Source organism: Flavobacterium calami (assembly GCF_038290035.1).
In the GTDB taxonomy this organism is placed as follows: Bacteria; Bacteroidota; Bacteroidia; order Flavobacteriales; family Flavobacteriaceae; genus Flavobacterium; species Flavobacterium calami.
In genome coordinates, this window is sequence record NZ_JBBYHS010000003.1 from 115,343 (window position 1) to 173,013 (window position 57,671).

44 protein-coding genes (2 of these 44 running past the window's edge) are annotated in these 57,671 nt (G+C 35.5%); 17 read left to right on the plus strand and 27 right to left on the minus strand.

Annotation, left to right across the window (positions count from 1 at the left end; genetic code table 11):
* Positions 1 to 394 carry the final stretch of a M56 family metallopeptidase gene (locus tag AAEO57_RS03505; protein WP_341689524.1) on the plus strand. It extends 827 nt beyond the left edge of the window, so 394 of the gene's 1,221 nt are visible here — the last part of the coding sequence; its start codon lies beyond the left edge, outside the window; it ends in the stop codon at positions 392 to 394.
* A gap of 15 nt (positions 395 to 409) precedes the next feature.
* Complete coding sequence (locus tag AAEO57_RS03510; RefSeq protein WP_341689526.1) at positions 410 to 886, plus strand: energy transducer TonB; 477 nt, start codon at positions 410 to 412, stop codon at positions 884 to 886.
* Positions 887 to 953: 67 nt separating this feature from the next.
* Here AAEO57_RS03510 and AAEO57_RS03515 read toward each other — a convergent pair whose 3' ends face one another.
* Positions 954 to 2,318, minus strand: coding sequence for a saccharopine dehydrogenase family protein (locus AAEO57_RS03515; RefSeq protein ID WP_341689528.1), 1,365 nt, complete (start codon positions 2,316 to 2,318; stop codon positions 954 to 956).
* 172 nt (positions 2,319 to 2,490) lie between these two features.
* Between AAEO57_RS03515 and AAEO57_RS03520 the strand changes: the two genes are divergently transcribed.
* Both AAEO57_RS03520 and pckA read left to right on the plus strand, forming a co-directional pair.
* Positions 2,491 to 2,877: a DUF423 domain-containing protein gene (locus AAEO57_RS03520; protein WP_341689530.1), complete on the plus strand. Its 387-nt coding sequence runs from the start codon at positions 2,491 to 2,493 to the stop codon at positions 2,875 to 2,877.
* Positions 2,878 to 3,066: 189 nt separating this feature from the next.
* Complete coding sequence (gene pckA / locus AAEO57_RS03525; RefSeq protein ID WP_341689532.1) at positions 3,067 to 4,671, plus strand: phosphoenolpyruvate carboxykinase (ATP); 1,605 nt, start codon at positions 3,067 to 3,069, stop codon at positions 4,669 to 4,671.
* A 132-nt stretch (positions 4,672 to 4,803) separates the two neighbouring features.
* Here the strand turns inward: pckA and AAEO57_RS03530 are convergent, their stop codons facing one another.
* Together AAEO57_RS03530 and AAEO57_RS03535 are read right to left on the minus strand one after the other, a co-directional pair.
* Positions 4,804 to 5,862: a phytase gene (locus AAEO57_RS03530; RefSeq protein ID WP_341689534.1), complete on the minus strand. Its 1,059-nt coding sequence runs from the start codon at positions 5,860 to 5,862 to the stop codon at positions 4,804 to 4,806.
* Positions 5,863 to 5,936: 74 nt separating this feature from the next.
* The gene (locus AAEO57_RS03535) at positions 5,937 to 8,747 is read right to left on the minus strand and encodes a TonB-dependent receptor (protein ID WP_341689536.1); all 2,811 of its coding nucleotides are present in this window, start codon (positions 8,745 to 8,747) and stop codon (positions 5,937 to 5,939) included.
* 408 nt (positions 8,748 to 9,155) lie between these two features.
* Here AAEO57_RS03535 and AAEO57_RS03540 point away from each other — a divergent pair, with 408 nt between their 5' ends.
* The gene (locus AAEO57_RS03540; RefSeq protein ID WP_341689538.1) at positions 9,156 to 10,256 is read left to right on the plus strand and encodes a DUF4407 domain-containing protein; all 1,101 of its coding nucleotides are present in this window, start codon (positions 9,156 to 9,158) and stop codon (positions 10,254 to 10,256) included.
* A gap of 76 nt (positions 10,257 to 10,332) precedes the next feature.
* Here the strand turns inward: AAEO57_RS03540 and AAEO57_RS03545 are convergent, their stop codons facing one another.
* Positions 10,333 to 12,030, minus strand: coding sequence for an alkaline phosphatase D family protein (locus AAEO57_RS03545; RefSeq protein ID WP_341689540.1), 1,698 nt, complete (start codon positions 12,028 to 12,030; stop codon positions 10,333 to 10,335).
* Positions 12,031 to 12,188: 158 nt separating this feature from the next.
* On the minus strand, positions 12,189 to 13,241 hold the full coding sequence (locus tag AAEO57_RS03550) for an AraC family transcriptional regulator (RefSeq protein ID WP_341689542.1): 1,053 nt from the start codon (positions 13,239 to 13,241) through the stop codon (positions 12,189 to 12,191).
* Between the two features lie 137 nt (positions 13,242 to 13,378).
* On the opposite strand from AAEO57_RS03550, the gene AAEO57_RS03555 reads away from it, so the two are divergent.
* Together AAEO57_RS03555 and AAEO57_RS03560 are read left to right on the plus strand one after the other, a co-directional pair.
* Entirely contained in the window at positions 13,379 to 15,739 is a 2,361-nt protein-coding gene (locus AAEO57_RS03555) for a TonB-dependent receptor plug domain-containing protein (protein WP_341689544.1), read from the plus strand.
* Between the two features lie 19 nt (positions 15,740 to 15,758).
* Positions 15,759 to 17,156: a hypothetical protein gene (locus tag AAEO57_RS03560; RefSeq protein ID WP_341689546.1), complete on the plus strand. Its 1,398-nt coding sequence runs from the start codon at positions 15,759 to 15,761 to the stop codon at positions 17,154 to 17,156.
* 156 nt (positions 17,157 to 17,312) lie between these two features.
* Here the strand turns inward: AAEO57_RS03560 and AAEO57_RS03565 are convergent, their stop codons facing one another.
* The 6 genes from AAEO57_RS03565 to AAEO57_RS03590 all read right to left on the minus strand — a co-directional run bounded on the left by AAEO57_RS03565 (position 17,313) and on the right by AAEO57_RS03590 (position 22,019).
* Positions 17,313 to 18,221, minus strand: a complete 909-nt coding sequence (locus AAEO57_RS03565) for a pseudouridine synthase (protein WP_341689548.1) — start codon at positions 18,219 to 18,221, stop codon at positions 17,313 to 17,315.
* 229 nt (positions 18,222 to 18,450) lie between these two features.
* A complete protein-coding gene (locus AAEO57_RS03570; protein WP_341689549.1) occupies positions 18,451 to 19,407 on the minus strand; it encodes a geranylgeranylglycerol-phosphate geranylgeranyltransferase in 957 nt (318 codons plus the stop codon).
* A 35-nt stretch (positions 19,408 to 19,442) separates the two neighbouring features.
* Positions 19,443 to 20,381, minus strand: coding sequence for a mevalonate kinase family protein (locus AAEO57_RS03575; RefSeq protein WP_341689551.1), 939 nt, complete (start codon positions 20,379 to 20,381; stop codon positions 19,443 to 19,445).
* A 1-nt stretch (position 20,382) separates the two neighbouring features.
* On the minus strand, positions 20,383 to 20,691 hold the full coding sequence (locus AAEO57_RS03580) for a type II toxin-antitoxin system RelE/ParE family toxin (protein ID WP_341689553.1): 309 nt from the start codon (positions 20,689 to 20,691) through the stop codon (positions 20,383 to 20,385).
* Positions 20,688 to 20,906, minus strand: coding sequence for a hypothetical protein (locus AAEO57_RS03585; protein WP_341689555.1), 219 nt, complete (start codon positions 20,904 to 20,906; stop codon positions 20,688 to 20,690). Before AAEO57_RS03585 ends, AAEO57_RS03580 begins: the two co-directional genes overlap by 4 nt.
* 30 nt (positions 20,907 to 20,936) lie before the next feature.
* Positions 20,937 to 22,019: a diphosphomevalonate decarboxylase gene (locus AAEO57_RS03590; RefSeq protein WP_341689557.1), complete on the minus strand. Its 1,083-nt coding sequence runs from the start codon at positions 22,017 to 22,019 to the stop codon at positions 20,937 to 20,939.
* Positions 22,020 to 22,172: 153 nt separating this feature from the next.
* Between AAEO57_RS03590 and AAEO57_RS03595 the strand changes: the two genes are divergently transcribed.
* Positions 22,173 to 22,649, plus strand: coding sequence for a TspO/MBR family protein (locus tag AAEO57_RS03595; RefSeq protein WP_341689559.1), 477 nt, complete (start codon positions 22,173 to 22,175; stop codon positions 22,647 to 22,649).
* A 55-nt stretch (positions 22,650 to 22,704) separates the two neighbouring features.
* On the opposite strand, the gene AAEO57_RS03600 is transcribed toward AAEO57_RS03595, so the two are convergent.
* The 10 genes from AAEO57_RS03600 to AAEO57_RS03645 all read right to left on the minus strand — a co-directional run bounded on the left by AAEO57_RS03600 (position 22,705) and on the right by AAEO57_RS03645 (position 36,820).
* The gene (locus AAEO57_RS03600) at positions 22,705 to 23,448 is read right to left on the minus strand and encodes a hypothetical protein (protein ID WP_341689561.1); all 744 of its coding nucleotides are present in this window, start codon (positions 23,446 to 23,448) and stop codon (positions 22,705 to 22,707) included.
* A gap of 99 nt (positions 23,449 to 23,547) precedes the next feature.
* A complete protein-coding gene (locus tag AAEO57_RS03605) occupies positions 23,548 to 24,195 on the minus strand; it encodes an HAD family hydrolase (protein ID WP_341689563.1) in 648 nt (215 codons plus the stop codon).
* Positions 24,196 to 24,201: 6 nt separating this feature from the next.
* Positions 24,202 to 25,440 (minus strand): BaiN/RdsA family NAD(P)/FAD-dependent oxidoreductase, encoded by a 1,239-nt coding sequence (locus AAEO57_RS03610; RefSeq protein ID WP_341689565.1) that lies wholly within the window; start codon positions 25,438 to 25,440, stop codon positions 24,202 to 24,204.
* An 84-nt stretch (positions 25,441 to 25,524) separates the two neighbouring features.
* Positions 25,525 to 26,208, minus strand: a complete 684-nt coding sequence (locus tag AAEO57_RS03615; protein WP_341689567.1) for a glycerophosphodiester phosphodiesterase — start codon at positions 26,206 to 26,208, stop codon at positions 25,525 to 25,527.
* Positions 26,209 to 26,409: 201 nt separating this feature from the next.
* Positions 26,410 to 28,284, minus strand: a complete 1,875-nt coding sequence (locus tag AAEO57_RS03620) for a glycoside hydrolase family 13 protein (RefSeq protein ID WP_341689569.1) — start codon at positions 28,282 to 28,284, stop codon at positions 26,410 to 26,412.
* Between the two features lie 94 nt (positions 28,285 to 28,378).
* Positions 28,379 to 30,493, minus strand: coding sequence for a glycoside hydrolase family 97 protein (locus AAEO57_RS03625; protein WP_341689571.1), 2,115 nt, complete (start codon positions 30,491 to 30,493; stop codon positions 28,379 to 28,381).
* A gap of 301 nt (positions 30,494 to 30,794) precedes the next feature.
* The gene (locus AAEO57_RS03630) at positions 30,795 to 33,101 is read right to left on the minus strand and encodes a glycoside hydrolase family 65 protein (RefSeq protein WP_341689573.1); all 2,307 of its coding nucleotides are present in this window, start codon (positions 33,099 to 33,101) and stop codon (positions 30,795 to 30,797) included.
* Between the two features lie 168 nt (positions 33,102 to 33,269).
* Entirely contained in the window at positions 33,270 to 33,923 is a 654-nt protein-coding gene (gene pgmB, locus AAEO57_RS03635) for a beta-phosphoglucomutase (protein WP_341689575.1), read from the minus strand.
* A 20-nt stretch (positions 33,924 to 33,943) separates the two neighbouring features.
* Positions 33,944 to 35,299 (minus strand): MFS transporter, encoded by a 1,356-nt coding sequence (locus tag AAEO57_RS03640; protein WP_341689577.1) that lies wholly within the window; start codon positions 35,297 to 35,299, stop codon positions 33,944 to 33,946.
* Between the two features lie 489 nt (positions 35,300 to 35,788).
* The gene (locus AAEO57_RS03645) at positions 35,789 to 36,820 is read right to left on the minus strand and encodes a LacI family DNA-binding transcriptional regulator (protein ID WP_341689579.1); all 1,032 of its coding nucleotides are present in this window, start codon (positions 36,818 to 36,820) and stop codon (positions 35,789 to 35,791) included.
* Positions 36,821 to 37,057: 237 nt separating this feature from the next.
* On the opposite strand from AAEO57_RS03645, the gene AAEO57_RS03650 reads away from it, so the two are divergent.
* From AAEO57_RS03650 to AAEO57_RS03665, 4 genes are all read left to right on the plus strand, one after another.
* Positions 37,058 to 40,039, plus strand: coding sequence for a SusC/RagA family TonB-linked outer membrane protein (locus tag AAEO57_RS03650; protein WP_341689582.1), 2,982 nt, complete (start codon positions 37,058 to 37,060; stop codon positions 40,037 to 40,039).
* A 37-nt stretch (positions 40,040 to 40,076) separates the two neighbouring features.
* Positions 40,077 to 41,687, plus strand: coding sequence for a RagB/SusD family nutrient uptake outer membrane protein (locus tag AAEO57_RS03655; protein ID WP_341689584.1), 1,611 nt, complete (start codon positions 40,077 to 40,079; stop codon positions 41,685 to 41,687).
* Between the two features lie 18 nt (positions 41,688 to 41,705).
* Positions 41,706 to 42,470 (plus strand): SusE domain-containing protein, encoded by a 765-nt coding sequence (locus AAEO57_RS03660; protein ID WP_341689586.1) that lies wholly within the window; start codon positions 41,706 to 41,708, stop codon positions 42,468 to 42,470.
* A gap of 73 nt (positions 42,471 to 42,543) precedes the next feature.
* Positions 42,544 to 45,417 (plus strand): alpha-amylase family glycosyl hydrolase, encoded by a 2,874-nt coding sequence (locus AAEO57_RS03665; protein WP_341689588.1) that lies wholly within the window; start codon positions 42,544 to 42,546, stop codon positions 45,415 to 45,417.
* Positions 45,418 to 45,497: 80 nt separating this feature from the next.
* Here AAEO57_RS03665 and AAEO57_RS03670 read toward each other — a convergent pair whose 3' ends face one another.
* Complete coding sequence (locus AAEO57_RS03670; protein WP_341689590.1) at positions 45,498 to 45,719, minus strand: DUF6814 family protein; 222 nt, start codon at positions 45,717 to 45,719, stop codon at positions 45,498 to 45,500.
* Positions 45,720 to 45,730: 11 nt separating this feature from the next.
* On the minus strand, positions 45,731 to 47,227 hold the full coding sequence (locus AAEO57_RS03675; RefSeq protein ID WP_341689592.1) for an MFS transporter: 1,497 nt from the start codon (positions 47,225 to 47,227) through the stop codon (positions 45,731 to 45,733).
* Positions 47,228 to 47,413: 186 nt separating this feature from the next.
* Between AAEO57_RS03675 and AAEO57_RS03680 the strand changes: the two genes are divergently transcribed.
* Positions 47,414 to 47,734, plus strand: coding sequence for a hypothetical protein (locus AAEO57_RS03680; RefSeq protein WP_341689595.1), 321 nt, complete (start codon positions 47,414 to 47,416; stop codon positions 47,732 to 47,734).
* 109 nt (positions 47,735 to 47,843) lie between these two features.
* Here the strand turns inward: AAEO57_RS03680 and AAEO57_RS03685 are convergent, their stop codons facing one another.
* The 3 genes from AAEO57_RS03685 to AAEO57_RS03695 form a co-directional block, all read right to left on the minus strand.
* Positions 47,844 to 48,833 (minus strand): aspartate-semialdehyde dehydrogenase, encoded by a 990-nt coding sequence (locus AAEO57_RS03685; RefSeq protein WP_341689597.1) that lies wholly within the window; start codon positions 48,831 to 48,833, stop codon positions 47,844 to 47,846.
* Positions 48,834 to 49,005: 172 nt separating this feature from the next.
* Positions 49,006 to 49,389, minus strand: a complete 384-nt coding sequence (gene mscL / locus AAEO57_RS03690; RefSeq protein WP_269234382.1) for a large conductance mechanosensitive channel protein MscL — start codon at positions 49,387 to 49,389, stop codon at positions 49,006 to 49,008.
* Positions 49,390 to 49,457: 68 nt separating this feature from the next.
* Entirely contained in the window at positions 49,458 to 51,926 is a 2,469-nt protein-coding gene (locus tag AAEO57_RS03695; RefSeq protein ID WP_341689601.1) for a bifunctional UDP-N-acetylmuramoyl-tripeptide:D-alanyl-D-alanine ligase/alanine racemase, read from the minus strand.
* 132 nt (positions 51,927 to 52,058) lie between these two features.
* Here AAEO57_RS03695 and AAEO57_RS03700 point away from each other — a divergent pair, with 132 nt between their 5' ends.
* Positions 52,059 to 52,664, plus strand: a complete 606-nt coding sequence (locus AAEO57_RS03700; protein WP_341689603.1) for a hypothetical protein — start codon at positions 52,059 to 52,061, stop codon at positions 52,662 to 52,664.
* Here AAEO57_RS03700 and AAEO57_RS03705 read toward each other — a convergent pair.
* Positions 52,659 to 53,408 carry a porin family protein gene (locus AAEO57_RS03705; RefSeq protein WP_341689605.1) on the minus strand — a complete coding sequence of 250 codons (750 nt, stop codon included), beginning with the start codon at positions 53,406 to 53,408 and terminating at the stop codon, positions 52,659 to 52,661. The genes AAEO57_RS03700 and AAEO57_RS03705 overlap by 6 nt on opposite strands.
* A 160-nt stretch (positions 53,409 to 53,568) precedes the next feature.
* Here AAEO57_RS03705 and AAEO57_RS03710 point away from each other — a divergent pair, with 160 nt between their 5' ends.
* From AAEO57_RS03710 to AAEO57_RS03720, 3 genes are all read left to right on the plus strand, one after another.
* Positions 53,569 to 53,922 carry a hypothetical protein gene (locus AAEO57_RS03710; RefSeq protein WP_341689608.1) on the plus strand — a complete coding sequence of 118 codons (354 nt, stop codon included), beginning with the start codon at positions 53,569 to 53,571 and terminating at the stop codon, positions 53,920 to 53,922.
* Positions 53,923 to 54,070: 148 nt separating this feature from the next.
* A complete protein-coding gene (locus AAEO57_RS03715; protein ID WP_341689610.1) occupies positions 54,071 to 56,278 on the plus strand; it encodes a TonB-dependent receptor in 2,208 nt (735 codons plus the stop codon).
* Between the two features lie 240 nt (positions 56,279 to 56,518).
* Positions 56,519 to 57,671 carry the 5' portion of a prolyl oligopeptidase family serine peptidase gene (locus tag AAEO57_RS03720; RefSeq protein WP_341689612.1) on the plus strand. The gene runs 956 nt beyond the window's last position, so only the first 1,153 of its 2,109 coding nucleotides appear in the window; its start codon is at positions 56,519 to 56,521; its stop codon lies beyond the right edge, outside the window.

Sequence of the window (57,671 nt, forward strand, 5' to 3'; positions counted from 1 at the left end):
TTTACTATTATTTGTATTTAGTCATAAAAGTGTTGCTCAGGAAAATAATGAAAAATTAAAAGATGATAGCCAGGCAATTGCTGTTGACCCAATTGAAACACAGCCTGAATTTCCCGGCGGAATGGAAGCGTTTTATAAGTTTATAGGCGAAAATTTTAAAATGCCGTCTGAGGCTGCCAAAAATAAAGTTTCAGGAAAAATTTACCTGCAATTTGTAGTGGAAAAAGAAGGGCATTTGTCTGAAATTAAGGTTTTAAAAGATTTAGGCTATGGTCTGGGAAGTGAAGCAATTCGGATCCTGAAACTTTCCCCAAAATGGACTGCGGGTTCTGTAAAAGGAAAACCGGTTAGGGTTTTGTATAGTTTACCCATAACTATTAAGACGGAGAAGTAATATAAAAACTAAAGCATGATAAAAGTAAATTCACAATTTAACATAAAGAAAACCTTCATATTCATTTTGATGTTTATTGGTTCTGTCAGCTTTGCTCAGGATTCTGAAACAACAGCGGAAAATCAAAAATCTACCAAACAGACAAAAGAAACAGCATCAGTGGCAGAATTGATTTATAATACAAATGATTTGATTAAAAAGCCAGAATATCCTGGAGGAATACAGGATTTTTACAAATTTATCGGAGCCAATTATAAGATGCCTAAAACTCCGCCTAATGTTTTTTTAAAGGGAAAAATACACCTCACTTTTATTGTAGAAAAAGATGGCTCACTGACAGATATCAAGATAGTGAATGACATTGGGTACGGAACAGGTGAGGAAGCAGCAAGGGTTGTGAAATTATCTAAAAAATGGATTCCCGGAAAAACCAGCGAGGGAACTGTTGCAGTGTTGTATAGTTTGCCTATTACTATTCAATCAGAAAATTAACTGAAAAAATCTGCTACTTTCTACAAGAAGCAGATTTTAAAAATTCAAAAACTAAAAATAAATCCGCTTAAAACAAGTCCGGATTGTATCCAAAATACGGCATACTCTGTTCGTAAAAAACGACTCCGTGACTTTCTAATTCTTCTAAAATCGGCAAATACACTTCTTTATTAATCGGAAGCTGTACGCCCGGAGTTGTGATTTTGCCATTCAAAATCAACAAAGTCGCAATAGCCACCGGAAGTCCAACCGTTTTTGCCATTGCAGTATAAGTCTGATCGTCGCCTATACAAACCATTTTTGAATCGATTTGTCTTTTCTCGCCATTTAGTTCGTAACCAAATTTGTGGTACATCACGATCATATCTTTATCGTCAGGCTCAAGTGTCCAGCTGTCCGTGAGTATTTTTTCTAAAATCTGTGCCGGAGTTGCATTAGGCAGATTCACTTTTTTATTTGGGTTAAATAAATCCAGTTCCAAAAGTTTATCCCACATAATATCGTCCTGATCGATTTTTAAAATCAACCGCATTTTTATTTCGACTGAATCTGTCGGATGATATGGCAAAAATGAATTCGTAAACTGACGGTAACTCATGTTTTCAGAATCTTCCATGATATAACTGTCGTCTGTCATACCCAGTTGTACAAACATATTCCAGGCTTTAGAAAAACCAACTCTTCTGATTGTTCCTCTGTATAAAGTCAGAATATCATCTAAACCATATATAGATCTGTATTTAAGCGAATCACGGTTGGAATAGGCTTCAAATTTACCGTAGCCCTCTACCTCAAGAAACTCTGTTCTGCGAAATAAAGTTCCGTATGGAATGTATTTATAAGTACCTTCCTGAATAAATTTTGCTGCACCACCCTGACCCGCTAATACCACATTACGCGGTGCCCAGGTAAATTTGTAATTCCACAAATTGTTATCAGATTCCGGGGCGACCAACCCACCGCAAAAAGATTCGAACAAAAGCATCTTCCCTCCTTTTTGCCTTATTTCATTTATAACTTTCATGGCGCTCATGTGATCTATTCCGGGATCAAGACCAATTTCATTCATAAAAATCAAATTGTTTTTACGGGCTTCTTCGTCAAGAGCCATCATAGCGTCACTTATATACGAAGCAGTAACGAGATGTTTTCTGAATTGCAGGCAGTCTTTTGCAATTTCAATATGCAAATGTGCCGGAAGCATCGAAATAACGATTGAAGCTTTTTCTATTGCCGCCTGTCTTTCTTCGGCATCAAAAATATTCAGGGAAATTGGAGTGGCATTCGGATGGTTTCCGGTCTTTTTTTCGGCCAAAGCCAAAGATAAGTCCGCTACCTTAATATGTAGCCTTTCGCTTTCTGATTTTGAAAGCAAATACCGTATCAGGGACGATGCGGATCTACCCGCTCCAATGATTAGAATATGTTTCATAATTTACACATATAACACAAACATACAAAAATGTTATAAAAACAACAATTGAGAAGTCGCCAAATTTTAAAAATACACAACAAAGTAAACCAGATTTTTTTAAAAAGTGTATTTGAAATGTTTTTTGTTTGGCTGAATTAAGAGTATTTTTGTGATATTAAAAACACATAAAATGGAAAGAAAAATAATTATTACAGCTGCTATTTTCGGAATATTGGCGATTATTTTAGGTGCTTTTGGTGCACATGCATTAAAAGCAATATTAACTGCGGAACAATTGACCAGTTTTGAAACCGGTGTTCGTTATCAAATGTATCACGCTTTCTTTTTGTTTTTTGTTGCCTCTCGGACAGAATTGCCTTTAAAGACGCTAAAAGTAATTTATAATTTAGTTTTGGCAGGCGTACTTTTGTTCTCTGGTTCCATTTTCTTACTGACTACCAAAAATGTAACAACGATTGACTTTAAAATTATTGGATTCGTAACTCCAATTGGCGGAATGCTATTAATCTTCGCCTGGTTAGTACTTTTGGCTACTTTTTTTAAGAAAAAATCATAAAATTCATTAAAAAAAATTCTATCTGAATTTTATTAACTAATTTTGTTGTATATATAACAGATAACTTTTACTGTGTGAATATTTTGAGCTTTTTATATTTAAAAACGAATAATGTAACACCTGAGAAGTTTTTGAATTATATTTTAAAATTTGACATTTTAGGATAAATCATAACACAACAAAAAATTTATGGAGACGAATACACTTTCCTCGAAATCGATTTCGCTAACTAATTTAGGTATTAAAAACGCAACAGTCCGCTATCAGTTATCTGCAGATGAACTGCACGCCATAACGATAGAATCCGGACAAGGTACTGAAAGTTCTACCGGAGCATTGGCGATTAATACAGGTGAGTTTACAGGACGTTCTCCACAGGATCGTTTTATTGTAAAAGACAGTATTACAGAAGACAAAGTTTGGTGGGGAAATGTAAACATTCCGTTTTCACCGGATGCTTTCGAAAAATTATATAATAAAGTAACTCAGTTTTTATCAGACAAAGAAGTTTTTGTACGCGATTCATACGTTTGTTCTGACGCTAATTACAGACTAAATGTTCGTGTAGTAACAGAAACAGCCTGGTCAAATTTGTTTTGCTACAATATGTTTTTGAGACCGGAAGAATCTGAGTTAGCCAACTTTACTCCTGAATGGACTGTAATCTGTGCACCAGGTTTCATGGCAGATCCTGCTGTAGATGGTACACGACAGTCTAATTTTGCTATTTTGGATTTTACTAAAAAAGTAGCCTTAATTGGAGGAACTGGTTATACAGGAGAAATGAAAAAAGGAATTTTCTCTGCCCTGAATTTTATTTTACCGGTTTTCGAAAATACTTTGCCAATGCACTGTAGTGCGAATGTGGGTGAAGCTGGAGATACTGCAATTTTCTTTGGATTATCGGGAACAGGAAAAACAACCTTATCTGCAGATCCTGAACGTAAACTAATTGGTGACGACGAACACGGATGGACAAGCGAAAATACCGTTTTTAACTTTGAAGGCGGCTGTTATGCTAAAGTAATCAACTTATCTGAAGAAAATGAACCGGATATTTTCAGAGCGATCAAAAAAGGAGCGCTTTTAGAAAATGTGGTTTTCAAAGCAGGAACTAACGAAGTTGATTTTGAAGATGTTTCGATTACGCAAAACACACGTGTAAGTTATCCGATAACACACATTGACAATATTCAGCCAGGGTCTATTGGACATAACCCTAAAAATATATTTTTCTTAACGGCAGATTCTTTCGGAATTTTGCCTCCTATCTCAAAACTGACTCCGGGTCAGGCTGCTTATCATTTTATTTCGGGCTATACAGCAAAAGTGGCCGGAACTGAAGCAGGTGTAACAGAACCTCAGCCTAATTTTTCTGCTTGTTTTGGAGCACCATTTATGCCTTTGCATCCAACCAAATATGCTGAAATGTTAAGCAAAAAAATGAAAGATGCCGATGTAAAAGTATGGTTAATCAACACAGGATGGACAGGCGGAGCTTACGGAACCGGAAGCCGTATGAAATTAAAATACACTCGTGCGATGATTACGGCAGCTCTAAACGGAGAACTGGATAATGTAGAGTACGTAGACCATAAAGTATTTGGAATTGCAAAACCACAATCCTGCCCTAATGTTCCAAGCGAAATTTTGAATCCGAGAAACACTTGGGAAGACAAAGATTTATACGATAAAAAAGCGTTAGAATTGGCTCAGAAATTCAAAGCTAATTTTGCCAAATTTGAAGAGTATGCGAATGCTGAAATCTTAGCAGGCGCACCGATTACAGAATAAAGGGCAATTATAATTCAAAACCAAAAAAAAGCTGTTCGTGATGAACAGCTTTTTTGTTTGGTCTCCAATCGCAGCTAAAAATAAACACTGAACACTGACGCTGCGACTGAAAACACGGTAAACACTGAAAGTTTATTTTTTAGATTCGTCAATACGTTTCTGAATCAAATCCCAGGCGTAATAATGAAATGTCATTCCGTTACTCATTGCTACAAAAAGACCGTTTTTATAGGGTCCGCCTAAATTAATGCTGGTTACATCGGCACCATCACATTCGATTGTAGAAGTGGGAACTTCTGCCAGTAATTTATAACTGTTTGGATTTCCGTTAACACCTTCTCTCGGATACACCATAAACGTATTTGCCTGTTGATTGGATACTAAAATATATCCTGTAGAATCTGTTTTTTTGTAAATCGCAATTCCTTCGTGATCGGCTTTGAAGTCTTTTTGTCCAAAAAATGCCAATTCTTTATTATCATTTAGAGCCGGATCTGCCTTGTATTTTCTGATTCCCACTTGCTCGTCACAATAGTAAACAGCACCCAACTCATTATCAACCGCAATCGCTTCGATTTCTTTTTTACCGCTGTAAGTTCCAAATTTGCGCACTACTTTTCCATCAGCAAACTTTCCGTTTCCAAAAAGTTCGTATTGCCATAAATAACTTCCTGAAGGACCTGTTTTTCTTCCCACAATGGCAAATATTTTACCATCCGTCGGACGTGTGTATAAAGCAACTCCCATCGGATCACGCAAATCTTCTCCTTCAAAAACTGAAATTCCTCCATTATCAATTGGCTCTAAATCAGGCAGACTGAAGATTCTGATTTTGTTGCTTTCGCGTTCTGTTGTAACGGCGATATCTGTTTTTTTTCCGTCAATAATCAATCCGTAAGCGATATCAACGTTGTTCGGACGTTTTAAAGGAATTGATTTTTTAAGGATTTTGCCGTTCAAATCAAAAGCGTACAAACCACCGTCTGTATCTTTATCTGTTCCTACTATAATACTTTTTGCAGCATCAGTTGGGTGAATCCAGATCGAAGGATCGTCAGTATCGTGAGGTAAAGCTTCTGTAACCGCTGTTGGTTTTACCGCATTTGGTGCCACCTGAGCCAGTTTATCATCTTTACACGCTGTGAATGAAAGTGCTAAAAGTAAAAAGGCAATTATAGATTTATTCTTCATTTTATAATGTATTTGTAAGCAATTAGACAGAGCCGTTAAACTCTGTCTAATTTAAGAATTTTAAAAAACAGGTTTTACAAGTCTAATTTCAACCCGAAATTGTAACGAGCCTGATAGTATTCTGCTTGTTTTGTATTCGATTCAAGTCCCTGATAGTAACGCAACGGCTGATTTGTTAAGTTATTGGCTTCTGCAAAAAAGCGAAGTTTCGGCGTAATTTTATAAGAAGCATTCGCATCTAAGAAAAATTGTTTGTCATAGAAACTGTCGTTGTATGCTTCTGAACCTAATTCATCTAAATAATCTGAAGTGAAGTTAGTAGAAATTCTTGCAGAGAAACGTTTGTTTTCCCAAGACAATGATCCGTTGAACATGTGTGGAGCAGTTCCTGGAAGGCTGATGTTGTTTCTTTCATTTCCGTCTTCGTCAGCGATTCCTTTTGCTTCAGATTTAGTGTAAGTATAGTTCAGATAAATACCGAAACCTTTTAAGAAAGCTCCAGGTAAAAAGTCTAACTGACGCTGAAAAGCTACTTCAAAACCATAAACATCAACAGTATCACCATTTCTTGATTGTAAAAATGACCAGTTTTCTCCTGCCGGAATTGGATTTACCTGATTTGGGAAATCTGCAGCAAATTTGGCATCAGTATATTGGTTATCGCTATAGTTGTAAATGAAATCATTTAATCTTTTGTAAAAAACACCTCCAGAGATCAAACCAACTGATTTGAAATAATTCTCAGCCATGAAATCATAATTGTATGAATACGTTACATCTAGATCCGGATTTCCGGCAGTAATTTCTTTATCTGCCGCAATATTGTTTACATAAGGAGCTAATGCGTAATAGTTTGGTCTTGCTAAAGCAGTAGTCGCAGCAGCTCTTAAAACTAAATCTTTTGTAGCATTATATTGAAATGAAAGACTTGGTAATAAATTAGTATAAGAGTTTGTCGTGTTGATTTGGCTTTCTAATTCTTCTTCATCTAAAACACGGTTTCCTGTATAATCAATGTGTGTGTTTTCAACACGGAAACCCAAAACCATTGAAAGTTTATCATTAAAATCCTGATCCCATCTTATGTAAGCTGCAGAAATTCTTTCTTTAGCATTATAGTTAACAGCTAAATATTCAGCCGGATCTGCTTCTTTATCAAATAAGCTGGCGTTATTAAGATCTAAACTTCCTAAGAAATCAGCCGAAGCGAAAGTTCCCGGTACATATTTACTTCCCGGATTAAAGTTTTTTCCATCAAAATAGCTGGTTGGAACTTCAGATAATAATTCCATTCCGTCATTAATTGGCTCGTAAGCATAGAAAGTGTTGTTTCTTTCTTTTTCTTTCAAACGAAGTCTAAGACCTGTTCTCAATCTTCCTTTTTCACCTGCAATTACAGAGAATGGAAAACGGATGTTCACTTTTGCTCCAAATTCACTTTCGCTGGTTTCATCTGTGTTTTCGGTTACAGAGTCAAATTCGAACTGATCATTTGCCTCACCAACAGTTGTCAATAAAGGAAATCTTGGATCAGATAAATCCTGGAACATCTCTAAACCTTTCTGACGGTATTCGATGTAACGTTCCTCTGGACGGTATTCCCTTGCCTTTGCATAGTTGGCAGACCAGTCTAAATCTAATTTTGAACTTATCAAATGTTCTCCACGAAGCGAATAATTTTGAACAGTTTGTTGTTCTAATCTTCTGTTTTTGTTGCGATTATTATCAACACCACCTTTTGTCTGACGTTTTACACGTCCTTCAAAACCAGTGATTTCTTCACCATTGTAAAGTGGTTCGATATCATCATAAGTAGTTCTGAAACGGTTTTCTCTGTCATCTCTCCAATTGTAGATTGCATTAGCAAAAATAGTATTGTTTTCGTTGAATTTATAATCTAAAGCTACAGAAGCACTTCTACGGATACGCTGTACATCATATTTTCTAATTTCTGATGCCTGTAAATACTGGTTTCCGAAATCGTCTTTAACCCATTCGTTTTCAATGTTATCAGAACCATAATCTACATTATTATACGATCCGCTGACAACCATTCCTAATTTATTATTAACGAATCTGTTACCATAAACTAATCCTGCTGTATATGAAGCATGTTCACGAATTGGAAGATATCCTCCTGCAAGTGTTGCTGAAATTCTTTCCCCGTTTGGCGTCGCTCTTGTAACTAAGTTTACAGAACCTCCAATCGCATCAGCATCCATGTCTGGTGTTAATGTTTTGTTTACTTCGATAGTCGAAATCATATCAGAAGGAATCAAGTCCATCTGAACGTTTCTGTTGTCTCCTTCTGCAGATGGAATACGGTCACCATTTAAAGTTACAGAGTTCAAAGACGGAGCCAAACCTCTAATGATAATGTTACGCGCTTCACCCTGATCGTTTTGCATCGTGATACCCGGAACACGTTTTAATGCATCACCCACATTGGCATCCGGAAAACGGCCCACCTGATCTGATGAAATTACGTTTCCGATATTTTTGTTGTTTTTTTGCTGGTTCAGTGCTTTTGCCTGACCTTTTAAGATATCACCCACAACAACCTCATTTAATTCTGTTCCTGTAGTCTTAAGAGCAAAGTCGATTACGTTGTTTTTACCCTGTTCTACTGTAATTTCATGAGTGGCAGAAGTATATCCAATATATTTTACAGTTACCTGATACGTTCCCACATTAATATTTAGCAATTCAAATCGTCCATTATAATCTGAGATAGTGTACTTGTTCTCACCAACAATTTGAACCATGGCTCCCGGTAAAGGAAGTTTGTCATCAGCATCTAATACCTTTCCTGATATTATTGCTTTTTGAGCATACCCTGATATGGTTAATAAAAAGAGTATTGCTACTGCATAAAAATTTTTCATTGTGTGTTTTGGTTTTATTTTGGTTGCGAAACTATAACCTTAGTATTATTAAAACTTCTGAAAAAAATTAATATACTGTTATGATTGGGAGTTTAAAATGGCAAATATTAATATTTAAGTAACATTGGAATAGCATGACTAATTAGTAAATAGTTACTAGTGATTAGTAGAATGCGGGACTATGAACATTTGCAGTTGTTATAAAAGCCTAAATTTAGATGGTTAAATCAATTTTGTTTTCTTATTCGATGAACAAAAAACTAATTACTAAGCACTAATTACTATGGCCTAAACAATCACAAAACCACCAAATAATTGATTCACAACCAAAAACAAATTGACTATTTGCATTGCAATTGAATTTTTGGCGTTAAATTTGCCTTATCAATCAATCAAAAATCATCAATCATGTTAAAACAATTTTTTATCCTGTGTTCAGGAGCCGACCGAAAACTTCTCGAAGGCTGCTCAGAAGGCGAACAAACCAAATATGTGGGTATTGGCGCCACCGTTTTTTTTACCGCAGTTATGGCTTTTCTAGCCAGTGCCTATGCCCTTTTTACTGTTTTTGACTCTATTTATCCGGCTCTGCTTTTTGGATTTGTATGGAGTTTACTTATTTTTAATCTGGATCGTTTTATTGTATCTACGATTAAAAAAAGAGATCGTCTAATGGATGAATTTCTACAGGCAACTCCGAGAATTATACTAGCGATTATTATTGCTATTGTAATTTCGAAGCCACTCGAAATCAAAATTTTCGAAAAAGAAATCAATACCGTTTTGCTGAAGGAAAAAAATGAAATGGAACTGGCGAATAAAAAGCAGGTTGGCAATTATTTCAAATCAGATTTAGATAAAAACAAAGCTGAAATTGCGGCTTTAAAAGCTGATATTCTGAAAAAAGAGAAAGAAGTAAACGATTTATACTCCACTTATATCACAGAAGCCGAAGGGACTACAGGAACTAAAAGATTAGGTAAAGGACCCGTTTATAAAGAAAAGAGAGAGAAACACGATGCTGCTTTAAAAGAATATGAAACATTAAAAACAGCTAACGAAGCCAAAATTGCCGAAAAAGAAAAAACAGGCACACAGCTTCAGGCCGATCTGGACAAAAAAGTTTCGCAGACACAGCCAATCATTGAAGGTTTTGACGGATTAATGGCGAGAATCAATGCATTGAATAAATTACCATGGCTCCCTTCATTTTTCATCATGCTATTGTTTTTAGCGATTGAAACGTCTCCGATAATTGCCAAATTGCTGGCTCCAAAAGGCGAATTCGATATTAAGCAGGAAGAAGCTGAAACTGCCATGAAAGCTACTTTGGAACAAAATAAATACCAGCGTGAGTTACTGATCAAAACAAGTGCCGAAATGCACGACAAAGTATATGCTGATATTGCCGAAGACAGAAACCTGTACAATCTGCAGCGAAAAAATGCGACTGAATTGTTAGAACTGCAATCAAATGGTTTTTTAGAAAAACAAAAACAGACACTTTAAAGTGCAATATAAACTTCGATACTAAAAAAAAGAGTCCATTAATAATAAATGGGCTCTTTTTCGTTAAACTCGGTTATTAAGAATAAACAACTGTATGACCTATAGAGGTTGTATATGATGAAGACAAAATAGTATTTACAAATATCCATTCTGCTTTTACGTTACTACTGGTAAAAGTTGTCAGTATATATCCTCTTCGTGACGCATCAAAATAATTCAGATCATCAACCAAAGTGGTCAATGCTGCCTCAAAACCTTTGAGCGTTTCCGGGCTTGGGTTATTTCCTAAATATAATTCAAAACCAGGAGAAGTAATTCCCGAAGTTGCCAATTCAATACCTACTTCTGTTTTGTCCTGTTTTGTTAATTTACTACTCCAGGCATTATGTGTATCACCTGCAAGTGTTATGATCTTTTTATTGCCAAATGCATTATATAGCATCTCACGGTCTACAGGATATCCGTCCCAGGCATCTAAATTATAAGGAAGTACTGTTGAAACCCTTGCAATTTCCTGTGCCGTAAGCGTTGGATCATTATTTGCTAATCGCACTTTTATTGTAACCAGCTCTGTTAAAATAGCATTGAAATTTGGTGTTCCAAATGCGGTCAGCATTTCAGCAGGAACATACATTTTTGCCATCAATACCTGTTGCCCTAAAACCTGCCATTTAGCTGTATTTGAATTGACGATTTGTGTCAGCCAATTGCGTTGAGTAGTTCCTAATAAAGCCCTGGAAGGATTTGTAATGTCTGCCTGATACTTTATACCATTAAAGCCAGAAGCAGTTATATAATCATTCATATTTAATTGCTTATCTCTGCCAATAATGCGGGTGTCGAGCATTGTAAGGCTGACCAAATTCCCTAAATTAAAATTTCTGTAAATTAGACTTTGATTATTTGCTTCTAACCTCGAAAAAGGCAAAAATTCACTATAAGCCTGTAAAGCATTTTGTTTTCTGGTTTCATAATTCCCCTCGCTGTCCGAATGATTTTCTGCACCTTCTTTATAAGCATCATTTGCTACTTCGTGGTCGTCCCAAACGCATATAAAAGGTTTTTTCTGATGAGCTAATTGTAAATCTGCATCAGATCTGTATTGTTTGTAACGAGTTCTGTAATCTTCTAAAGTAAGGATTTCATGAGCTGGCTGATGTAAGCGATTTAAAGAAGCGTTTTGGGCATTCGATCCATATCCGCCTGCTTCGTATTCATAAAAATAATCGCCAAGATGTACGATGACATCGGCCTCAGATTTTGCCATAGCATTGTAAACGTTAAAAAGACCTGCCTGATAATTAGAACAGGAACAAACAGCCAATTTAACACTAGAGGCATTTTCCGGAAAAGTAATGGTCTCTCCTGTAACAGAAATAGCCTTATCTTCCTTGTTACTGAAACGGTAATATAATTTTTGGTTTTCTGCCAATTCTGTTAGTTCGACAGCAATGGTATTATCTCTGGAAAGTTCAGTTGTAATAATTCCGCTTCTGAGTATTTTATTAAAATCTATATCTTTAGAAACTTCCCAAAGTATTTTTTTGTCCGGACTATTATAACGTGTCCAAATGATTACTTTAGATTTAGTCGGGTCAAAGCTCGCTACACCCTGATTGAAATTAATTTTGGTATAATCGGTAACATTAATTTTGCTTTCATTTTCGTTGTCATCATCATTACAACTAATAAAGTTTGGAGCTAACATAATTGCTCCTGTCGCTAATATTGTGTTTCTAATAAACTGCCTTCTACCGTTTTTCGATGTTTCCATATTGATTTTAGTTTTATGTAAAATTGGGAATATCAGAAAAAGTAAAAGTTATTATAGTTTTATGATAACGTCAAAAAACAGAAAAACAAGGAAAATAAGCGTTAAAATTAATAGGTAAATGTAAATTTATTGGTCAATAGTTTTTTTTTCGAATTAGATTAAATCATAAAAAAATCTAATGAAACAACATCGAGTAATTCCCAATATAAAATGGAAAGTTTTAACCCCCAATGACCATTTCGGAAACTAGCAGGTGTAAACCCATAAAATGTCTTAAAAGCAGCCGAAAAATGAGAGATGTCTTTATAGCCACATTTATAAGCAACTTCGCTTACATTTGAAGTTTTGTTTTTGAATAACTTTTTAGCATACTCCATTCTGAGTTTGGTTACATAACTTTTTACAGTGGTTTCAAAACAGGCTTTGAATCCTTTTTTGAGTTTAAATTCGTTAAGCGATATTAATCTCGAAAGCTCCAAAAGTGAAGGCGCATTTGTAAAATTGCGTTCTAAAATTCTTTTGGCTTCCAATAATTTTTTATAATCCTTTTCATCTACAGGAGCTTTGCTTTCAAATTCCTTCAAAGATTCAAGCTGAAAAATTAAAAGCTCTTTGATCTTAGCCTCCAGGTACATTTTTTTCATCGAGCCTGAATATTTACAATTCTTTATTTCGTGAATAGCCCATTGAATCTCTGAATTGAACGGAACGTATTTTGGCGTAAGATAACCTGTTTTTTTCTGTAAAATATTTTTAGAGAATTTTTGATGTAAATCCCAGTTTTCATTAATCAATTTAGAATAAAAATCGGGAGACAAAATAATCGACAGGTAATTAATTTCTTCTGATTGAGGGATTTTGAAGGTAGCATTGAGTTTTGATGTGTAAAGAATGTTGTGGGTATTTTCTATAGTATATTTTTCACTTTCAATCTCATCAATATCGGCTTCTACATTATTGCAGCAAATAAAATTGAGTACTACAGATTCTCCAACCATTTCAGTGCGGATTGTTTGAGGAGCCGAAAAACACATCTGAATATCAATAATCAAAATATCTTCGGTAATAAGATTGGTACTTGCGATTTCTCCCAAATGTTCCTTTTTTATATTGACATTTTCTTCAGCAAAATGATTTTTTTGAATGTAAGTTCCGGTTTCAATATCTATTATTGGCTCTTCCTCTCCCAGAATGATTGATTTAAATCTCAAAATATAATCCGTTTTTACAAAATAATAATCCGTTTTTCCCTATCCGTTTTAAGTGCTGTCATGGTACTTTTGTTGCAAATTTATTTATAATAAGTCTAATTAAGAACAATATCTGCTAAAATATTTAAATACCACCCATGTTTAATAAATACACTTTTCTTATTCTGTTTATTTTAATGACTTTGTCGTCATATTCACAGGAAAAACAGACTAAAGAAAAAACCGCTGCTCCCGAAAAAACCAAAGAAAAAGACTCCGAAGCAGAAACATTAGAAAACATTACTGTACAGGGAACATCAAAAAAGAAAAAAATAGAGACTTCGGGATTTGCTGTTGGTATTATAGAAACGAAAGAAGCATCGTTAAGAAATTTGACAACAAATGAATTGCTTGACAGATCAGTTGGTGTTCGCGTTAGACAAAATGGAGGAATAGGCTCAAATGTAGAGTATAACCTTAATGGGATGTCTGGAAGTACTATCGGGATTTTTATTGACGGAATAGAAGCTTCTACTTACGGTTCCTCGTTCAATTTGAATAATATACCTCCAGCTATGATCGAACGAATTGAGGTTTACAAAGGCGTTCTTCCATCACACTTAACTGGCGATTATGTAGGAGGAGCTATTAATGTGGTATTGAAAAAGGATGTGTCTAAAAACAGTTTAAACATGGCTGCTTCTTACGGTTCATTCAATACTTTTCAATCTGATTTAGGAGGAACGTATCGCGATAAAAAAACAGGATTATCAGTAAGAGGTTCAGGATTTTATACTTATACTGACAATAGTTATGAAACTTGGGGAAAATCAACAACTTATGTAAATAAGGATCAACAAATATTACCATATCGTGCTAAACGCTTCAATAATACCTATAAAAATATTGGTGGCCGGATTGAAGCTGGATTTGCCGATACCAAATGGGCTGATCAATTTTTTATTGGCTACAATGGATCCAGTAATTATAGTGAAATTCCACATGGAATAACAATGGCGACTCCTTATTTAGGCAGGTTTAGTAAAACTAAAGCCAATGTATTAATGTTAAATTATACAAAGAAAAATTTCCTGGTAAAAAATTTAGCTTTAACTACAAATGCTACACGAAGCTACCGCAGCACTTATCTTCAGGATACCGTAGGTTATGCCTACAACTGGGACGGAAAAATTAGAGAAACGCCTATTTATGTAGATCTTTATGACGAAAATGGAAATCCTATATATGAAAGAGATGGAAATGGTAATATTAAATACAGACCTGAAACAAATGAACCAATCATCGCAACTGAAAAAAAATATGTTCTTTTAAAAACACTTCGTGGAGGACAACAAGGAGAAAAAGTGATATCCAATGTGGAAAGAAAAATTACCAATATCCGTTCCAATTTGGGTTATATGATTTTGGATGGTCATCGCGTTTCATTGAATCATAAACTAGAAGCCACTGACAGAAAGGATGAAGATTTATTAAATCAAACTATTACCAATTTAGCTACCATTAGCAAGATTACAAAGAATATTATTTCGATGAATTATGAAGCCGAAACCTTCAACAGAAAACTACGAACCAATATTTTAGGAAAATACACTAACAATAAAACAAATCAGACAAAGTATGAGATAGCTACTGTCGACGGCGTAAATTCAATTGTAAAAAAAGACAGCACAACAGTCGATTATAATTTTGGGTATGGCGCAACGGTTTCCTATACTATTTTAACCAATTTATTCCTCATTGCGTCTACAGAGAATTCTCCTATTATGCCTTCAGAAGAGCAAATATTTGGATCACCTGAAAGAAACATTCTGCCTAATCTTGGTTTACAACCTGAAAAATACATCAACTATAATTTAGGTTTCCGCTGGGGTCCATCCGATTTTGGTAAGCACAGAATTTCATTATATGCTAATTTGTTTTGGCGAAACGGTTATGATAAAATTGTTCAGCAAACCGTAGCAGACACAGAAATTGAAAACCCGGTAGACGCTAATATTCAGGTAACTAAATACGTAAATCTTGATCAAACACAAGCCAAAGGTTTTGAAGCCGAAATTATTTACATCTATAACAACCGTTGGAATACTTCTTTTAATATTTCGAAATTCAACAATCTGGATAAAAGTGAATTAGATAGCGAAGGTAATGCAAATAATTACTATGGACATCAGGTATCTAACGAACCTTTTTTTACGATGAACTTAAATACACAGTATGGTATTCCTAATATATTTCAAAAAGGATCTATACTCAACGCCTATTATACTATTGGATATGTAGGAGAATATTACACAGTAAGGGGACAGCCGGAATGGTCAAAAACACCTAACCAGTTTCCTCAGGATTTAGGGGTGAGTTATCGTTTCCCTTCTAAGAAACTAGTCGCCAGCTTAGATATAAAAAATATTTTCAATGCCGAGATTTATGACAATTTTCAAATCCAAAAACCCGGCAGGGGCATCTTTTTCAAATTGAATTACACAATAAATAATTTTTAAACATCAATAAATCAATATCATGAAAAAAAATCTATTTAAAACAGTACTATTCAGTACAGCTACTATAGCAGCTTTAATATTAGGAAGCTGTAGTAATGATGACAACAATTCAGGAGAAAACCCTTCTGGTGGAGACGGAGACAGCAAACGGTGGATTTCTATTACCGGATCATTCCCAGATGACGAAGGAACTCCTGGGGACGGAGGTACTCGTGCTTATGCTATTTCTGAAGAAAATGCAGCCAACCCAAATTATGTGGTGGAGTTATTTAAAATGCAGGGTGAAAAATATGTAAACGGTTTTGGTTTAAAATCTGCCCGTACAGCTCGTGTACAAGCATCTGCTGATGGAAAATTCCTGTACAACATTCAATATACCGGAACTGACGGTGGAGTATTCAATAAATATGCTGTAAATGGGGAAGGCAATTATGAAGAAGTAGGTTTTGAATTGAATACTGCAACAATTCTTGGAAATGCACCTCGATGGGTAAAAGCTGCCGAAGGAATTGGTGTGGGTGTTTATGCTAGTGCTGGTACTATATCATACGAAGGTACTGCTCCAAATTTTGTTTACAAAGGCAGAGAAAGTGAAATTAAAATCGCAGTTCTAAATTTAGATAACACCTCTATTACTAATACTAATGTATTTAATTTTCCATTTACAGATGCAGAAAAAGCTGCCGGTTACAGCGTAGGCCGTATTGATGTTCCTGTACTAAACGCAGCAAAAGACAGAATTTATATTGGATGTAATGTAAGCAAAATTAATCCTGCTGGAACAATAACAATCAATAACTCAGGAATACCTTCCTGGCCAAGTGATGCTGCAAATATTGATGGTACAAAAACATTAGTAGTAGATTATCCTTCATTAAGAAACCCAAGAGTTATTACTTCTACACTTACAAAAACTAACAACCACGGGTACCGTACTATGACACAACACGTGGGTACTGATGGTCATATTTATCAGGCTGTATTTAGTAATTCTGGTGGATCTGAAATATTACGTATTAGTAAAACTACTTACAATTATGATCCAAATTTCCACTTTAACTTAAATACTGTTTTAGGAATTACTGGTGCAAACATTAAAGCATTCAAATATGTTAAAGATGGATTAGCTGTAGCTCTTTATACAATTTCCGGTACTCCTGGTGGATATATCGCTTTAATAAACCTTAATGATAAATCAGCCACTAAATTGGCTACTGAAATTGAAACGAATGCTGGTTTAAATACTACCTTAGGTCAATACCAAAATATTGGTGTAATTGGTGACAAAGTATATGTACCTTTAAGCCCGGCTGGTGTAGATGGTAATATTTACATTATCGATACTAAAGCAAAAACAATTACAAAAGGTGCTCAGTTAAAAGCTGCTTCAGGAAGTTTCTACTTAGGAGCTTACTAAAATTTTGCTCCTAAAAAAATAATTCTAATTTGGTTAAAAACAGGTGTTGATTTATCAGCATCTGTTTTTCTGTTTTTAAAGAACTTTCAAAAACAAAAAAACCTATTTCGCATTAATGGAAATAGGTTTCTTGATAATTTATATAAATCGTTTCTTCTAAACGTTCTTCAAATTAATAATTTCCTGATCTGTCAAAAATCGCCAGTTTCCTCTCGGTAAGTTCTTTTTGGTCAAACCGGCAAAAGACACACGGTCAATACGCAAAACATTATATTCAAAACTTTCAAAAATCGCACGTACTACTTTTACATTCGAAGTACGCAACTTTAAGCCTACTTCGCTTTTTGGCTCGTTGTCAATATAACTGATTTCTTCAACAAATACACGATGACCATCAAGAACAAGTCCTTTGCTTATTTTCTCTAAATCCTCAAATTTCAGGTTTTTATCTAATGAAACCTGATAAATTTTAGACGATTTCTGACTCGGTAAGGTAAACTTACGAATCATGTCCGTATCATTCGTAAATAACAACAAACCGGTTGTGTTTTTGTCCATTCTCCCAATCGGAGCAATTTTTGCCGTTGTAGAACCACGAACCAATTCTAAAACATTACGATATTCCTGACCTTCATCAAGAGCAGTCGTAAAGTTTTTAGGTTTGTTCAACAAGATATATTCTTTCTTTTCAGGAGTAAGGACAACACCATCAAAATTCACAACATCGTTCAGCTTTACCAAATACCCCATTTCAGTAACCGGAACACCATTTACTTTTACATTTCCTGACTGGATATACAGGTCTGCATCACGACGCGAACAAACTCCCGAATTCGAAATGTATTTATTCAAACGAATCTCGTCAGAAGCTTTCTGTCTTTTTGGAGCCTGATTTTGTTTTTTAATTTTTTGTGCTTTTTCTTCTTCAGCCGCCTTTACAGCAGGTTTCACTTTTTTAGGTCCCTGAGCACGCTTTGCCATAGGAGGTTTTGGCTTGCCGGAGTTTGGTCTTGAGCTGCTTGGTCTAGATCCGCCTCTTTTATTATTCCCTTCCTTGTTGTTCATAAATTCTGTAATTTGTGCAAAGATAGTTTATTCCTGCTAAATAATCTTAAGTTCAATATTGTTAGATTAATAGCATTACTGCTTTCATTAATCAGGAGTATCACAATTGGCTTTTTTTAAAGATTAATTATTATACAAAGCTGCACAGAGTTGGCAGAGAGCTTCTCAAAATTTATAATTCTCTGCAAATCTTTGCGAAAATGCTTTGCGAATCTCTGCGGAATAAAACCTAATAATTAGAAATCAGCTGTTTCCCGTGCCATAACACATTCGGATTGATCAAAACAATGCAGAAGACACCTGAAACAATCAAAAATTTAAGCACATTATGAAGCATCAGGTATTGCTCTTTAGAATTAGATTTCCATAAATATAGCAGAAAAAAAAGCATTGTTGCAAAGCACACATAAAAATAAATATCCATATAGCCCACATCATAAACATTAATCAGTACATAAACCGGAAGTACAGTCAAAAAAGTTAAAACAGTAATGATCTGTTTAGAAACCTTTTCGTTATAAATAACCGGAATCGTTTGGTAATTATTTGCAAGATCTCCTTTTAAATTCTCCAGATCTTTTATCATTTCGCGAATCAGCAGCAATAAAAAAAGAAACATGGCATGCGATGAAATTACCACAAAATGCCCTCTGTGATTCTCAAGTTCTTCAAACGAAACCTGATTGTAAAAAAATAACAGAATAGCGAAAAAAGGCAACACAGCCATAAATGCAGCCATTAAGTTTCCAATGATTGCATATTTTTTTATTTTATGAGAGTAAAACCAAATCAGGAAAATATAGGCCGAAAAGAATAAAAAAGCCCTCCAGGAGACTACCAGAGCCATTAAAGCGGCCATAAAATTCAAAGAAAAATAAACCGTTAGTTTTGTCTTTTGGCTCACCAGACGATCCAGCATCGATTTATTTGGCCTGTTGATTAAATCCTTTTGGCTGTCGTAAAAATTATTAATAATATAACCCGAAGCAATCGTAATCGCCGAAGCAAAAACAATCAAAAACAAATAAAAATCCAGTAGAATATCCAGAGCTCTTTTCTCAGGAGCAAGTATAAAAATAGCCGATAAATACTGGGCTAAAATAATGATAGGAATGTTATAGCCGCGTACGACAGAAAACAAACTAACAATTTTCATTACTATAAGTTTGTGCTGTCTGCTTAACATTCTGCGAGTTTAAATTTTAGAAAAAAGGTTTCTATTTAGAATTGATAAACAACCTCTAATTTATAATCTTTTAGAGAAGCTTTTGCACGTTCTAAATCTTCAGTAAACCCTAAAATATAACCACCGCCTCCAGAACCGCATAGTTTGAGATAATAATCATTGGTATCAATCCCGTGCTGCCAGATTCCGTGAAACTGTTCCGGAATCATAGGTTTGAAATTATTTAAAACGACTTTTGAAAGCTTTTTAGTATTGGTAAACAAAGATTTCATATCCCCGTGCAAAAAGTTGTCTACACAGGCATCGGTATATTTTACAAACTGATTTTTCAGCATCGCACGAAAACCCTTGTCTTTCAGGTTTTCCATGAAAATATTGACCATAGGAGCGGTTTCGCCTACAATTCCTGAGTCTAATAAAAAAACAGCCCCTTTTCCGTCAAAACTCTGAGTCGGAATACCGGTTGCTTCAATATTATCTTTAGAATTAATTAAAATCGGAATACTCAAATAGCTGTTCAAAGGATCCAAACCGGAACTCTTTCCGTGGAAAAAGCTTTCCATGTGAGAAAATATATTTTTTAACTGTAAAAGTTTTTCGCGTGTAAGATTTTCTAAAACAGTAATCTTGTTGTTTGCATATTTATCATAAATAGCCGCTACAAGGGCGCCACTGCTACCAACACCATATCCCTGCGGAATACTGGAATCGAAATACATTCCGCTTTCAACATCATTTTGAAGCGTTTGTAAATCAAAAGTAACCAATTCGGGCTCCTGCGACTGCAAAACTTCGAGATAAGAAGCAAAACTTCTTAAACTTCTGTTAGATGCGATTGCTTCTTCACTAGGTTCTTCGCTTTTCTTCAAAGCGCCGTTGTAAAAATTATAAGGAATAGAAAGTCCTTTAGAGTCGCGGATAATTCCGTATTCTCCAAAGAGTAATATTTTTGAGTAAAATAATGGTCCTTTCATATTATTTAATGTCTTTATTTATTTTATTTGGGTTTTGTCTGGTGTCAAAAAAGTTGATAATAGTTATTTCTTTTGAACTAAAAACATAATAAAAAGTAGTCTGTCTTGTTAGAACACATTTTCTAATCCTTTTGTTTTTTTCACTGTAAGGAAAACTTTCCGGATGTAAAAGAATTGCTGAAATTGATTTATCAAATTTTTTAAGAAAATCAATTTTTCTTTTTGTTGACCATTTTGTTTCGATGTAGCTCAAAATTTTTTCGAAAGATCTTTCGGCTCTTAGAGTAAATTCGATATTTCTCAACCTCAACCGTGTCTTTTTAAAATTGATTCGTAACTCACAACTTCTCCTCTTTCAAATTCCTGCATACCTAGTTCAAGATCCTCTTTTTGCTCATCAGTCAAATCATCCCACCAGTCTTTCTGTTCTTTTTTGAAAATTTTTCGAATAGATTTTAATATAGCCGGATCCTCTGTATCCGCTAACAACTTTATCAGTTCAAGTTTTTCTAATTGAATGTCCATAATCAAAAATTTAACTAAAGATACGCAAAATTATAATGCAATTGCACCTTCTCCAATTTCGTCGCAAATGTACTGACCATTTTGGCAAAAGCCAACTAATTCGTTCTTAATAAATTGTAATACTTTTTCTTTTACATTTTCAGGATAAAGCACATGCACATTTGCACCGGCATCAAGGGTAAAACAAACCGGAGTTTTTGTTTCCGCTCTGAATTTCCAGATCGTGTTGATAATCTGTAATGTATTTGGCTTCATGAGGATAAAATAAGGCATCGACGTCATCATCATGGCGTGCAAAGTCAATGCTTCACTTTCTACAACCTTGATAAATTCTTCTACATTTCCACTTTCGAAAATAGCGATTAATTTATCCAGATTCTCGTGTGCCTGGGCAAAACGGCTGTAGGCATACGGGTGATTGTGCATTAAATCGTGCCCAACTGTACTCGAAACCTGTTTTTCTCCTTTGTCAACCAATAAAATGGTATCCTGATAATTATGGAAATTTTCATGAATTACATGCGGAAATTCAATCCCAAATAAATCAGAGCTTCCTTCGATATTTGCCTGATTTCCCCAAACAACAACATTTCCTTTCACGCTTCGGCAGGCACTTCCTGAACCTAAACGAGCCAGAAAAGATGCTTTTTGGTAAAAATACTCATCCGTCATTTCCGGGTTGAGCTTTTTTTCTAAACCCATAAAATTCATCGCCAAAGCGGCCATTCCGGATGCCGAAGAAGCGATTCCCGAGCTGTGCGGAAAAGTATTATGAGTATCAATCGTGAAATGATAGTCTTTCAAAAACGGCAGATATTCTTCAATTCGCTCTAAAAACTTTCTGATTTTTGGTTTGAAATCTTCTTTTGGTTTTCCTTCAAATAATAAATCGAATGAAAAAGTATCCTGACTCTCTTTCTTTTCAAAAGCAAGTTTCGTAATCGTTTTGCAATTATTCAGTGTAAAACTTACCGATGGATTCGCGGGAATTTGATTGTCTTTTTTCCCCCAATATTTCACTAATGCAATATTGCTGGGAGCGCTCCATTCAAAATTTCCGTTTTCGATTGTTGAAGAATATGCTTTAGGAATAAAATCAGCTGCTGTAAACATGAATTGTAAAATTTTGGCAAAGATAGTTTTTAAATTTTTTCACCATATAAGTTATATAAGAAATATAAGCAGCTTTTACTAAAATGAACTTATGCGACTTATATGGTTTGAAATTTTTCTTTTTGACTATTTTTGATTCAAAATTTGATTATCATGAATAAGTTCGTAAAAATAGCAATAGCGGTAGTAGTTTGTTTGGCAGTAGGATATTCTGCAAGTCTGGTAACAAGACCGAGTGTAGCAGAGTGGTATCCAACAATTGAAAAACCTTTTTTTAATCCACCCAACTGGATTTTTATGCCGGTCTGGACCTTGCTTTATATTCTAATGGCCGTTGCTGCCGGATTAGTCTGGGATAAAATAAAAGAGCAAAACGAAGAAGTCAAAAAAGCTTTAGGATTCTTCATCATTCAGTTAACATTGAATGCTGTCTGGTCGTACTTATTCTTCGGATTGAAAAACCCTATGCTGGCTTTAATTGAAATTGCGCTTTTATGGCTGATGATTTACGAAACGTATTTAAAGTTTATCAAAATCAATAAAACGGCTGGTTACTTATTGATTCTTTATTTAGCCTGGGTTGGTTTTGCAACGATTTTGAATGCGAGTATCTGGTGGTTGAATAAGTAACTTTTGTTTCAGGTTTCAGTTTTTTTTGTTTCAGATTTTAAAGAACTAATGAATATTAATTTTCAACCTCTGTTTTCAACTTCTTAAACTCTTCGTTTTTAGCATACAAAAAATCCATCGTAGCCAGAATATTTGGATTTTCTAAAAGGATTTTAGATTTTGGGTCAGCTTCGCAGAATTCAATAAAAAGCGCTGTTTCTTCGGGTTTTAATTTCAGATCTTTTGTTAAAAAATCAGGGTTTAAAGTACTTTTTATAAGCTGGTTTAAATCAATTTTGGGAATTTCTTTTTTAGGAGTTTCTTCTTTTTTGAATAAATTCCGAATTTGTTTTCCAAGGTAAATAAAATCTGTTCCGTTGGGCATAGTTGCTTCTTTATAGCCTGCAATTGGAAGACCTTCTTTTGATTTATGAGAGTTTAGCTTAATCTGTTCTATTTCTTCTTTAGTCAACCAGCCGCCAGATTTTTTATTATTTAAAACGACAACTTCGTGCAATTCTTCCGGTCTGGCAACCATATTGACAACAAGATTGTGATCCAGATCCTTCTGAGTGAGTTTGAATCTTGTAAAATAATGCTTTTTTGAGAAAAACAGCAGACTGTCTTTTACATTTGCCAAAATTGAGAATTCGCCTTTATCGTTAGTAGTGGTACTTGTTTTAGCCGTTTTGTTAATGACTTCAACATTTTTAAGCGCCAAATTCTCAGAAATGACTTTTCCGTGCAGAAGTTTATCTGTTTGAGAAACGCTTAATTGATAAGTAAAAAAAGAAATTGTAGTAAGTAATTTTACTCTCATACAGAATTAATTTGCTGAGAGTAAAATTATTAGAATAATCTTAATAAAAACTTACTAATTATGTAAATTCCTGTTAATACTTTAAATCTAAATAACGGTTTACAATATTTCCATTAATTCCGAAGCCCTGTTCACAACCACTTTTGCACCGCTGTTTTTCAGTTCTTCTTCTGTTCTGTAACCCCAGGTAACGCCAACCGGAAACATATTCGCATTTACTGCGGTCTGCATATCGATATCAGAATCGCCAACAAAAAGGATTTCTTCCGGCTTCAAATTCCATTTTTTACCAATTTCTAAAGCCTCAAACGGATTTGGTTTTTTAAGCGCTTCGGTACTTAAACCAACTGCTGTATCAAAATGATTCGGGAATATTTCTGAAGCTATTTTCTTCGTTAATTCATCTGCTTTGTTCGAGAAAACAGCCATTTTGATGTTCTGCGAAGTCAGGTTTTCTAACAACTCAACAATTCCATCATAAGGTTTTGTTTTCAGCGTACAGATTTCACGATATTCGTTAATCATACATTCAAAACAAATTTCGATCTGTTCCTCTGAATTGTTGGTTGCAGGAAGTGCTTTGCTGACCAAATTTCTTAAACCACTGCCGATAAAATATTGATAAGTTTCGTAAGTATGAGTTGGGTAATTTAGACCTTTGAGCACTTTATTCATTGCGTCTGAGATGTCTTCCAATGAATTGACTAAGGTTCCGTCTAAATCAAAAATAATTCCTTTATATTTCATGTTGTATTAAATATTTTGAGCCAGAATAAATCCGCTTGTCCAGGCATTCTGAAAATTAAACCCTCCTGTTATGGCATCGATATTGACAATTTCGCCTGCAAAATAAAGATTTTCATGTATTTTGCTTTCCATTGTTTTAAAGTTAATTTCCTTTAAATCGATTCCGCCAGCCGTTACAAATTCTTCCTTAAAAGTACTTTTTCCGTTAACTTTAAATTCGGATTTGGTTAATTGTGAAGTTAGATTCTGCAATTGAATTTTAGATAAATCTGCCCATTTGGTTTCGGTTTCAATTCCCGAAGCTAAAACTAAACTTTCCCACAAACGATTCGGGACCCGAGCGCCAGCGAACTGGCCGATAGGCAAATCAAAAGGTGATTTTTTTGAAACGGCTTTTTTGGCATGTTCCTGTTTTAATTCTTTCAGAATTTTTTCAGCATCTTCATAATCGACATCATTCAACCAATTTACAAAAATCGTAAACTGGTAATTTTTATCGTGAAGGATTCGTGCTCCCCAGGCCGAAAGTTTCAGAATTGCAGGTCCGCTCATTCCCCAATGGGTGATTAATAAAGGTCCGGTTGATTCTAATTTGGTATCTTTTACATTTACGGTTACCTGTGCCGCAACACCGGGCAATTCTTTAATTCGGGAATCTTTGATATTGAAAGTAAAAAGTGAAGGAACCGGACTCACAATCGCATGACCGTGTTCCTGAAGCATTTCCCAGATTTTTGGGTTGCTTCCCGTAGCCATTACTAATTTTTCGGCAGCAAAATTGTCACTTTGTGTGTCAATCTTCCAGTGGTTTTCTTTTTTGAAAATAGATTGTACACTCTGACCTGTCAACACTTTTATTCCTAATTTTTCGGTTGCTTTTAGAAAGCAATCAATTATGGTTTGCGAGGAATTAGAAACCGGAAACATTCTGCCGTCTTCTTCGATTTTTAATTCGACACCATGTTTTTCGAACCATTCAATTGTATCGCCTGAACAAAACTGATGAAATGGGCCGCGAAGTTCTTTTTCGCCCCGAGGATAAAATTTAATCAATTCGTTAGGCTCAAAACAGGCATGTGTTACATTGCATCTTCCACCGCCGGAAACACGAACTTTAGAAAGCACTTCTTTTCCTCTTTCTAAAATGGCGATTTTCAGTTTCGGATTTTTCTCAGCAATATTTATCGCTGTAAAAAATCCTGCAGCGCCTCCGCCAACGATGATAATGTCGAAATTTTTGATCATATTTTTTTGTTCGCCACGAATTCACAAATTTTTATTCTCATAGATTGTAAAAAAATAAATTCGTGATTCGTGGCTATTTAAACTTTATATTTTATCTGGATTATCAGAGATAATTCCGTTTACCTGATAACTTTTTACTTTTTGAATGTCTTCTTCCGAATTTACTGTCCACGGAAAAACAAAGAATCCCTTTTCCTGAATTTTGCTGACATTTTCTTTATTCAATAATTGAAAATCAGGATGGATTGCTTTTGCTTTTATGGTTTCGGCGAAAGCCAGAGCAGTATCAATATTTTCTTCTGTTAAAACACCAATCGGGATATTGGGATTTAGATTCTGAACTTCTTTTAAAGCATTCCAGTCAAAACTCGAAATGATAAAGTGGCCATAATTCCAATCTTTCTCTGCAATGTATTTTTCGATTAAAGAAACTACATTGTTTGAAGTATCAGCATTTTTTAATTCGACGTTGATGAAACATTTTTTATTGACTAAATCAAAAACCTCATTTAGAGTTGGGATTTGAAATTCATCAGCGATTAAAAATGATTTTAATTCGGCTAAAGTGTAGGTGTTGATATCCCCTTTTCCGTTGGTCATTTTGTCGATGGTTTCGTCGTGCATCACGATTATATGACCGTCAGCGCTGAGGTGAACGTCGAGTTCGATTCCGTCTGAATGTAAGTCTAAAGCTTTTTGGAAAGCCTGAAGTGTGTTTTCGGGTTCGTATGCTTTTGCGCCTCTGTGAGCTATTTTTAGAATATTCATTTTTATAGTTTCAGAGTTGCAAAGGTACAAAGTTGCAGAGGAAAAATAATAGCTCCGAATTCACGAATTTTTATTCTCAAAGATTATCAAAAAAATGTAGAATGAGGTCTTAAAAAAGATTAAGTTTCTCGCAGATTTGGCAGATTGAGCAGATAATTAAAATGAATCTGTTGAATCTCCAGAATCTGCGAGAGAAAAATATTATTCCAATTCTAAAACCAAAGCTGATTTTGGTTCCAGCGTAATTTCAGAAGCTAAATCAAATGTTTTTCCTGTAATAACATCTTTACCTGATTTATAGTTCTTGATGTTTTCTTTAAAACGATTGGTTTTTATAGTCTGCAATTTTGCATTGTTATTGAAAACCACCATTACCGTTTTAGCATCTGTGTATCTGAAATACACATAGGTATTGTTTTCCGGAATATAATGTGTCATTTTTCCGGAATGAACCGCTTCGTTTGATTTTCTCCAATTAAATAATTTCGAACTGAAATCAAAGTAAGCAGCCTGCTCAGAAGTTCTTGCTGCTGCGGTAAAAGCGTTATTTTTGTCGCCATCCCATCCGCCCGGGAAATCCTGACGAATATCGGCATCACCGCCTTTAGCTTTATCACCGCCCATTCCAATTTCGGAACCGTAATAAATCTGTGGGATTCCGCGAACTGTAGCCAACAAAGTCATAGCCAGTTTGTATTTCGCTAAATCATATTTAAAAGTGTGATTCATACGATCGGTGTCATGATTTTCGGCAAAAACCAGCAGATTGTTGGTGTTTGGATATAAATAATCCATCGCAAAATTGTTGTAGAATTTAATTAATCCGCTGTCCCAATTAGGTGTATCATCGTTGAAAACAGAACCAATCTGGCTTTGAAGCGTAAAGTCCATTACACTTGGCAAATTCGAATTGTAGTTCTTTATTTCTCCTATTTTGCTGTCTTTCTGCCAATAGGCCAAACTCGCCTGATTGTGCATCCAGATTTCACCCACAATATTAAAATTTGGATACTCATTCGTAACCGATTTTGCCCAGTTTGCCATTGCGGTCGGATCAGAATAATTATAAGTATCTACTCTAAAACCATCGAGATTGGCAAATTCAATCCACCAAATGGCATTTTGCGTTAGATATTTTGCAACCAAAGAATTTCTAAGGTTCAAATCCGGCATTGAAGGTACGAACCACCCATCAATACAAACTTCCTGATCGATTTTTGAAGCGTGAGTGTCCGGAATTACTTCACGTCTGTGATTTGTCTGAGTAAAGTTTTCAAATTGATTGAACCACGTTTTGGTTGGAATATCTTTCATCATCCAGTGCGAAATTCCCCAGTGATTGGTAACATAATCCATAACCAGTTTCATGTTTTTTTTATGCATTTCTGCAGACAAACGAGCGTAATCGTCATTGGTTCCGTAGCGAGGATCTATTTTGTACACATCAGATTGTGCATAGGTATGATAGGAATATTCCTTGTCGTTGTCTTCGCATAAAGGGGTGCTCCAAATAGTGGTTGCTCCAAGAGAAGAAATATAATCCAGGTTCTTGATGATTCCTTCGATATCTCCACCGTGGCGTCCGCCCGGCAAAGCACGATTTCCTTTTTCAGTCAGAGAAGCATTGCTATCATTTTTCGGGTTTCCATTTGCAAAACGATCCGGCATAATCAGGTAAATCAAATCTGATGCGTCATAACTTTTTCGGTCAGCAGAATTGGCTCTTCTTTCTTTAAGCGTATATTTTTGTTTAAAGGCAACTTTATTATTGTTTTTGAAAGAGAAAACCAATTCAGAAGCTTTTACATCTTTCGTATCTATGGTTACAAAAAGGTAATTTGGATTTTCTGTTTTTTCTACATTTTTAATCACCACATTATTTGAAACAGAAGCTTCGTATTGTGAAATATTTTTTCCGTAAAAAAGAATCTGCAGTTCCGGATTTTTCATCCCGGCGTACCAAAATGGTGGTTCTACTTTTTGGATTTGCGCTTTCGCGGAAGCGGAAACCAACAGGACCAATAAGATTAACTTATAAAAAGAATGTTTTAAGAAAATCATTTTAAGGTTTTTCATAGTAAGTAAATTTAAACCATATAAGTAATATAAGTACATGTAAGCGTACGTTTGAATTAAATGAGCTTATATTATTTCTATGGTAAATTTAAAATTATTTGGTTTCAATAATACTGATCGCGTAACCTCCGCCCGGAGCAGATAACTGCGATAATTTTGATTTATTGGTTACAGCAATTTTCCTGATCGTGTAAGCCTGCGGATTTGTTTTGTAATGTGCCTCTTTTGCATCAGCATAAATAGTTGCGGTATATTTTTTACCTTTTTCAAGGAAGCTGAAATCGATGTTTGAAGTACGTGGCGTTTCTCCGTTTACATTTCCAACGAACCAGTTGTTTGTTCCTTTTGCTTTACGGGCAACCGTAACGAAATCTCCTGGCTCTGCCTCGATATATTTACTTTCTGACCAGTCTACAGCCACATCTTTAATGAATTGGAAAGCATCCGGGAAACGGTTGTAATTCTCAGGCGTATCAGCTGCCATTTGTAACGGACTGTACATCGTAACGTATAATGCCAATTGGTTAGCCAATGTACTGTTTACGTGTGATTTGTTATCAGGATTCATTTTACTGATATCCATTTCGAAGATTCCAGGCGTGTAATCCATTGGGCCGCCGATTAAACGTGTAAATGGTAAAACCGTAACGTGGTTTGGTTTTGAACCTCCAAAAGCCTGATATTCTGTTCCTCTTGCGGCTTCGTTTCCAATTAAATTTGGATAAGTTCTGCAGATTCCCGTTGGACGAATGGCTTCGTGGGCATTCACCATAATTTTATAGTCAGCCGCTTTTTCAACTGCATATTGATAGTGGTTTACAATCCATTGACTGTAATGGTTTTCACCACGAGGTAAAATATCACCTACATAACCGCTTTTTACAGCGGTATATCCGTTGTCGTTCATGAATTTGTACGCTTTATCCATGTGGCGCTCGTAGTTACGAACAGATCCGGAAGTTTCGTGGTGCATGATGATTTTTACACCTTTAGACTTTGCATATTCTTGAAGCCCTTTCACATCAAAATCAGGATAAGGCGTCAGGAAATCAAAAACATAATCTTTAGAATGTCCAAACCAGTCTTCCCAGCCTTCGTTCCAGCCTTCGACCAAAACAGCATCAAAACCGTGTTGTGCAGCAAAGTCAATGTATTTTTTTACGTTAGCATTGTTTGCTCCGTGTGTACCGTTTGGCTTAGCTTTCGCGAAATCTGTAACTCCCAATTGAACTGTTGGATAATCGTTTGTGTACGACCAGGAACTTTTTCCTGTAATCATTTCCCACCAGACACCCACATATTTAACCGGTTTAATCCATGAAGTATCATCAATTTTTGATGGATCGTTTAAGTTTAAAGTCATTTTTGAAGCTAAGATTTCTCTCGCATCATCGCTCACCATAATGGTTCTCCAAGGCGAATGGCTTGGTGCCTGCATATACCCTTTATCACCTTTTGCATCCGGCGTTAACCACGATTCAAAAATCATGTTTTTATCGTCTAAATTCAGGTGCATACAAGAATAGTTGATCAAAGCTGCTTCGTGTAAGTTAATGTAGATTCCGTCAGCAGTTTTCAACATTAAAGAAGTCTGAACTCCTGTTGGCGAAAAAGATTTTTGAGAAACATTAGCTGTATAGGCTTTCTCCGCTAAACCTCTGATTTCTGATAATTTCGATTTGGTATAATCATATTCCTGAGTATCGTAATCTCCCGGAATCCAGAAAGCAGTGTGGTCACCCGCCATTGCAAATTGAGTTCTCTCTTCTTTAATAATAAAATAAGTAAGATTCTTTTGAGCCGGAAATTCGTAACGGAAACCTAAACCATCATCAAACAGACGAAAACGAATTACAATTTTTCTGTCTGTACTTTTTTGATTTAAAGTTACCGAAAGTTCATTATAATGATTTCTGATATGATCTACTTCTCCCCAAACCGGTTTCCAGGTTTCATCAAAAGTGCTGGTTTTAGTATCAACAACCGTAAAATCATTTAACAAAGATTTGGTATCGTTTTTAAGTTCAAGACCTAACTTACTGGTTTTTACAACTTCTTTGTTTTTGTATTTCAAATTGTAAGCTGGAGTTCCGTCATTTTGAAGCGCAAATTCCATTACGAACTTCCCTTCCGGTGATTTTAATTGCTGTGCATTTGCTTTTGAGCTGAATGCAAACAAGATTAAACTTGCGAAAAATAAGTTTTTCATATGATGATATTTATTTATTTTTAAAGGTCATATGTAATTCGCATATATTCAATGGTGTATTAGACCAATTTTAATCATGCTCATTTCATATTTTATTGTTTAAATGTTGTATGCGTATTTTAGAAATAACACTTTCTCTTTTTGTCATTTCGACCTTTGGGAGAAATCACACTCGGGATTCTACAAAGATTGGATAATTTACTTTGCGGAATTTCTAATGTGATTTCTCCCTCCGGTCGAAATGACAAGATTGTCAAATCAGTAATTTTTGTTTTTTTTTTAGTTTTTAAAGTATTGTAATTTAATTAATTTTTGCAAGTTGTTTGTTTGCAATTACAGGTTTCCCATTTACGATAATCGTTAAATCCTGATCACCATCTACCATAAAAGTTGTTTCAGTATGACTTACTGTAACCTTTAAAATTTGATGCCTGAAATTGATTTTAAACGAATACCCTTCCCATTCTTTCGGAATTTTTGGAGAAAAATGAAGCTGGTCATTTTTGACACGCATTCCTCCGAAACCTTCTACAATACTCATCCATGTTCCCGCCATTGACGTAATATGACAACCCTCTTTTACTTCTTTATTGTAATCGTCCAGATCCAGTCGGGAAGTTCTTAAATAAAAAGTATACGCCATATCCATTTTGTCTAAAACTGCAGCCTGAATCGAATGTACGCAAGGCGAAAGTGAACTTTCATGCACGGTAAACGACTCATAAAACTCGAAATTGCGTTTTAATTCTTCTCTCGAAAAATGATCTTCGAAAAAATAAAACCCTTGTAAGACATCAGCCTGTTTAATGTATGGCGAACGCAAAACGCGATCCCACGACCATTTTTGGTTAATTGGACGCTGCGATTTATCCAGGTCTTTTACAGGAATAAGTTCTTTGTCCAGAAAACCGTCCTGCTGCAAATAAATCCCTAATTCCTCCGATTTTGGGAAATAAATGTTACCAGAAACTTTTTTCCATTCTTTGATTTCTTCTTCTGGCAGCTTTACTTTTTCGATTATTCTTTTGTGATCTTCAGGATATTCTGAAGCCACTCTTTCAATTTGTTCAGCCGCAAAATCAATACACCATTTAGCAATATAATTGGTATAGAAATTATTATTGATGTTGTTTTCGTATTCATTTGGACCTGTAACACCAAGAATCACGTATTGATTTTTTTCTTTAGAAAAAGAAGCTCTTTGATGCCAGAAACGTGCAATTCCGATTAACACTTCCAAACCTTTTTCAGGAATGTAAGAGTAATCTCCCGTGTAGCGGTAATAGTTGTAGATGGCAAAAGCAATCGCTCCGTTTCTGTGGATTTCTTCGTGTGTGATTTCCCATTCGTTATGGCATTCTTCACCATTCATGGTTACCATCGGGTACAAAGCAGCACCGTTTTTGAAACCTAAATTATCCTTGGCGTTTTCAATTGCTTTATCCAATTGATTGTAACGGTATGTCAATAAGTTTCTCGCAACCTGCTGGTCTTTTGTAGCCATGTAAAACGGAATACAATATGCCTCAGTGTCCCAATAAGTTGATCCGCCGTATTTTTCTCCGGTAAATCCTTTTGGGCCAATATTTAAACGAGAATCTTTTCCTGAATAGGTTTGATTTAATTGGAAAATATTGAAACGAATTCCCTGCTGTGCCTTAACATCACCTTCAATCGTAATATCTGACATTTCCCAGATTTTTGCCCAGGCCTCAATTTGATTTTGAAACAAAGTATCATATCCTAAAGCAACTGCAGATTTAATTACTTTTTCGGCTGCAGCCAAAGTGTTTTCATGATTTAAAGAAACGGTATAACCTCCAATTTTTTGTATGGATGACGTTTGTCCTTTGGCAATAATAGTCCCATAAGTATACTGCACTTTATCAATAGTCGAATCAATTGCAGAAGGCGAAATATGAATATTTTCTCCGTTGGCCAGAATCGTATTGTGCATAAAAGTCGTCACCTTAAAATGCGTCTTAAATGTTTGTGCTGTTACAAAAGCTTCACTGTTTGATTTTTTTACTTCTAAAGGTTCCCAGAATTTTTCGTCCCAATTGGCATCTTCATTGGTTACACCTGCATCAATATACGGTTTGTATACAATTTTGGCATCTTTGTTTAAAGGGGTAATATCATATTTAATGATTCCCGCTTCATCTAAGTCCAAAGAAAGAAAACGACGTACATTCACGGCGATTTCGGTTCCATTTCTTAGAACCGCTTCAAAAGAACGATTGTACCAGCCTTCTTTCATATTCAGTTCCCTGCGAAAGTTTCGAACCTCATCACATTTGTTTAAATCCAGGTTTTCTTCATTGATTTCGATGTTAATTCCGATCCAGTTTGGTGCGTTTAATACTTTGGCAAAATATTTCGGGTAACCGTTTTTCCACCAGCCTACTTTGGTTTTGTCGGGGTAATAAATTCCGGCAATGTAACTTCCCTGAAAAGTCTCGCCGGAGTATGTTTCTTCAAAATTGGCCCGCTGTCCCATAGCCCCGTTACCAAGGCTGAAAAGACTTTCGGAAGATTTAACACTTTCGGCATCAAACCCTTCTTCTATGATGGACCAGTTGTCTGGTTTTATATAATCCTGATTCATTTGTTTTTTTAATTAGAGAATTAGATAATGTGCCAATTTGATAATTACTTTTTTAGGCTATTTCTAATTGCTGATTGTTTTTACTGTTTGATTGATGATTTTTAAAGATTTATTAGTTTGTTTAATTTGATAATTATTCATTTTCTAATTATCAAATTGACACATTATCTAATTGATTATCTTGTCGATAAAGTTTTCATCCACGAAAGTGAAGTCTTTAAAAATATAATCCGCTTCATGTAAAATTGTTTCCTCGCCAATTCCAACACTTGCCATTTCTGCTATGTTTGCTGCCTGAATTCCGGCTACAGAATCTTCAAAAACAATTGCATTTTTGGGATCAATTTTTAATAGTTGAGCCGCTTTCAGGAAAACTTCCGGGTCTGGTTTTGCGTTGCTGACATCGTTTCCGTCAACAATAGCATCGAAGTAAGACAGAATCCCTGTTTTTTCCAGAATAGGTCTTGCGTTTTTACTGGCAGAACCCAATGCAATCCCCTGATTTTTATCTTTTAACAGTTTTAGAATATTTAAAACTCCAGGAAGAATTTCGCTTTCATCCATATCAACCAAATACGATAAATATTCGTCGTTTTTTTGAATCAGCCATTTGTCTTTGTCTTCCTGAGAAGCTTTAACATTGCCTAATTCCAGAATGATATCTAATGAACGAACGCGGCTTACCCCTTTTAAAAGTTCGTTATGTTCATGGGTAAAATTTATATGTAAGGCCTCAGCAATTTTCTGCCAGGCCAAATAATGGTATTTGGCGGTATCGACAATGACTCCGTCAAGGTCGAAAATAAATGCTTTTTTGCTCATTGTAAAAAAGGGATCTTCTATTATGATTTTAAGATAGTATCGTCTACATCTTTTACTTTGTAGACTAATGCAGCAGCGATTAAGAAACTCACTCCGCTGGTGATTAAGGCATAAATGGCGTCCCCATTGTAAAGATATTTTACGATAGGACCTCCGATTAATGCATTTACAATTTGCGGAATAACAATAAAGAAATTGAAGATTCCCATGTAAACCCCCATTTTTTTTGGCGTAATCGAACCGGCAAGAATAGCATAAGGCATAGCCAGAATACTTGCCCAGGCGATTCCAATTAAAATCATTGGTAAAACGACCCAGTCTTCATTTGGCATGAAATAAATGGATATTAAACCTATTCCTCCTATAATCAAAGAAATAGAATGAGTTGCTTTTCTTCCGATTTTTTTAGCGATATACGGTAAGAAAAACAGGGCTACGATGGCAGAAACGAAGTTGTAAACACCAAATAAAATTCCGACCCAATCACCTGCGTTCTGATATTGCTGACTTGAAGTGTCGCTAAGCGGTAATTTGTAAATGTGATGTGCAATGGCCGGAGTTGTAAAAACCCACATGCCGAATAATCCAAACCAGGAGAAGAACTGCACCCAGCTAAGCTGACGCATTGTTTCAGGCATTTTTGCAAAATCTGTAAAAATATCCGTGATTTTTGATTTCTCTTCTGTATCAGAAATCACGTCATTTTGAGGATCTTCAAATTTTGCCAGTTCTTCAGGCGAATATTCTTTTGTAGTAAACATAGTTACCAGAATTGAACCCACCAAAACAGCTGCTCCTATAATAAAGGACAAAGTCAGGTTTAACGGAACACTTCCGGGAACTGCACTGTTTGGTACATCAAACGCATTTGTTAAAATATAAGGTAATGCCGAACCAATTACAGCCCCAAAACCAATTAATGAAGTCTGAATACTGAATCCTGCTGTGCGCTGATCTGTTCTTAAATTATCCCCAACAAGAGCACGAAAAGGCTCCATAGCAATGTTGAAAGAAGCATCCATAATCATTAGCATTCCGGCTCCAACCCATAATGCCGGTAATACTGAAGTGAAAATATTAGCCTGTGGCATCAGAATTAATCCTACCGAAGCCAAAATTGCCCCAACTAAAAAGAAAGGTTTTCGCCTGCCGAATTTTCCCCATGTCTTGTCACTGTAATGACCAATAACGGGCTGTACTATTAATCCCATTAAGGGAGCAATAATCCAAAACCATGAAAGCTCATGGACATCGGCACCAAAAATTTGTAGAATTCTGCTGGCATTTGCATTCTGAAGTGCAAACCCCATTTGTATTCCCAGGAATCCGAAACTCATGTTCCAAATTTCCCAAAAACTTAATTTACGCTTTTCCATTATCGTAATTTGTAAAAATTATACGATAAGCGCTTTGCTTATCAAAACTTACTATTTATTTTCGAAGTAAAAGTAAAAGCTTTGAACTGGGCTGTAAATATATAAATATATTTCAGTTTTTAGTTTTATAAAGGCAAATAAGAGCAAACATTTTTTACTACAAGGTTGTAGTAATGAATTAAATAAGAAAAAAGTACTGTTAAAATTAAAAGTGATAAAGTGAAAATCGAAATTCAGATTTAAAAGCACTATCCCTTTTGATTTTATGATTATTAAAAATTAATCTGTAACTCGTTGGGTGAAATAGAATAAAATAGCTTCATTCAAGGATTAAATCTGATTTTCTCTGCAAAAATCCTTTAAAATCTGCGTGAAATACTTTTGCTTATTAATTTTTCACGCAGATTTACACAGATTAAAGCAGATTTAGAAAGATTTATATCTAAGCTGATGCAATAGAATTGAAAAAAAATAATTTCAGCCAACGGGTTAATCTGTAGATTCTCTTTTTATAAGATGGGTTTCAATTACCTCAGTTGTGTAATTTTCATTTTCCTCTTCATCATCGTCATGTTCAGCTTCCAGTCTTTCAATAAGCATTTTGGCCGCTTTATTGCCCATTTTTTCTCCGCTCTGACTTACGGTTGTAATACTCGGCGTAGAATATTTTGAAATAATTCCGTCAGTAAAAGCAATTACTGCCAAATCTTCCGGAACTTTCAATCCCATTTTATTAGCTGTTTTGATAATCGTTACCGCAAAAAGCTCATTAACAGCAAAAACCGCATCAAATGCCCTTTCGTGCAAAAGCTGACTAATGGTAATTTCGCAGGTATCTACATCTTCAATTTTTATGATTAACTCTTCATTAAAAGGGATTTCATTATCTAAAAGTGCTTTTTCATAACCATCTGTTCTAAGTTTTCCAACACTTACATAATCAACTGTAGTAACAAGGGCTATTTTTTTTCTTCCGCTGTCAATCAGACTCTGAACTGCTTCGTATGCAGCCGCTTTATCATCAATAATTACCTTATCACATAAAATATCATTGGTTACCCGATCAAACATCACGACAGGCATACCCTGATTAATGACTTCGGTGATATGATGAAAATCTCCTTTGAACTGAGTTTCCTTAGAAAGCGACATGATAAAACCGTCGATGCTTCCGTTGGCCAGCATTTCCATATTTAAAACTTCCTTATCAAAAGAATCATCCGATAAACAGATGACCACACTGTATCCATTTTCGTTCGCAACCTGTTCGATTCCGTTTATAACAGTAGAGAAAAAATAATGTACAATTTCCGGAATGATAATACCAATACTTTTGGTTTTTCGGTTTTTTAAACTAAGGGCAATGTTGTTGGGTTTATAGTTGTAAAACTTTGCAAAAGCCTGAACTTTCAGACGTGTTTCTTCTCCAATTTCAGAGCTGTTTCGCAATGATTTTGAGACAGTTGAAATGGACACATCCAGCTCTTTTGCAATCTGTTTTAGGGTCACTTTTCGTTTCATGGTGCTAATTTGAAAAAAATGTTATTGATAATAAAGGTATGCTTAATTTTCATAAATCATAATTTTATTCTTAAAAAAACGGCTTAATATATAAAGTTTTCAACACTACCACGTTTTCGTAAGCCAATAAAAAAGGGCTGATGTTGAGCATGTTAATTAATTCCTAATTTTGAAATTCGAAGTAAAATTAAAAGCTTAACTAACAATCAAAAACTCAAACTAAATTAAACAAAAAGTATGAAAACAATTTCTCAAAAGTTGTTATTTTTATTCCTGCTGTTTCCGTTTATGATGCTTGCTCAGAGCACCTTAAACGGCACAGTTGTCGACAAAGCGACAGGACAGCCAATCCCGGGAGTAAATGTAAATGTACAAGGTGCTCCGGGAGGAACATCGACCGGTTTTGACGGTAATTTTCAATTATCAAATGTAAAAACCGGCAACAAAATTACGGTTTCCTTTATAGGATACAAAACTGCAACCATTGATTATAATGGTCAAAAAACACTAAACGTTTTATTAGAAGAAGATACCAACCAGCTTAAAGAAGTGGTGGTACAGGTAGGTTACGGAACTGTTAAGAGAAAGGATGCCACAGGTTCAGTTTCACAAATTTCAGCAAAAGAATTTAATAAAGGAATAAATGTAACTCCTGAAACACTAATCAGTGGTCGTATTGCAGGTGTAAATGTTGTTGGAGGAGGAGCTCCGGGAGCAAAAGCAGACATCAGAATTCGCGGAGGATCCTCATTAAGTGCTTCTAACGAACCTTTAATTGTAATAGACGGACTTCCGATGAGTAATGCTGTTCCGGATGGCGCAACAAGTGTATTATCTACGATTGATCCAAATGATATCGAATCGTTTACGGTTTTAAAGGATGCTTCTGCCGCAGCAATCTACGGATCAAGAGCAGCAAACGGAGTAATTGTTATTACAACCAAAAAAGGAACAAAAGGCGGTGTCAAAGTTAACTTTAGCTCTCAGGTGGGCATCAATACAGTTGCTAACACTGTAGATGTTTTAAGTGCAGACCAATTTCGTGCTTTAGTAAATGAAAAAGGGACTGATGCACAAAAAGCTTTACTGGGTACAGCAAATACAAACTGGCAGGATGAAATTTTTCATACAGCATTAACTACTAATAATAATATCTCTGCAAGCGGTACTTTGTTTAACAAATTGCCAGTTCGTTTATCTGTTGGAAATGTGGATAATGCGGGTATTTTAAGAAATACGTCTTTTGAAAGAACGACAACATCCATATCGTTAAACCCGGTTTTATTTGATAATCATTTAAAAATAGACATCAGCGGTAATATCGCATTTGGTAAAAACCAGTTTCAGGATGAATCTCCGCTAATCAGCAGTGCCATTACTTTTGATCCAACACAATCAATTTATCAGGAAGGCTCCCGTTACGGAGGATATTTCGAATGGCTGGAACCTAATGGAGACCTGCCATTATTACCAGCAAGAAATCCTGTTGCCAGATTAAATCAGGAAGAAAGAAGAGCTACATCAACCAGAAAATGGGGTAATGTGAGATTAGAATATAAACTACATTTTTTTGAAGATTTAAAAGTAGTAGCCGAGGCAGGTATAGATAAGTTTGACAGCAGTGGTTATAATCAGGCTAGTACTGAAAGTGCTATTGGGTATCAGCCAAATCTATATAGTGACGGTAACTGGGTAAATCTGGGAACTTATACTTCTTATACAGATAATCGCCAAAATAAAAACCTTAACACTTATTTTAATTATACTAAAGATTTAGGAAAGTTTAAAATTGACGCAACTGCCGGATACAACTATCAAATGTTTCAACGAGAAGGATATAATTCTGGTCAGACAACTGAAACATTGACAAGAGCAGATGTCACTACTGATCCGGATATCAATTTACAGTCATTTTTTGGACGTTTAAATTTAGGATACGACAGCCGATATTTAGTAACCGTAAATTACAGAAGAGACGGTACTTCACGTTTTTCTGAAGCTAACAGATGGGGTAATTTTGCCGGAGGTGCTTTTGCATGGAATGTAGCCGAAGAAGCATTTTTAAAAGACAATTCTACTTTGTCAAGTTTAAAATTAAGAGTGGGTTACGGAACGACAGGACAGCAGGATATTCCGCCTCAATATGATTATTTACGAAGAGTAACTTTGGGAACAGTTAATACCCAATATCTTTTTGACGGAGTAATTTACAGAGCTGCAAAACCAGAAGGATACAATCCGGATATCAAATGGGAAGATTTGGCCGAGATGAACGTAGGAGTAGATTTCGGGTTCCTAAACGACAAAATAACAGGAACTGTTAACTATTTCGACAAAAAATCAAGTGATCTTTTGGCTGATATTCCAGTTCCCGACGGAGCAAATATTAGAAATCAGGGATACAATAATATTGGTAGTGTAAGAACAAAAGGGGTTGAATTTAATCTTCAGTCTGATATTATTAAAAACAACAACTTAAACTGGAATTTGGCTGTGAATGCAACTTATATCGATCAGAAAATAGACGATTTAGGGGTTACAGTTCCTGGATTTCAAGGATACATTACAGGTGATATTATTGCCGGAGGAACAGGAAATCAGGTATTGATACATTCTGAAGGATTTGCCCCAAATTCATTCTTTGTATTTGAGCAATTATATGATGCGAACAAAAAACCTATTCAGGGAGCTTATGTAGACAGAAATGGCGATGGCGCTATTACTGATGCTGACCGTTATAAATTTCACAAGCCTACAGCCGATTATACTTTTGGATTGTTTTCTACTTTAAACTACAAAAAGTTTGATTTTACAATGAACTGGAGAGCCAGTTTAGGAAATTACATCTATGATAATGTGAGTTCTGATAAAGGTTATTTGGAAGCAGGTTTAAGAAGACAGACCGATTTGTCTAATATTACTACTGATTATTATAATACAGGATTTACAACTGAAAGTAATTCAAACGGAACAGTGCGTAATTATTCAAATTACTATATCAAAGATGCTTCTTTCATCAAGTTAGACAATATCGTAGTTGGATACACTTTTGACAAATCATTGCTAAAAGCAGCTTCATTAAGATTTACTGCAGGTATTCAGAATGTTTTTGTTCTTACGAAATACGATGGTTTAGATCCGGAGAAATTCAATGGTATAGACAATAATGTTTACCCAAGAGCCAGAACTTTCTTGTTTGGAGTAAATGCAAGTTTCTAATAGTACTTTGAAAATAAAATTTTAAAAAATAAATAAAATGAAAATATCATTTAAATATATATCTTATTTTCTCCTATTGGTTTTAGGATTAAGTATGACACTTACTTCGTGTACCGACGATTTGAATGTGACTCCTACGGATGATGATGAATTTTTGTCTGAAGCTTTCTTTAAAGATCCAGCATCCTATAAACAGGTAATAGCAAAGCTTTATGCAGGTTTGTATGTAGGAGGTAATGATGGAGATGCATTACCTGACATCTCGGGACTTGGAGGTGATTTCAGCAGTTATTTGCGATTATTATTTGTAACACAGGAGTTCCCAACTGACGAAGCAATTGTAGCCTGGAATGACGACGGACTTCCAGCTTTAAATGGTCAGACATGGAGTCCTAGTAATCAGTTTTTATATGGAATTTTTTCAAGAGCTTTTTATGAAATTAGTGTTGCTAATGAATTTTTAAGACAAACTACTGATGAAAAATTAACCGAAAGAGGTGTTGATGCAAACCTGAAAGCAGAAATCGCAACATTAAGAGCAGAAGCTCGCTTTTTAAGAGCATTTTCATATTATAACTTAATGGATTTGTTCGGAAATGTGCCTATTACTACAGAAGCAGATCCGGTTGGACTTTTTTACCCTGTACAAAAATCAAGAGCTGAAGTTTTTGCTTTTATTGAGTCAGAACTAAAAGATATGGACAACGGTCTTGCTGCTTCAAAAACCAATGAATACGGGAGGGTTGATAAAACTGCCGCTAAATTTTTATTGGCTCAAATTTATTTAAATGCCAAAGTATACATAGGAACTGAAAAATTTAATGAAGCTGCAGTATTATGCAACGAAATCATTACAACTTCAGGATATACTTTTGCAGATGTTCCTTACCGTTACCTGTTTTCTGCTGATAATAACAGAAATGGTGCTCAAAGCGAATTTATTTTCCCAGTTGTTAGCGACGGAATTGCCATCAGAGCAACAGGTGGCGGAATGAGTTTTATTCTGCATGCTTCTATTGGAGGAAAAATGAATGCCGGAGATCAGGGAATGAACGGAGGCTGGTCAGGTATCAGAACAAGACCTGAGTTTGTAAAACTATTCCCGGATGAAACAGCTACTGGTGACAAAAGAGGAACTTTCTTTACCGACGGACAAACTCTGGATATTGCTAATTATGGAGTATTTAGTAACGGATATGCCGTTAGAAAATATACGAATCTAAACTCTGATGGTTCTGCTGCTCAAAAAACAGATATTCCGGATACTGATTTCCCAATGTTCAGATTGTCAGACGTCTATTTAATGTATGCAGAAGCAACTGTAAGAGGTGCAGCTTCAGGAAACTTAGCTACTGCTACAGGCTATATCAACAAAATCAGAACAAGAGCGGGTGCTACAACTATTTCTTCTTCAGACCTAAACCTTAATTTTATTTTAGATGAAAGAGGAAGAGAATTGTTTTGGGAATGCCACAGAAGAACAGACTTGATTCGTTTTGGCAAATTCACAGGAGGTTCAAAAATCTGGCAATGGAAAGGTGGTGTTAAAAATGGAAGCGGCACAGATTCATTCCGAGACTTAATGCCTATTCCGTCACGAACTATTCAGGCAAACCCTACTTTAAAACAAAATACAGGATATAACTAACCTTAAAAAATAAAAAAAATGAAAAATATATATAAAATTTTAATTGCATTTGTTGGTGTTTTAGCAGTATCATGTAATGCAGATGATGTAGAAAGCAGACCTGTAGTAGAGGCTGCAACTGCTCCGGTATTACTAAGCCCTAAATCAGATTTCAATCTTGTACTTAAACTTGAAAACGCTGCTGGTCTTGCCACTACCTTTGTTTGGGACGATGCACAATATGAAGGAAGTACAACAGTTGTGAATTATAGCATAGAAATGGCAAAAGCCGGAACGAACTTTGAATCTCCATCTGTTGCGGGTACAACTACAGACAAGTTTAAAAACTTTACTGTTGCAGAACTAAATGCTGCTGCTTTAAATATTGGTTTGGCACCTTTTGCTGAAGGTCAGATTGATGTGCGTATCAAATCTACTGTTGGAGCTGTTGGATCAATTCCTCAAATATCAAATTCTTACACCATCAAAGTTACTCCTTATCCGGCATGGGACAACTGGGGTATAATTGGTAGTGCAACAGCACCAGTTACAGGTGGTGACGGCTGGGGAACTGATGCTAATTTAGATTATAATTCAGCTACTAAAAAATATTCAATCACAATGAATTTAGTTGTTGGTGAAATCAAATTCAGATTAGATGACGGCTGGACAACAAATTACGGAGATAATGGAAATGACGGAACTTTGGATGCAGGCGGAGCTAATATTCCGATTCCAGCAGCAGGAAACTATACTATTGTTGCTGATTTTATTGCAAAAAAATACACCGTTACTAAAAATTAGTAATTTTTGATTCAAGTAAAAAGGCTATCTGCGGGTAGCCTTTTTTTAATCAGACTATCTAACCTCTAACTTTATGAAAAAAAATTTACTAACAATATTCCTGATGTTGTCAGCTGCAGTTTTTGCACAACAACAAACCGTAACTTATTCTGTAAGTCCGGCTACTTTTGAAGAAACAAATTCTATTACCATTACCATAAACGGAAGCAGTATCAATGAAACCACATGGGGAGTTGCCGGAACTCACGAATTATACATGTGGGCATGGGCTTTTGATATTAATGACACTACTTCAAAAGGAACAGCAGACAACGGTTCCTGGACGGCTTCAAGCGCAGGCAGCGCATTTACGTACAATGCAGGAACAGATACTTACACCAAAACCATAACTCCGGCAACTTATTTCAATGCCACCGGAATTGGGCGAATTGGTTTTTTAATCAAAGCCAAAGACGGAACCGGAGATAAAAAATCACAGGATATTTTAGTAGAAGTCGGTACTTTTCAGGTTGCTCTTACTGCTCCGACAGAAAACAGCGCCACAATTTTAGCATCAGGAGCTACTTTTAATATTGCTGCTACCAATACTAATGGTGTTGCGAGTTATGTATTAAAATCAAATGGAAACACGATTAATACAAATGCAAGTACAACAAGTTATTCCTTTAGTCATACTAACATTACTACAAATCAGAGTTATGAATTATTGGTAACGCAGGGAGCTACCACAATTTCAAAAAAGTTTTCGGTTATTGTAAATCCCAATACAGTTTCAGAAGCTATGCCTGCCGGTTTAGTGGACGGAATCAATTATAACACAGCCGATGTCACAAAGGCGACTTTGGTTCTGGATGCTCCTTTAAAAGATTTTGTTTACGTAGCCGGAAGTTTTAATAACTGGCAGCCATCATCGGCGTATGCCATGAAAAAAGATCCGGTTTCGGGAAAATTCTGGCTTGAATTATCCGGTTTGGTTTCGGGAACAAATAATACGTATCAATATTGGGTAGGTGATGCTACTCCTTTGGCCAATTCACCTTCATTAGTTAAAGTAGCAGATCCCTATTCTACTTTAGTTTTATCTCCTTATGATGATGCTTCGATTCCTGCTGCCAATTATCCAAATATGCCGGTTTATCCATCCGGACAGCAATTTGAAGTTACGGTTTTAAAAACCGGACAAACGCCATACAACTGGCAGGTTACCAATTTTACCAAACCGGAAAAAGATAAATTGGTGGTTTATGAGGTTTTGGTTCGTGATTTTGATGCCAACAGAAATTATCAAAGCCTGATTGACAGAATTGATTATTTTAAAAACCTGAAAATAAATGCGATTCAATTAATGCCGGTAATGGAATTTGAAGGTAATGAAAGCTGGGGCTATAACACTTCTTTCCACATGGCTCTGGATAAATTCTACGGAACTTCGGATAAATTAAAAGAATTAATCGATTTATGTCATCAAAACGGAATCGCAGTTATTCTGGATGTGGCTTTAAATCACGCTTTCGGAAGAAATCCGATGGTCAGAATGTGGATGAACGATCCTGACGGAGACGGTTTCGGATCACCAACTACTGAAAACCCTTATTTTAATACTACCGCCAGACACAGTTATAATGTTGGGGAAGATTTTAACCATCAGTCCATCAGAACTCAGAATTATGTAAAACGTGTTGTAAAACAATGGATTGAAGAATACAAAATTGACGGCTTGCGTTGGGATTTAACGAAAGGATTTACGCAAAATTGTACTGCTTCAGACGAAACATGCACGAATGCTTATCAGCAGGACAGGGTTGATGTTTTAAAATCGTACGCAGATTATTCATGGAGTCTGGATCCTACGCATTATACTATTTTTGAACACTTAGGAACTGATTTGGAAGAACAGCAATGGGCAAATTATAAAATTGCAGAATCGCCAAGCAAAGGAATCATGATGTGGGGAAATCTAAACGGTGCTTATAATGAATTATCTATGGGTTACACAGGTAATATTTCGAGAATGACAAGTTCAAGCCGTGGTTTTACTTCGCATCGTTTAATAGGTTATGCAGAAAGTCACGACGAGGAACGCCTGATGTATAAAAATATTCAATACGGAAATTCGACAAATGCTGCTCACAACGTAAAAATACTAAGTACAGCTTTGTCAAGAATGTCGGCTATTGGCGCGGTTTCATTATTAGTTCCGGGACCAAAAATGATTTGGCATTTTGGAGATTTAGGCTGGGATTCTTCAATCTTCACTTGTAATAATGGAACTGTAAACGATCAGTCAGCAACCATTAGCGGAGACTGTAAACTAGACACCAAACCACAGCCACAATGGACAGGAAGCTGGCTGGCAAACTCAGACAGAAATAAAATTTACAATGACTGGGCTAAAATGATTACGTTAAAAACCAAAGAACCGGTATTTTCCGGAACAGCAACAATGGCAAACACAAGTTCTTTATATCCAAACATCAAAATTACCAATGCAGCTTTAAATTCAGCTCAGCTTAAAGATGTTTTGATTGTAGCCAATTTTAATGTAACCACACAAAACGTCGCTACCGGTTTTTCATATCCGGGAACCTGGTACAATTTGATGGACAATTCTACAATAAATGTTACTGATGTGAATGCTGCAATAAGTATTCCTCCGGGAGAATTCAGAATTTACGGAAACAAACAGGCCAGTCTGGCTATTGAAGATTTTGAAAAAGGAAATACGGTGAGTTTGTATCCAAATCCTGTTTCGAATTATTTTACATTGAATTTTGCTGCTGAAAAAGTGGAGATTTATGCTGTTACCGGTCAGTTGGTAAAAAGTTTTACAACTGATAAAAATCCTGATTTTCAATTTGGCGTAAGCGATTTAAAACCTGGACTATATATTATAAAAACATTAGATACGAATGATAAAATCCAGATTATAAAATTCATTAAAAAGTAAATATTTGGTAGATTAATTAGGTTAGTAATGCAAAAAGGCTGTCCGCATATGGACAGCCTTTGCAATAAATGGTTAGATAGTTATTCTTTATCATATTCTCCCGTCAGTGAAAAGTACCCGAAAATTCCGAGTCCCAAAACAATCAGAGGAGTAAGGATAAATAATATGATGATTCCGAAAACTAAATCTTCCTGCTGGTCAGATAAAAATTTTGGAAGGCCAAATTCAAACACACAAAAATAGGCTGCGGCAACGGCTAATATGATCCACAGAATTCCTAAGGCTTTTTTAATAAAATTCATTTTTCAGTAGATTAAAGGTGAGTAGTTTTATTTTTATTATCGATATAAATCATTCCAATTACAAAGCAGATTGACGCAATCACGATCGGATACCAAAGTCCGTCCAGATAGAAATCGGCTTTGCCTGAATTTTTTGCATGCGTTACAAAATAAGTCGAAATCGCAGGAAGCAAACCTCCAAAAATTCCGTTTCCAACATGATAAGGCAACGACATAGAAGTGTATCTGATTTTAACCGGAAACATTTCGACTAAAAAGGCAGCAATCGGCCCGTAAACCATAGTAACGAATAAAACCTGAACAAATACCAAAAGAATCAAATTCCATTCATCGCTGGTACTGATGGTAACAGCTGTAGAAACCTGAGCATCTTTTTTAGCAGCAAAATGCGTCGTTTTTTCAATCAAGACTGTTCCGTCGCTAAATTCTTTATGAGTTGTATAAACAGAATCTTTAGCGGCAGTTAGTTCAACTGTAGTCTTTGTTTTTTCTGTAATTTCTGTTTTAAGAGTGGTATCAGTTATGGTGTACATGGCCTTGTAAATTGGCCTGTACAGAAAAATTGCAAGCAGCATACCGCCCATCATAATATATTTTCTTCCTACTTTATCACTCAGCCATCCAAATACAATAAAAAAAGGAGTACCAAGTAAAAGTGCAATTCCCAGTAAAGTATCAACTTGTGAAGATTCTACGTTCATGACTGTTTTCATAAAACTCATGGCATAAAATTGTCCGGTGTACCAAACAACCCCCTGCCCCATTGTAGCACCAAACAAAGCAAGCAATACAAATTTTAAATTATAACGGTTTCCAAAACTTTCTTTTAACGGATTTGAACTGGTTGTGCCTTCTTTTTTGGCTTTTGCAAATTCAGGGGATTCGTCCATGTTTTTTCTAATAAGGTAAGACACCCCAACCATAACGATTGAAACCCAAAACGGAACACGCCATCCCCAAATATCGAAATCTTCAGCAGAAAGGACTGTTTTTGTAGCCAGAATTACCATCAATGAAATAAATAATCCCACTGTTGCGGTAGTCTGAATCCAGGATGTCCAATACCCGCGTTGCCCAACCGGAGCGTGTTCTGCAACATACGTGGCTGCTCCGCCATATTCTCCTCCAAGAGCAAGCCCTTGTAACAGACGTAAGATTAAAACCAATAAAGGAGCTATAAATCCAATCGTTTCATAACTCGGAATACAGCCTATCAAAAAAGTAGAACCACCCATTAATAATAAAGTAGCCATAAAAGTATATTTACGACCAATAATGTCACCAAGTCTTCCAAAAAATAAAGCTCCGAAAGGACGAACTACAAACCCCGCAGCAAAAGTTGCCAATGTTGATAAAAAGGCTGCAGTTGGATTGTCGCCCGGAAAAAACTTGGTTGAAATTACAACGGCCAAACTTCCAAAAATATAGAAATCATACCATTCAATCATTGTTCCCATAGAAGAGGCCGAAAGCACTTTCCAAATTCCTTTTGTTGAAGTTTTACTCATAAAATAAATTGTATTCTTAATAATTAAAAGATAAAAATATAGTTTTACGAATATATAAGATATTTTTTTATTCAGTCAATAGTTTTTTAACAAAAGATGTTTATTTATTGACAATGTTTAATTACTGGTTTTACAAAAAATAGAGAGTTCTGAAAAGAATATTTATTTTTAAACCAAATTAGAAATATGAAAAAGCACATTCAGTTGCATCAAACACAAAAATTCGCCATTGCTATTCCGGTTTTGTTTGTTTCAAGTTGCGCAACAAAACATTGGGTTGAGAGATTTAGATTTTCAGTTGAGTTTCGTTGGATATATGAGTATGTAGGTGTTAGTGCTTTGCTTTTGAGTTTTTTTCTTGTAGTTTTTTCTTTCACAAACTCTATTTTGGTTCTTCGGGACTTAAAGAGCAAAGGGTTTCAAAAAGCACTATGGTTTTTATTAAGTTCTTCTGTTTTTCTTTTATTTGCTGGTTTAATGGTTGCAATAGCTTTAAATGTTGTTTAATTTTATTTTTCAAAATTTCGGCTAACAACCATTCTTTAAAAAACACAAAAAAACCGTAATCACATTTAATAATTACGGTTTTTTTCTATAAACAATTTTTAACCTTCTGTTATACCAGACCTGCCTGAATTAAGTATTCTGCAATCTGGATGGTGTTTGTAGCAGCTCCTTTTCTTAAGTTATCTGCAACGATCCACATGTTTAATGTGTTTGGCTGGCTTTCGTCACGACGGATTCTTCCAACAAAAACTTCATTTTTACCTTCAGCAAATAAAGGCATTGGATAAGAAAATGCATCCAGATCATCCTGAACCACTACTCCATCTGTGTTTTGTAAAATTTCGCGAACTTCATTTACTTCAAAATCGTTTGTAAACTCCACATTTACAGCCTCACTATGACCTCCAACAACAGGAACACGAACAGCAGTAGCCGTAACTCTGATAGTGTTATCCGAAAGGATTTTTTGAGTTTCACGAACTAATTTCATTTCTTCTTTTGTGTATCCGTTAGCTTCGAAACTATCACATTGTGGAATCGCATTTCTGTGAATTGGATATTTGTAAGCCATATCCCCTTCAACACCAGCGTATTCATTTTCTAATTGTCTCACCGCTTTTACACCTGTTCCGGTAATAGACTGATACGTCGAAACTATAATTCTTCTGATATTGTATTTTTTATGCAAAGGAGCCAAAGCCAACACCATCTGAATAGTAGAGCAGTTTGGATTGGCAATAATTTTGTCTTCTTTAGTTAAAATCGAAGCATTGATTTCAGGAACTACCAATTTTTTAGTAGGATCCATTCTCCAAGCAGATGAATTGTCAATAACCGTTGTTCCGGCAGCCGCAAATTTTGGAGCCCACTCTAATGAAGTATCACCTCCTGCAGAGAAAACAGCAATATCTGCTTTTAAATCAACTGCAGTCTGCAAACCAACAACTTTATATTTCTGACCTTTATATTCGATTTCTTTACCAACAGATTTCTCTGAAGCAACTGGAATTAATTCTGTAACCGGAAAATTTCTCTCCGCTAAAACTTTTAACATTATCTCGCCAACCATACCGGTGGCGCCTACAACCGCTATTCTCATTTTTATATTTTTTATTATGAATGTTCTAATTTAGATTGCAAAAGTAAGGATAATAAAAAGGAATACAATTCGATTCACAAAAAATAACAAATTGTTACAAATTAAACAAAACAAAAAAACCGCCCCCAATTAAGGAACGGTTAAGTTAGACTTAGTGTAGCGGTATATTGTATTATTGTTTATTTTTCAAAAGATCTCTAATCTGTGTAAGGAGTTCTTCCTGAGTAGGCGCGGCTGGTTGATTGGGTGCTGGCTCTTCTTTCTTTTTAAGATTATTTAATCCTTTAATAATCAGGAATAAAACAAATGCCACAATTATAAAGTTAATTACCGCCGAAAGAAACATTCCGTACTTTACGCCGCCAAAAGCCGTAAGATCCTGAATTTTTTCTAAATGTGCCGCTTCTAAAGCTGGTTTTAATACTAAAGGTGTAATTACGTCTTCGATAAATGAACTTACAATCTTACCAAAAGCAGCTCCAATAATTACAGCGACAGCAAGATCAACTACATTGCCTTTCACTGCAAATGCCTTAAATTCTGAAAAAAATCCCATAATTGTTATATTTTAGATTAGATTAATTAAACCCGAAAATACGTAATTTTTCGAAAAGTCTTTTAAAATTATCTGAAAAACACCCTTTTTACACGCTGTGAAATACTGGTCAGAATTTCATACGGAATCGTTTTTAGGGCTTTTGCAATCTCAGTTACCGTTGGAGATTCGCCAAAAATGATTACTGAATCGCCTTCTTTGCAATCAATTTCGCTCACATTTACCATCAGCATATCCATACAGACGCTTCCTACAATAGGTGCTTTTTGATTTTTGATCGTTACATATCCTACTTCGTTGCCCCACAATCTTGAAATTCCATCTGCATAACCAATCGGTATTGTTGCAATTTTGGTTTCTTTTTCGGCCATAAACCTTCTGCCGTAACCTACGCTGTCGCCTGCGGGAATGGTTCGGATCTGTGAAATGATCGATTTTAAAGTCCCTACATTTTCCAGATATTTTTGTTCTGAAGCATCGTTTGAAACGCCATAAAGACCAATTCCTAAACGTACCATATCATATTGCGCATCCGGAAAATTACTAATTCCGGAAGTATTCAGAATATGTCGAATCGGATTTATACCTAATTCATTCATTAATTTTGAAGACAGTTTTTCGAATAATCGAATCTGGGACATTGCAAAATCATAATATTTCATATCATCGCTCGTCGCCATGTGTGATAAAATACTCTGAATACGAACCGTTGAATTTCCTTTTAAAGTTTCAATCAATTCCTCTATTGTGTTTTCTTCAAAACCCAGGCGGTGCATTCCAGTATCAAGTTTGATGTGAATTGGAAAATCTTTTAAATTCTTTTCACGTGCAATTTTCAAAAAGGCATTTAAGCCTTTCAGACTATAAATTTCAGGCTCTAACTGATACTGAATAATAGATGCAAAACTCGTCGATTCGGGGTTTAAAACCATGATGGGTAATTTGATTCCGCCGTTTTTCAGCGAAATTCCTTCATCGGCGAAAGCCACACCCAAATAATCAACCTTATGATGTTCCAGCAGTTTTGCTATTTCCAATCCTCCGTTTCCATAGCCAAATGCTTTTACCATAATCATGATTTTTACATCATTGGCTAATTTAGATTTAAAGAAATTTAAGTTATGGCTGATTGAATTCAGATTTATTTCAAGAATGGTTTCATGTGTTTTCTCTTCGAGCAATGATACAATTTCTTCAAACTGAAACGACCTTGCTCCTTTTATTAAAATGGTTTCATTTACAAAACTCAGATTTTCAAAATCATTTACAAATTCGGCCGTGTTTTGATAGGTTATGCAATTCGAAAATTTGTCTTTAAATAATGAAATGGTTGCTCCGATTCCGATAACACGATTGACTTTATTCGCAGCGATTAATTGTGAAACTTTAGAATACAATTCTTCGTTTGAAAATCCGCTTTGAAAAATATCCGATAAAATAACCGTTTTAGAGGCATTCTTTTTTTGGCTTTCCAGAAAATCCAGCGCTATTTTAAGTGACTGAAAATCAGAACTGTAACTATCGTCAATAATACTGCAATTATGGATTCCGTTTTTGACCTCCAGACGCATCTCAACCGGATACAATCCCTGCATACGATTTTGAATCGTTTCAGGATCATACTCAAAATACAGCAGGGTCAACAAACACGAAACAGCATTTTCTACAGAAGCCGAATCGCTAAAAGGGATTTTCAAAACATGCTTTTCATTTTTATATTGATACTGAATGGCTGTCGCTTCATTTTTACTTTCTTTTTTCGAAATAAAAATATCTGCCGTTTTATCATTGTAGCTCCATGAAAAAAGTTTTCGGGGATGCAGCATATATTCTGCGGCAAACTGAGACAAACAGGAATCTACAATTTCATTTTTCTGATAAATAATAACCGGGCAGTCTTTAAACAGAAGCAGTTTTTCATCAATTTTTTGTACTAAGTTTAAAAACCCTTCATCATGCGCAGTCCCAATATTGGTCAGTATTCCAATTGTGGGTTTAATGATTTTTTCGAGTTTCTCCATTTCATTCACCGTTGAAATTCCGGCTTCAAAAATGGCTAAATTATGTTTTTCGTTAATGGCGACCACAGAAAGCGGCACGCCAACCTGCGAATTATAACTTTTTGGACTTCTGATGATATTATAATCAGGGCTTAGTAAAAAATTAAGCCATTCTTTTACAATCGTTTTTCCGTTACTTCCCGTTAATCCGATAACAGGAAAATCAAAAAGGTGACGGTGATAAGCGGCAAATTTTTGAAGCGCTTCCAGAGTTGATGGCACTATTAAAAAATTAGCTTTTTCGGCACAATTTTCAGGAATATATTCGACTACAAAGTTCCGCACACCTTTTTCAATCAGTTCTGCAACATACAGATGTGCATCATTATTCACTCCCGACAATGCAAAAAACAAAGTCTGCGGACCATTTTGAAGCGAACGGCTGTCTATAGAAATATGGTCAATAAAAGCAGTGGCATCAGAGCCGGTCCAGCCAGCATGAAGAACCGATACAAGGCTTTTTAAATTTACGCTCATGTAGAAATTTCTTTTTTTCAAATTTAAACATTAAAGCCCGAAAAGAATTGTGTTTTTCCTAAAAAATAAATGGTTAACAAAAACCTGTTTATATTTGGTCTATATTTGCTGAACACCTCAATTCCTTGCATTTTGAAAAAAATACTTCCACTGTTTTCTTATATTTTACATCCGGTTTTCATATCGGTTTACGCTGCGTTATTCTATCTTTTTTACAAAGGAGATGTATTTACCATTCAGGAAAAATATTTTGTTTTATTTCAGATTCTGATTATCACTTTTGTGGTTCCGATATTATTTTTCTTATTGCTAAAATCTACCGGAAATGTAAAATCTGTAATGATCCCTGACACATCCCAACGTATTATTCCGTTAACTCTGCTTAGTTTTTTGCTGATCCTGCTTGTAAAGAGAAGCATCGTAATAAGTCGTTATCCTGAACTGCATTTCTTCTTTCTCGGCGGATTATTCAGTACTATTTTTGCCTTGATTTATGCTATTTTCAAGATAAAAGTCAGCCTGCACATGATGGCTATTAGTGGTTTAACCGTCTTTGTTATCGGATTGAATATGCATCTGCAATTGCACAATCCGTACTGGTCTGCTCTTTTTATTTTTCTGACCGGAATTGTGGCTTCCTCACGTCTGGAAATGAAGGCTCATACGTATAAGGAACTGATAATAGGGTTTTTCGTTGGGGTAATTCCGCAGATTTTATTTTTGTATTTGTGGTTATAAAATGTAGAAAATAAGCCCTACAGACATAGTCCTCATTTTGACATCTTCTCCCGAAACCGTTTTTACATCATTAAACAAAGGGTTTAATCCATAATAAAAATAAACATTCCATGTATTGTAACCCGCAGCAATGGTGGCACCGTACTGAAAAGCATTAATATCTTTGCTATTCTTAACGGTATATGTCGTTTCTCCGTCATCCAGAACAGATTTACTGGCGATAACATAACTGAATTTAAAACCCGCATAAATCCTCCAGAACTTATGACTTTCGTAAGTAGAATTTCTCCATCGGAACTCTATTGGAAGATCGACCAGATATTGTCTGTATTTATTTGAGACAAACTCATTATAATCGTTGACGCCATATATCAATACTTCATCAGGTCCCTTAGAAATCGTCAGGTTTTGAAAAAAATTCTGATACGTGAGTCCTAAACCTGCTGCAATAGAATGGGTTCTTTTTTTATTAACAGGCATATCACGCAAAAAACCGGCGGAAATCCCCGCAGAAAATTTATCCTGTGAAAAACCTTCGGGAGTCTGCGCCATAAGATTATAACCTACCGAAAAATAAAACTGATCTTCTCTGTACAAAGAATCAATTTTAACCTCGGGTTTAACTTCAGGTTTTTCTTCTTGAGAAAAAACATTGAAAAACGATATTAGAAATAAACAACTAAAAAAGAATCGCATAGTGTTTTGGTTAAATGGGATTTCAGAATAAACGTTTTTTGAACTCATTTATTAGACTCACAAATATAAGATAATGATAGTTTACGAAACTCTCTTAATGGCAATTATTCTGTTTTCAGCTGTTATTAAATATTTTGTTGCATTATTTTCAATAAAAAGAGTAAAAACCAAATATTTTTAAAATTACCTTTTATACCTTTGCCGTGAAATGAAAAGAAGACAGCTCATAACAGGTTTTTCTTTGGGATTGATGGTATTATTATCGATACTGTTTCAGTCTGTACACAGTTATGAACACATCACTCAACAGCTTTCAGAAAAAAAATGTCATCATAGTTACAATGATACCAATGGCGAAATTACGCACCAGCATCATAACGATGATACTTGTTTTATCTGTCATTTTGCTTTTGGAAGCTACATAACTCCTGAAAAATTTGCATTTCAGTTTTTCAGCAATCATCAGGAAATCCCTTATTTCTTTGGATTTTCAGAATGTTTCATCTCTTTTACAGGAAGTCTTTACACCCTTCGTGGTCCTCCATTAGCTATAGTTTCATAAAGTTTCGATAAAAAAATAAATCTTTTAATTGAATTTAAAACTCAGTTCAGTTTCCCTGATCTTCATTTTAAGGAGAATCGGCAAACTTCACTTTTCTTTTGATACCATTTAAAAAGAAAAATCAATTAACTATAGCAATCATTTTCAAATGAAAAAAATAATAATTGCCCTTATTTTAGGGTTTACGGGTATACTTACTGCCCAGAATTCGGTTTCAGGAACCGTTACCGACAATCAAAATCAGCCATTACCGGGTGTTTCTGTTTACGCTCCCGAGTTACACAAAGGAACTACAACAGATGAGAACGGAAAATATGAATTAAGGAATCTTCCAAACGGAAACCTGCGCCTTTCCTTCTCTTATGTGGGATATGCCAATCAAAACAAAACCATTGTCAAGCTTGTAAAAGAAAACACACTTGATATTACCCTTTTAGAATCAATTCTGGAAATGGACGAAGTGGTGGTTTCTACGCCTTTTAACAAACTGCAATCGCAAAACGTGATGAAAATTGATCACGAAAGCATTAAAACCTTACAGCAAAAAGGAACTTCAACTTTGATTGAAGGTCTGGCGACAATTCCGGGAGTTTCTCAGATTTCTACGGGAACTTCTATTGGTAAACCCGTAATCCGTGGATTGAGCGGAAACCGTGTTTTGGTGTATTCACAAGGTGTTCGCATCGAAAATCAGCAGTTTGGAGACGAACATGGCCTGGGTTTGAATGATGCCGGAATCGAAAGTGTCGAAGTAATCAAAGGACCGGCTTCTTTATTGTACGGTTCTGATGCTTTGGGAGGTGTTCTGTATTTCAACCCTGAAAAATTTGCTGATGCGGGGGATTTCAAAGCCAATTTTAGCCAAAAATATTTTACCAATACACAAGGAAGCAATTCTTCTATCGGATTAAAAACGTCTACAGACAACTGGAAATTTTTAGCACGCGGAAGCTTCAACACCCATTCTGATTATAAAATTGCCGATGGCGACCGTGTAACCAATTCGCGTTACAACGAAACTGATTTTAAAACCGGAATCGGGTACAGCAACGCTACTTTTTCAAGTGTTTTGAGATACAACTACAATAAATTAGACATTGGAATTCCGGAGGACGGGATCGCAGAACAATCTTCGAGCAAAGACACACAATTTCCAAGACAGGGGATTTACAATCATTTGTTTAGTTTAAATAATGTAATCTTTTTCGAAACCTCAAAACTGGACGTTGATTTGGGTTATATTTCTAATGACAGAAGCGAATTTGAAGACAGCAATGATGCTGCTCTTAGAATGAAACTGAATACTTTTAACTATAATGCAAAATATCATTTTCCTAAATTCGGTAAAATTGAAGCCATTTTAGGTGTTCAGGGAATGCATCAGACCAATACAAATTCCGGAGAAGAATATTTGATTCCAAATGCAACTACAAATGATTTTGGTGTTTTCGGAACTGCCAATTACGAATGGGATAACAGCGTTTTGCAAGCCGGTTTACGTTTTGACAACCGAAATGTTACTTCTGAAGCACACGGAACTACAGGCGAAGAAGGTTCTTTTGAAGCTCTGGACCGGTCATTTGACAGTTTTAATGCTTCATTAGGATATAAAACAAAATTAGGGGAACCAGTGACACTCCGATTAAATGTAGCTACCGGATTCAGAGCGCCTAATTTAGCCGAGCTGACTTCAAACGGTGTTCACGAAGGAACCAATCGTTATGAAATTGGAAACAGCAATTTGAAAACCGAACAAAACGTTCAGACCGATTTGAATTTAGAGTATAAAAACTCCCATTTTGAATTCTTTGTAAACGGATTTTATAACCACGTAAACAACTACATTTATACTTCGCCAACCGGAGATGTTTTAGACAATAATGATGTTTTTGCTTACGTGCAGGACAATGCAAAATTATTTGGAGGAGAAGTTGGACTGCACCTTCACCCACACCCATTAGACTGGCTGCATTTTGAAACCAGCTTTGAAACTGTAACCGGTAAAAAAGACAACGATGATTATTTACCTTTAATTCCTGCCAACAACTGGAATAATACACTTAGAACCGAATTCAACATCAAAAACTGGTTCAAAGGAGGTTATGCTTCCTTAAACGTTTCTTCGACTTTTGATCAGGATAATGTGAGTGGCTTTGAAACCGCTTCAAAAGGCTATACTTTGGTGAATTTAGGCTTTGGAGGAACAGTAAAACTAGGAAAAACGGCTTTTGATGTAAACCTGAACGGAAATAATTTATTCGATAAAAAATATATCGCACACCTTTCAAGGCTAAAAACAGACGGAATCCCAAACATTGGACGAAATATCGTTTTGGGGATTAATTTTAATCTGTAACATTTTTAAACCATATAAGTCATATTAAGTAGTTTTAAAAGAAATGAATTTTTCTTTCTAAAATCATTGTCATCCTGAGCGTAGTCGAAGGCTTTCGTAGAAAAGAAGGGATTCGATTCCGCTCAGCCTGACATCAATTTAACATTATTATGCTTAGAATGAAACTTATATGACTTATATATCCTAAAATTATTTTTCCCAACAAAAATTTATATTTTTGTTACAAACACAAAATAAACCATGAAAAAAACATTTTTATTAATGGCACTGACAACTGCAGGAATTTCATTTGCACAAAATAAAATTCAGTACCCGCAAACAAAGAAAGGGGAAACCGTTGATGTATATTTTAACACTCAGGTAAGCGACCCATACCGTTGGCTGGAAGACGACAAATCTAATGAAACGGGTGCCTGGGTAAAGGCTCAAAACGAGGTTACATACGGTTATTTAAATCAGATTCCGTTTCGCGATGCATTAAAGGCAAGAATGGAAAAACTGTGGAATTACGAAAAAATAGGAGCTCCGTTTACAGAAGGGAAATTTACCTACTATTCAAAAAATAACGGATTACAAAACCAGTCGGTTGTTTACAGAAAAGACGAAAAAGGCAAAGAAGAAGTTTTCTTAGATCCAAATACATTTTCTAAAGATGGAACCACTTCTCTTGGCGGATTGAATTTTTCTAAAGACGGTTCCAAAGCTGCTTACGCTATTTCTGAAGGAGGAAGCGACTGGAGAAAAGTAATTATCATTGATGCAATTTCTAAAAAAGTTCTGGAAGACACTTTGGTTGATGTAAAATTCAGCGGTGTTTCATGGTATAAGAATGAAGGTTTTTATTACTCCAGTTATGACAAACCAAAGGGAAGCGAATTATCTGCTAAAACAGATCAGCATAAATTGTATTTCCACAAATTAGGAACTTCCCAAAAAGACGATAAAGTCATTTTTGGCGGAGATCAAAAGAGAAGATATGTTGGAGGAACCGTGACCGAAGACAATAATTATTTAGTGATTAGCGCAGCCAATTCTACTTACGGAAATGAATTGTACATTAAAGACTTAACAAAACCTGACAGTCCGATTGTTACGATTGTGGACAACTTTAACAGTGACAACAATATCATTGAAAACGAAGGAAGCAAATTATTCATCGAAACCGATTTTAATGCGCCTAATAAACGTGTCGTAACCGTTGATGTTGCCAATCCGAAGCCTGAAAACTGGAAAGATTTCATTAAAGAAACCAAAGATATTTTATCACCGTCAACGGGAGCAGGATATTTCTTTGCCAACTATACCAAAGACGCAGTTTCATTTGTACAGCAATACGATTACAGCGGAAAATTAGTTCGCGAGATCAAACTTCCTGCAGTTGGAACAGCCGGAG

Bases quoted from the DNA above. Each gene is read 5' to 3' on its own strand.
- AAEO57_RS03705 (WP_341689605.1), bottom strand. From the start codon at position 53,408: ATGAGTTCAAAAAACGTTTATTCTGAAATCCCATTTAACCAAAACACT.
- AAEO57_RS03605 (WP_341689563.1), bottom strand. From the start codon at position 24,195: ATGAAATATAAAGGAATTATTTTTGATTTAGACGGAACCTTAGTCAAT.
- AAEO57_RS03540 (WP_341689538.1), top strand. From the start codon at position 9,156: ATGTTAAAACAATTTTTTATCCTGTGTTCAGGAGCCGACCGAAAACTT.
- AAEO57_RS03530 (WP_341689534.1), bottom strand. From the start codon at position 5,862: ATGAAGAATAAATCTATAATTGCCTTTTTACTTTTAGCACTTTCATTC.
- AAEO57_RS03555 (WP_341689544.1), top strand. From the start codon at position 13,379: ATGTTTAATAAATACACTTTTCTTATTCTGTTTATTTTAATGACTTTG.
- AAEO57_RS03560 (WP_341689546.1), top strand. From the start codon at position 15,759: ATGAAAAAAAATCTATTTAAAACAGTACTATTCAGTACAGCTACTATA.
- AAEO57_RS03510 (WP_341689526.1), top strand. From the start codon at position 410: ATGATAAAAGTAAATTCACAATTTAACATAAAGAAAACCTTCATATTC.
- AAEO57_RS03615 (WP_341689567.1), bottom strand. From the start codon at position 26,208: ATGAATATTCTAAAAATAGCTCACAGAGGCGCAAAAGCATACGAACCC.
- AAEO57_RS03715 (WP_341689610.1), top strand. From the start codon at position 54,071: ATGAAAAAAATAATAATTGCCCTTATTTTAGGGTTTACGGGTATACTT.
- AAEO57_RS03520 (WP_341689530.1), top strand. From the start codon at position 2,491: ATGGAAAGAAAAATAATTATTACAGCTGCTATTTTCGGAATATTGGCG.
- AAEO57_RS03645 (WP_341689579.1), bottom strand. From the start codon at position 36,820: ATGAAACGAAAAGTGACCCTAAAACAGATTGCAAAAGAGCTGGATGTG.
- AAEO57_RS03670 (WP_341689590.1), bottom strand. From the start codon at position 45,719: ATGAATTTTATTAAAAAAGCCTTAGGAATTCTGTGGATCATATTAGCC.
- AAEO57_RS03665 (WP_341689588.1), top strand. From the start codon at position 42,544: ATGAAAAAAAATTTACTAACAATATTCCTGATGTTGTCAGCTGCAGTT.
- AAEO57_RS03515 (WP_341689528.1), bottom strand. From the start codon at position 2,318: ATGAAACATATTCTAATCATTGGAGCGGGTAGATCCGCATCGTCCCTG.
- AAEO57_RS03660 (WP_341689586.1), top strand. From the start codon at position 41,706: ATGAAAAATATATATAAAATTTTAATTGCATTTGTTGGTGTTTTAGCA.
- AAEO57_RS03630 (WP_341689573.1), bottom strand. From the start codon at position 33,101: ATGAATCAGGATTATATAAAACCAGACAACTGGTCCATCATAGAAGAA.
- AAEO57_RS03570 (WP_341689549.1), bottom strand. From the start codon at position 19,407: ATGTTAAGCAGACAGCACAAACTTATAGTAATGAAAATTGTTAGTTTG.
- AAEO57_RS03685 (WP_341689597.1), bottom strand. From the start codon at position 48,833: ATGAGAATAGCGGTTGTAGGCGCCACCGGTATGGTTGGCGAGATAATG.
- mscL (WP_269234382.1), bottom strand. From the start codon at position 49,389: ATGGGATTTTTTTCAGAATTTAAGGCATTTGCAGTGAAAGGCAATGTA.
- AAEO57_RS03565 (WP_341689548.1), bottom strand. From the start codon at position 18,221: ATGAACAACAAGGAAGGGAATAATAAAAGAGGCGGATCTAGACCAAGC.
- AAEO57_RS03595 (WP_341689559.1), top strand. From the start codon at position 22,173: ATGAATAAGTTCGTAAAAATAGCAATAGCGGTAGTAGTTTGTTTGGCA.
- AAEO57_RS03585 (WP_341689555.1), bottom strand. From the start codon at position 20,906: ATGGACATTCAATTAGAAAAACTTGAACTGATAAAGTTGTTAGCGGAT.
- AAEO57_RS03640 (WP_341689577.1), bottom strand. From the start codon at position 35,299: ATGGAAAAGCGTAAATTAAGTTTTTGGGAAATTTGGAACATGAGTTTC.
- AAEO57_RS03680 (WP_341689595.1), top strand. From the start codon at position 47,414: ATGAAAAAGCACATTCAGTTGCATCAAACACAAAAATTCGCCATTGCT.
- AAEO57_RS03610 (WP_341689565.1), bottom strand. From the start codon at position 25,440: ATGATCAAAAATTTCGACATTATCATCGTTGGCGGAGGCGCTGCAGGA.
- AAEO57_RS03535 (WP_341689536.1), bottom strand. From the start codon at position 8,747: ATGAAAAATTTTTATGCAGTAGCAATACTCTTTTTATTAACCATATCA.
- AAEO57_RS03655 (WP_341689584.1), top strand. From the start codon at position 40,077: ATGAAAATATCATTTAAATATATATCTTATTTTCTCCTATTGGTTTTA.
- AAEO57_RS03620 (WP_341689569.1), bottom strand. From the start codon at position 28,284: ATGAAAAACCTTAAAATGATTTTCTTAAAACATTCTTTTTATAAGTTA.
- AAEO57_RS03695 (WP_341689601.1), bottom strand. From the start codon at position 51,926: ATGAGCGTAAATTTAAAAAGCCTTGTATCGGTTCTTCATGCTGGCTGG.
- AAEO57_RS03575 (WP_341689551.1), bottom strand. From the start codon at position 20,381: ATGAAAGGACCATTATTTTACTCAAAAATATTACTCTTTGGAGAATAC.
- pgmB (WP_341689575.1), bottom strand. From the start codon at position 33,923: ATGAGCAAAAAAGCATTTATTTTCGACCTTGACGGAGTCATTGTCGAT.
- pckA (WP_341689532.1), top strand. From the start codon at position 3,067: ATGGAGACGAATACACTTTCCTCGAAATCGATTTCGCTAACTAATTTA.
- AAEO57_RS03600 (WP_341689561.1), bottom strand. From the start codon at position 23,448: ATGAGAGTAAAATTACTTACTACAATTTCTTTTTTTACTTATCAATTA.
- AAEO57_RS03545 (WP_341689540.1), bottom strand. From the start codon at position 12,030: ATGGAAACATCGAAAAACGGTAGAAGGCAGTTTATTAGAAACACAATA.
- AAEO57_RS03625 (WP_341689571.1), bottom strand. From the start codon at position 30,493: ATGAAAAACTTATTTTTCGCAAGTTTAATCTTGTTTGCATTCAGCTCA.
- AAEO57_RS03710 (WP_341689608.1), top strand. From the start codon at position 53,569: ATGAAAAGAAGACAGCTCATAACAGGTTTTTCTTTGGGATTGATGGTA.
- AAEO57_RS03675 (WP_341689592.1), bottom strand. From the start codon at position 47,227: ATGAGTAAAACTTCAACAAAAGGAATTTGGAAAGTGCTTTCGGCCTCT.
- AAEO57_RS03650 (WP_341689582.1), top strand. From the start codon at position 37,058: ATGAAAACAATTTCTCAAAAGTTGTTATTTTTATTCCTGCTGTTTCCG.
- AAEO57_RS03590 (WP_341689557.1), bottom strand. From the start codon at position 22,019: ATGTTTACAGCAGCTGATTTTATTCCTAAAGCATATTCTTCAACAATC.